General features: G+C 65.3%; 52 protein-coding genes and 1 tRNA gene. 29 read left to right on the top strand and 24 right to left on the bottom strand.

The features are described 5' to 3' along the window. The first annotated feature begins 163 nt into the window (after positions 1-163). Together ACH2CY_RS26725 and ACH2CY_RS26720 are read left to right on the top strand one after the other, a co-directional pair. Positions 164-913, top strand: coding sequence for an SDR family oxidoreductase (locus tag ACH2CY_RS26725; protein ID WP_395022995.1), 750 nt, complete (start codon positions 164-166; stop codon positions 911-913). A gap of 8 nt (positions 914-921) precedes the next feature. Next, on the top strand, positions 922-2067 hold the full coding sequence (locus ACH2CY_RS26720) for a pepsin-like aspartic protease (RefSeq protein WP_395022993.1): 1146 nt from the start codon (positions 922-924) through the stop codon (positions 2065-2067). On the opposite strand, the gene ACH2CY_RS26715 is transcribed toward ACH2CY_RS26720, so the two are convergent. Both ACH2CY_RS26715 and ACH2CY_RS26710 read right to left on the bottom strand, forming a co-directional pair. Then, positions 2068-2487 (bottom strand): cupin domain-containing protein, encoded by a 420-nt coding sequence (locus tag ACH2CY_RS26715; protein WP_395022992.1) that lies wholly within the window; start codon positions 2485-2487, stop codon positions 2068-2070. It abuts the gene before it with no gap. Between the two features lie 11 nt (positions 2488-2498). Then, positions 2499-2954: a carboxymuconolactone decarboxylase family protein gene (locus ACH2CY_RS26710; protein WP_395022991.1), complete on the bottom strand. Its 456-nt coding sequence runs from the start codon at positions 2952-2954 to the stop codon at positions 2499-2501. A gap of 189 nt (positions 2955-3143) precedes the next feature. Here ACH2CY_RS26710 and clpS point away from each other — a divergent pair, with 189 nt between their 5' ends. From clpS to ACH2CY_RS26650, 12 genes are all read left to right on the top strand, one after another. After that, positions 3144-3449: an ATP-dependent Clp protease adapter ClpS gene (clpS, locus tag ACH2CY_RS26705; protein WP_395022990.1), complete on the top strand. Its 306-nt coding sequence runs from the start codon at positions 3144-3146 to the stop codon at positions 3447-3449. Between the two features lie 97 nt (positions 3450-3546). Next, positions 3547-4215, top strand: a complete 669-nt coding sequence (locus ACH2CY_RS26700) for a GntR family transcriptional regulator (protein ID WP_395022989.1) — start codon at positions 3547-3549, stop codon at positions 4213-4215. A gap of 5 nt (positions 4216-4220) precedes the next feature. Continuing rightward, on the top strand, positions 4221-5090 hold the full coding sequence (locus ACH2CY_RS26695) for an ABC transporter permease (RefSeq protein ID WP_395022988.1): 870 nt from the start codon (positions 4221-4223) through the stop codon (positions 5088-5090). Beyond that, on the top strand, positions 5087-5920 hold the full coding sequence (locus ACH2CY_RS26690) for an ABC transporter permease (protein WP_395022987.1): 834 nt from the start codon (positions 5087-5089) through the stop codon (positions 5918-5920). The genes ACH2CY_RS26695 and ACH2CY_RS26690 overlap by 4 nt, the downstream gene beginning before the upstream one ends. A 37-nt stretch (positions 5921-5957) precedes the next feature. After that, on the top strand, positions 5958-7004 hold the full coding sequence (locus tag ACH2CY_RS26685; protein ID WP_395022985.1) for a PotD/PotF family extracellular solute-binding protein: 1047 nt from the start codon (positions 5958-5960) through the stop codon (positions 7002-7004). A gap of 70 nt (positions 7005-7074) precedes the next feature. After that, the gene (locus tag ACH2CY_RS26680; protein WP_395022984.1) at positions 7075-8124 is read left to right on the top strand and encodes an ABC transporter ATP-binding protein; all 1050 of its coding nucleotides are present in this window, start codon (positions 7075-7077) and stop codon (positions 8122-8124) included. 6 nt (positions 8125-8130) lie between these two features. Further along, on the top strand, positions 8131-8826 hold the full coding sequence (locus ACH2CY_RS26675; protein WP_395022983.1) for an RraA family protein: 696 nt from the start codon (positions 8131-8133) through the stop codon (positions 8824-8826). Next, positions 8819-9541, top strand: a complete 723-nt coding sequence (locus ACH2CY_RS26670) for an HpcH/HpaI aldolase/citrate lyase family protein (protein ID WP_395022982.1) — start codon at positions 8819-8821, stop codon at positions 9539-9541. Before ACH2CY_RS26675 ends, ACH2CY_RS26670 begins: the two co-directional genes overlap by 8 nt. A gap of 5 nt (positions 9542-9546) precedes the next feature. Then, complete coding sequence (locus tag ACH2CY_RS26665) at positions 9547-11157, top strand: 5-guanidino-2-oxopentanoate decarboxylase (RefSeq protein ID WP_395022981.1); 1611 nt, start codon at positions 9547-9549, stop codon at positions 11155-11157. 11 nt (positions 11158-11168) lie between these two features. Next, on the top strand, positions 11169-12296 hold the full coding sequence (locus ACH2CY_RS26660) for a serine hydrolase domain-containing protein (RefSeq protein ID WP_395022979.1): 1128 nt from the start codon (positions 11169-11171) through the stop codon (positions 12294-12296). A 72-nt stretch (positions 12297-12368) separates the two neighbouring features. Further along, on the top strand, positions 12369-12587 hold the full coding sequence (locus ACH2CY_RS26655; protein ID WP_395022978.1) for a hypothetical protein: 219 nt from the start codon (positions 12369-12371) through the stop codon (positions 12585-12587). Between the two features lie 55 nt (positions 12588-12642). Beyond that, complete coding sequence (locus tag ACH2CY_RS26650; RefSeq protein ID WP_395022977.1) at positions 12643-13590, top strand: aldo/keto reductase; 948 nt, start codon at positions 12643-12645, stop codon at positions 13588-13590. Positions 13591-13595: 5 nt separating this feature from the next. Here the strand turns inward: ACH2CY_RS26650 and ACH2CY_RS26645 are convergent, their stop codons facing one another. Together ACH2CY_RS26645 and ACH2CY_RS26640 are read right to left on the bottom strand one after the other, a co-directional pair. Next, positions 13596-13844 carry a GIY-YIG nuclease family protein gene (locus ACH2CY_RS26645; protein WP_395022976.1) on the bottom strand — a complete coding sequence of 83 codons (249 nt, stop codon included), beginning with the start codon at positions 13842-13844 and terminating at the stop codon, positions 13596-13598. A gap of 140 nt (positions 13845-13984) precedes the next feature. Continuing rightward, positions 13985-14074, bottom strand: a tRNA-Ser gene (locus tag ACH2CY_RS26640). A 255-nt stretch (positions 14075-14329) separates the two neighbouring features. Here ACH2CY_RS26640 and ACH2CY_RS26635 point away from each other — a divergent pair. Together ACH2CY_RS26635 and ACH2CY_RS26630 are read left to right on the top strand one after the other, a co-directional pair. Continuing rightward, entirely contained in the window at positions 14330-14632 is a 303-nt protein-coding gene (locus tag ACH2CY_RS26635) for a hypothetical protein (RefSeq protein WP_395022975.1), read from the top strand. A gap of 177 nt (positions 14633-14809) precedes the next feature. After that, on the top strand, positions 14810-16858 hold the full coding sequence (locus ACH2CY_RS26630) for an ATP-binding protein (protein ID WP_395022973.1): 2049 nt from the start codon (positions 14810-14812) through the stop codon (positions 16856-16858). Here ACH2CY_RS26630 and ACH2CY_RS26625 read toward each other — a convergent pair. Beyond that, entirely contained in the window at positions 16855-17640 is a 786-nt protein-coding gene (locus tag ACH2CY_RS26625; protein ID WP_395022972.1) for an alpha/beta hydrolase, read from the bottom strand. The genes ACH2CY_RS26630 and ACH2CY_RS26625 overlap by 4 nt on opposite strands. Before the next feature lie 269 nt (positions 17641-17909). Here ACH2CY_RS26625 and ACH2CY_RS26620 point away from each other — a divergent pair, with 269 nt between their 5' ends. Continuing rightward, the gene (locus ACH2CY_RS26620) at positions 17910-19346 is read left to right on the top strand and encodes a sensor histidine kinase (RefSeq protein WP_395022971.1); all 1437 of its coding nucleotides are present in this window, start codon (positions 17910-17912) and stop codon (positions 19344-19346) included. A 20-nt stretch (positions 19347-19366) separates the two neighbouring features. On the opposite strand, the gene ACH2CY_RS26615 is transcribed toward ACH2CY_RS26620, so the two are convergent. Together ACH2CY_RS26615 and ACH2CY_RS26610 are read right to left on the bottom strand one after the other, a co-directional pair. Continuing rightward, entirely contained in the window at positions 19367-20014 is a 648-nt protein-coding gene (locus ACH2CY_RS26615; protein ID WP_395022970.1) for a ChrR family anti-sigma-E factor, read from the bottom strand. Then, on the bottom strand, positions 20011-20586 hold the full coding sequence (locus ACH2CY_RS26610) for a sigma-70 family RNA polymerase sigma factor (protein ID WP_395022969.1): 576 nt from the start codon (positions 20584-20586) through the stop codon (positions 20011-20013). The genes ACH2CY_RS26615 and ACH2CY_RS26610 overlap by 4 nt, the downstream gene beginning before the upstream one ends. A gap of 188 nt (positions 20587-20774) precedes the next feature. On the opposite strand from ACH2CY_RS26610, the gene ACH2CY_RS26605 reads away from it, so the two are divergent. The 3 genes from ACH2CY_RS26605 to ACH2CY_RS26595 are packed head-to-tail and all read left to right on the top strand — an operon-like array spanning position 20775 to position 24258. After that, positions 20775-22199, top strand: a complete 1425-nt coding sequence (locus ACH2CY_RS26605; protein ID WP_395022996.1) for an NAD(P)/FAD-dependent oxidoreductase — start codon at positions 20775-20777, stop codon at positions 22197-22199. After that, positions 22196-23017 carry a DUF1365 domain-containing protein gene (locus ACH2CY_RS26600; RefSeq protein WP_395022966.1) on the top strand — a complete coding sequence of 274 codons (822 nt, stop codon included), beginning with the start codon at positions 22196-22198 and terminating at the stop codon, positions 23015-23017. Before ACH2CY_RS26605 ends, ACH2CY_RS26600 begins: the two co-directional genes overlap by 4 nt. An 8-nt stretch (positions 23018-23025) precedes the next feature. Then, entirely contained in the window at positions 23026-24258 is a 1233-nt protein-coding gene (locus tag ACH2CY_RS26595; protein WP_395022965.1) for a class I SAM-dependent methyltransferase, read from the top strand. Here the strand turns inward: ACH2CY_RS26595 and ACH2CY_RS26590 are convergent. From ACH2CY_RS26590 to ACH2CY_RS26570, 5 genes are all read right to left on the bottom strand, one after another. Next, positions 24253-24999, bottom strand: a complete 747-nt coding sequence (locus tag ACH2CY_RS26590; protein WP_395022964.1) for an SDR family NAD(P)-dependent oxidoreductase — start codon at positions 24997-24999, stop codon at positions 24253-24255. The genes ACH2CY_RS26595 and ACH2CY_RS26590 overlap by 6 nt on opposite strands. Positions 25000-25004: 5 nt before the next feature. Beyond that, positions 25005-25412 carry a DUF2177 family protein gene (locus tag ACH2CY_RS26585; protein WP_395022963.1) on the bottom strand — a complete coding sequence of 136 codons (408 nt, stop codon included), beginning with the start codon at positions 25410-25412 and terminating at the stop codon, positions 25005-25007. Between the two features lie 64 nt (positions 25413-25476). Further along, positions 25477-25737, bottom strand: a complete 261-nt coding sequence (locus ACH2CY_RS26580; RefSeq protein WP_395022961.1) for a hypothetical protein — start codon at positions 25735-25737, stop codon at positions 25477-25479. A gap of 58 nt (positions 25738-25795) precedes the next feature. Then, positions 25796-26560, bottom strand: coding sequence for a hypothetical protein (locus ACH2CY_RS26575; RefSeq protein ID WP_395022960.1), 765 nt, complete (start codon positions 26558-26560; stop codon positions 25796-25798). Positions 26561-26645: 85 nt separating this feature from the next. Beyond that, the gene (locus ACH2CY_RS26570; protein ID WP_395022958.1) at positions 26646-26972 is read right to left on the bottom strand and encodes a hypothetical protein; all 327 of its coding nucleotides are present in this window, start codon (positions 26970-26972) and stop codon (positions 26646-26648) included. A gap of 139 nt (positions 26973-27111) precedes the next feature. Here ACH2CY_RS26570 and ACH2CY_RS26565 point away from each other — a divergent pair, with 139 nt between their 5' ends. The 4 genes from ACH2CY_RS26565 to ACH2CY_RS26550 all read left to right on the top strand — a co-directional run bounded on the left by ACH2CY_RS26565 (position 27112) and on the right by ACH2CY_RS26550 (position 30025). After that, positions 27112-27837, top strand: a complete 726-nt coding sequence (locus tag ACH2CY_RS26565) for a hypothetical protein (RefSeq protein ID WP_395022957.1) — start codon at positions 27112-27114, stop codon at positions 27835-27837. Continuing rightward, a complete protein-coding gene (locus tag ACH2CY_RS26560) occupies positions 27837-29036 on the top strand; it encodes a serine hydrolase domain-containing protein (RefSeq protein ID WP_395022956.1) in 1200 nt (399 codons plus the stop codon). The genes ACH2CY_RS26565 and ACH2CY_RS26560 overlap by 1 nt, the downstream gene beginning before the upstream one ends. A 48-nt stretch (positions 29037-29084) precedes the next feature. After that, the gene (locus ACH2CY_RS26555; RefSeq protein ID WP_395022955.1) at positions 29085-29738 is read left to right on the top strand and encodes a DsbA family oxidoreductase; all 654 of its coding nucleotides are present in this window, start codon (positions 29085-29087) and stop codon (positions 29736-29738) included. A 140-nt stretch (positions 29739-29878) separates the two neighbouring features. Then, positions 29879-30025, top strand: a complete 147-nt coding sequence (locus tag ACH2CY_RS26550; protein WP_395022953.1) for a hypothetical protein — start codon at positions 29879-29881, stop codon at positions 30023-30025. Here ACH2CY_RS26550 and ACH2CY_RS26545 read toward each other — a convergent pair. The 4 genes from ACH2CY_RS26545 to ACH2CY_RS26530 all read right to left on the bottom strand — a co-directional run bounded on the left by ACH2CY_RS26545 (position 30022) and on the right by ACH2CY_RS26530 (position 34117). Then, positions 30022-30513, bottom strand: a complete 492-nt coding sequence (locus ACH2CY_RS26545; protein ID WP_395022952.1) for a RidA family protein — start codon at positions 30511-30513, stop codon at positions 30022-30024. The two genes, ACH2CY_RS26550 and ACH2CY_RS26545, sit on opposite strands and share 4 nt — an antisense overlap. A 17-nt stretch (positions 30514-30530) precedes the next feature. Continuing rightward, positions 30531-31568 carry a hypothetical protein gene (locus ACH2CY_RS26540; RefSeq protein ID WP_395022950.1) on the bottom strand — a complete coding sequence of 346 codons (1038 nt, stop codon included), beginning with the start codon at positions 31566-31568 and terminating at the stop codon, positions 30531-30533. 124 nt (positions 31569-31692) lie between these two features. Beyond that, on the bottom strand, positions 31693-32835 hold the full coding sequence (locus ACH2CY_RS26535) for a Gfo/Idh/MocA family protein (protein WP_395022949.1): 1143 nt from the start codon (positions 32833-32835) through the stop codon (positions 31693-31695). 226 nt (positions 32836-33061) lie between these two features. After that, the gene (locus ACH2CY_RS26530) at positions 33062-34117 is read right to left on the bottom strand and encodes a TIM barrel protein (protein ID WP_395022947.1); all 1056 of its coding nucleotides are present in this window, start codon (positions 34115-34117) and stop codon (positions 33062-33064) included. Between the two features lie 526 nt (positions 34118-34643). Here ACH2CY_RS26530 and ACH2CY_RS26525 point away from each other — a divergent pair. After that, positions 34644-36374, top strand: coding sequence for a hypothetical protein (locus ACH2CY_RS26525; protein ID WP_395022946.1), 1731 nt, complete (start codon positions 34644-34646; stop codon positions 36372-36374). A 596-nt stretch (positions 36375-36970) separates the two neighbouring features. On the opposite strand, the gene ACH2CY_RS26520 is transcribed toward ACH2CY_RS26525, so the two are convergent. The 6 genes from ACH2CY_RS26520 to lepA form a co-directional block, all read right to left on the bottom strand. After that, positions 36971-37138 (bottom strand): hypothetical protein, encoded by a 168-nt coding sequence (locus ACH2CY_RS26520; protein ID WP_395022945.1) that lies wholly within the window; start codon positions 37136-37138, stop codon positions 36971-36973. A gap of 256 nt (positions 37139-37394) precedes the next feature. Continuing rightward, the gene (locus ACH2CY_RS26515; protein WP_395022944.1) at positions 37395-37757 is read right to left on the bottom strand and encodes a cupin domain-containing protein; all 363 of its coding nucleotides are present in this window, start codon (positions 37755-37757) and stop codon (positions 37395-37397) included. A gap of 815 nt (positions 37758-38572) precedes the next feature. Beyond that, complete coding sequence (locus tag ACH2CY_RS26510) at positions 38573-38833, bottom strand: hypothetical protein (RefSeq protein ID WP_395022943.1); 261 nt, start codon at positions 38831-38833, stop codon at positions 38573-38575. Between the two features lie 5 nt (positions 38834-38838). After that, positions 38839-39699, bottom strand: coding sequence for an NYN domain-containing protein (locus tag ACH2CY_RS26505; protein ID WP_395022942.1), 861 nt, complete (start codon positions 39697-39699; stop codon positions 38839-38841). Between the two features lie 6 nt (positions 39700-39705). Beyond that, entirely contained in the window at positions 39706-39855 is a 150-nt protein-coding gene (locus ACH2CY_RS26500) for a hypothetical protein (RefSeq protein ID WP_395022940.1), read from the bottom strand. Between the two features lie 97 nt (positions 39856-39952). Further along, positions 39953-41752 carry a translation elongation factor 4 gene (gene lepA, locus ACH2CY_RS26495; RefSeq protein WP_395022939.1) on the bottom strand — a complete coding sequence of 600 codons (1800 nt, stop codon included), beginning with the start codon at positions 41750-41752 and terminating at the stop codon, positions 39953-39955. A 190-nt stretch (positions 41753-41942) separates the two neighbouring features. Between lepA and ACH2CY_RS26490 the strand changes: the two genes are divergently transcribed. From ACH2CY_RS26490 to ACH2CY_RS26480, 3 genes are all read left to right on the top strand, one after another. Further along, positions 41943-42842, top strand: a complete 900-nt coding sequence (locus tag ACH2CY_RS26490; RefSeq protein ID WP_395022938.1) for a DMT family transporter — start codon at positions 41943-41945, stop codon at positions 42840-42842. A 32-nt stretch (positions 42843-42874) separates the two neighbouring features. Next, entirely contained in the window at positions 42875-43867 is a 993-nt protein-coding gene (locus ACH2CY_RS26485) for a zinc-binding dehydrogenase (RefSeq protein ID WP_395022937.1), read from the top strand. 166 nt (positions 43868-44033) lie between these two features. Beyond that, on the top strand, positions 44034-44690 hold the full coding sequence (locus ACH2CY_RS26480; RefSeq protein WP_395022936.1) for a hypothetical protein: 657 nt from the start codon (positions 44034-44036) through the stop codon (positions 44688-44690). 70 nt (positions 44691-44760) lie between these two features. On the opposite strand, the gene ACH2CY_RS26475 is transcribed toward ACH2CY_RS26480, so the two are convergent. Continuing rightward, the gene (locus tag ACH2CY_RS26475) at positions 44761-46170 is read right to left on the bottom strand and encodes a tetratricopeptide repeat protein (RefSeq protein WP_395022935.1); all 1410 of its coding nucleotides are present in this window, start codon (positions 46168-46170) and stop codon (positions 44761-44763) included. A 232-nt stretch (positions 46171-46402) separates the two neighbouring features. On the opposite strand from ACH2CY_RS26475, the gene ACH2CY_RS26470 reads away from it, so the two are divergent. Next, positions 46403-47062 carry a hypothetical protein gene (locus ACH2CY_RS26470; RefSeq protein ID WP_395022934.1) on the top strand — a complete coding sequence of 220 codons (660 nt, stop codon included), beginning with the start codon at positions 46403-46405 and terminating at the stop codon, positions 47060-47062. A gap of 54 nt (positions 47063-47116) precedes the next feature. Here ACH2CY_RS26470 and ACH2CY_RS26465 read toward each other — a convergent pair. Then, on the bottom strand, positions 47117-48383 hold a 1267-nt coding region (locus ACH2CY_RS26465; protein WP_395022932.1), incomplete at its 5' end, for a phenylalanine--tRNA ligase subunit beta.

Below are 48383 nucleotides of genomic sequence, written 5' to 3'. Positions count from 1 at the left end.
TCGGCCAGCGGTCAATCGCGACCGCACCAAACAGGCCGGACATATGGACGCAATCGATCCGATTCAAAGCCGCCCTATCTTGCAACACGGGGGCCGTCCACATATGGATCCCAAGGCCGAGCCTTGGGATGACGACCCAGAAAAATCGAACAGAGAGACAAAGATGAGCAATGACGGAAAAGTGGTCCTCGTCACCGGCGCAGGCAGCGGCATCGGCCGCGCGGTCGCCCTCGCATTCGCCAAGGCGGGCTATCGCCTCGCCGTCACCGGCCGCCGCGTGGAGCCGCTGAACGAGGTGGTGGCGGAGGCCGGCAAGCCGGCGATCGCCATCCCGGCCGACGTCACCGACCCGAAGTCGGTGGCGGCCCTCTTCGCGAAGGTGAAGGCGACCTTCGGCCGGCTGGACGTGCTCTTCAACAATGCCGGCACCATCGCCCCGGCGATCAATCTCGAGGAGCTGACCGCGGAACAGTGGAAGGCTGTGGTCGATACCAACATCAGCGGCGTCTTCTACTGCACCCAGGAAGCCTTCAAGATCATGAAGGACCAGAACCCGCAGGGCGGCCGCATCATCAACAACGGCTCGATCTCGGCGACCGCGCCGCGGCCGAACTCCGCGCCCTACACGGCGTCGAAGCACGCCGTGCATGGTCTCACCAAATCGACGGCGCTGGACGGGCGGAAATACAACATCGCCTGCGGCCAGATCGATATCGGCAACACGCTCACCCCGATGGCGCAGGCGATGACCAAGGGCGTGCTGCAGGCCGACCTTTCGGTCAAGACCGAGCCGACCTTCGACGTGGCACATGTGACGAGCTCGGTCCTCCACATGGCGAGCCTGCCGCTCGAGGCCAACGTGCTGACCATGACCGTGATGGCGACCAAGATGCCGTTTGTGGGGCGCGGCTAGCATAGCCCATGGGTCGGGTCGCGCGGATCCCGATCACCAACGTCCATGCCGACGGCGCCTATACCGGCAGCATCCTGGTGGGGCCGCGGCAGCAGCCGATGAACGTGCTGCTGGACAGCGGCAGCGCGGTCTTCGCCCTCGATGGGCGCAAGTACCAACCCGACCTCGCGGCCGGCGACCGCACCACCCGCTTCGCGCAGTACATGAGCTATTCCGACGGCGCGCATTGGTCGGGCGGGGTCATCAAGACCACGGTCGCGGTCGGCCGGAGCGGCAAGCGGATCACGGCGGAGAACATCAACGTCGCCCTCGCCGCCGAGCAGACCCGGGGCATGTTCGGTCTCACCGACGGCATCCTCGGCCTCGCCTATGCGCCGCTCGACGAAGCCTGGGAGATGCCGAAGGACACCACGGCCAACCCCTACAGCAGCACCCGGATCCGCGCCGGCCGCTACACGCAGATCACGCCCTATCTGCGGCATCTCGACCAGCTGAAGGTTGTCTCCGACATCTTCGCCTTCTACACCTTGCGCTCCTGCATCCATCAGGGAACCAGGAACCCGGCCGAAGATCCGCTGAACCAGGGCTGGATGGTGCTGGGTGGCGGCGCGCAATGCCGCGAGTTCTACACCGGGAAATTCCAGGCCGCGAAGGTGCTGGCCGAGCAGTGGTACAACACCAATCTCAAAGCCATCATCGTCGGCGACACGCCGCCGCTCAGCGCGCATCAGCAGCCGCCGCACGGCTATCCCTCGAACTCGATCGTGGACAGCGGCACCACCTCGATCGATCTCGGCCCCTTGCTGCTGAAAGCCGTGATCTCGCGCTTCAAGCCGGACCAGCAGCGCCTGATGCAGGCGGCGCTCGGCCGCAAGAAGCCTTGCGTGCCGATGGAGGCGCTCAACTTGCGAAACTGGCCGGACCTCACCTTCATCCTGCAGGGCCTCGACCGCACAGATGTGGTCCTGAAAGTCCGCCCGCGGGATTACTGGCAGGTGCATGCGCCGAAACCCGGCCTCGCCCAGCTCGCCTTGACGCAAGGCGAGCCGGGCTTCGCGATCCTCGGCCTGCCGCTGATGAACGGCTATTTCACCATCTTCGACGGCGAGGCCGACAACGACCGCGGCGTCGTGAAATTCGCGACCCGCACCTGACTACTTCGCTGCGCCCGGTTCGGTAAGCGCGGCGCCGTCATCGGCGACGAAGATCGCGATCAGCGACGCCGGTTCGGTGGCGCTGGCATTCTCGCTCACCAGGTGGCTTGATCCCGGCGGCTCGAAGAAAAACTCGCCGGCCTTATAGACCTTGGCTTCGCCCTCGCCGGAAACCTGCGAGCGGATCGCGCCCGAAAGCACATAGGCGAAGACGCTGCCGGCATGGTGATGCGCGCCGGACTTGCCGCCGGGCGCGTAGTTCACCACCACCGCGCTCATCGCCTTGCCTGGCACGTTGGGCAGCAGTTTGGAGAAGACCTGCTGCACATTCGCATCGGCATGCGCACCGGCACTGAAGCCGGCGAACAACGCCGCCGCGCCGAGCGCCAGCGCGGCAATCGTGTGGACTTTCCGCTTCATGTTGCTTCTCCTCAAGCGGCCTTCGCCTTGACCGGGTGCAGGTAGCGGAAGCCGATCGCGATCCGGTTCCAGGTATTGATCACGCCGATCAGGGTGGTGAGGTTCGCGGTTTCGGTCTCGCTGAAATGCTTGCGGACCTCTTCATAGACGTCGTCCGGCGCATGGGTCTCGCTGATCAGGGTCAGGGCCTCGGTCCAGGCCAAGGCGGCGCGCTCGCGCTCGCTGTAGAGCGGCGATTCCCGCCAGGCATCGAGCAGGTAGAGCCGCTCCTCGGTCTCGCCATGGGCCCGGGCGTCCTTGGTGTGCATGTGGATGCAATAGGCGCAACCGTTGATCTGCGAGGCGCGGGTCTTCACCGGTTCGATCAGGGAATGCTCCAGGCCGCTGGCGGCGATGATCGGCTCGATCGCGGCGACGGCCTTCATGGTCTCGGGCGCGGCGGTATAGGCGTTCAGGCGGGCTTTCATCTCGGGTCTCCTCAGGGGTTGGTTTGGGTCCGTGTTCCGCCCTGAAAGACGGCGCCCGCCCGCCCGCTGTGACAAGCGCCGTCAGGACTGTGACGGCCGGCACAGGTGACATTGCCCTGCAACGGAACTAGGCTATGCGAACGAGATCTGGGGGAACGGCGTCACAGGAGTTCCCGGAAGGTCGTCCCAATGCCCGACATCACCGTCAAACCGGTCATCAAGCCCGAGCTCAAGGTCGAGAGGCCGCGGCTTTACAAGGTCATCCTGCTGAACGACGACTACACGCCGCGGGAATTCGTGGTGCGCGTGCTGAAAGCCGAGTTCCGCATGACCGAGGGCCAGGCCCATGCGGTCATGGTCACCGCGCATACCAAGGGCCTTTGCGTGGTCGCGGTCTTCACCAAGGACATCGCCGAGACCAAGGCGACCCGCGCCACCGACATGGCCCAGTCCAAGGGCTACCCGCTGCAATTCATCACCGAACCGGAAGAATAGGCGCCGGCATCTTTCGGTTGACCACGGGAGCCGCTTGCGCTCCCCCATATATCTATGACATACTTAAAATATATCACTGTAAGATCAATACGTTAAATTGACGAAACCGGGAACACGGCAGAGCGACACGGCTTACGAGCGGCTCCGGGAATTGGTGATCCACGGTGCGCTCAAGCCCGGGGCGCTGATCGAGGAGGCGGCCGAGATGGAGCGCCTCGGGGTCGGCCGCACGCCGCTGCGCGAGGCGTTGCAGCGTCTTGCGCATGAAGACCTGATCGAGGTCGTGCCGCGGCGCGGCTATTTCGTCACCACCATCTCCGCCGCCGAGATGTTCCAGATCTTCGAGGCGCGCCTCGCCATGGAGATCCAGGCCGCAAGGCTGGCCGCCGAGCGCGCGACGCCGGAGGCTTTGGCGGCGCAGCGCGCCTTGCTTGATGAAGCCCGCGCCGGAATCGCGGCGGACAACCGCGATCCCGCCTGGAATCTCGCGATCGACGAGCGCTTCCATGGGCTGATCGCCGCGGCTTCCGGGAATCGCTATCTCGCCGCGAACCTGACGCGCTTCTACGGCCTCTCGGTCCGCACGCTCTATCTCTCGAAGATCCCGATCACCCTGGTGAAGGACGAGATCGCGAACTTCGTCGCGGTGTTCGACGCCATTGCGTCGGGTGATCCCGATCGCGCCGAGCGCGCGATGCGCCGGCATCTCGAGTTCGATCCGATGGTGATGATCGGGATCGTGCCAAGACAGTCGGTCGAGGCCTGAGCGCGATGGCGAACCGGCCCATAGGAAACCGACGGGGCTTCATCGTCACCCTGCTGATGCTGGCGCCATCCACCGTGCTGATCGCCGTCTTCCTGTTCGTGCCGATGCTCATCGTGATCGGCTACAGCTTCGCCGGCCGCGATGCCTATGGCGGGATCGTGCCGGGCTTCACCCTCGATTCCTATCGCGAGCTGTTCCAGCCGCTCTATGTTCCGATCTTCTGGAACTCGGTGAAGCTAGCCTTCTGGAACACCATCCTCTGCGTGGCGGTCGCCTATCCGATCGCCTATTTCATCGCCTTCCGCGCCGGCCGCTGGGCGCCGGTCCTGCTGATCCTGATGCTGATTCCGTTCTGGATCGATTTCCTGATCCGGATCTCCGCCTGGGTCGTGCTGCTGGGCCGCAACGGCTTCATCAACGCCGGCCTCACCGCGACCATCCTCGATGAGCCGGCGCGGATGCTCGGCACCTATGGCGCGGTGCTGGTCGGGCTGGTCTATGCCTTCCTGCCCTCGGCGGTGTTTCCGATCTACGCCGCACTGCAGCCGATCGACCGCGCGCTGCTGGAAGCCGGCCGCGACCTCGGCGCCGGCCCGTTCCAGAACTTCCGGCGTGTCACCCTGCCGCTCTCGCTGCCCGGCGTGATGGCGGCCTGCCTCTTCGTCTTCGTGCCCTCGATGGGCGTCTTCGCCATCCCGGTGCTGCTCGGCGGCGGCAAGAGCATCATCGTCGGAAATCTCATCGTCCAGCTGTTCCTGGACTTCCGCAACATGCCCCTGGGCTCGGCGGTCTCGGTCCTGCTGCTGATCTTCTCCTCGCTCGGTATCCTCATCTACATGCGCGCGCTCCGCCGAGTGGAGGCCGCGCGCGCATGACCGACGCCATTCTCACGCCGAAACAGAGGACCCGGATCTGGGTCGAGCATAATCTGCTCGGGCGCATCTCGCCCGCGGTGACCCTGCTCGCCTATCTCTTCCTGTTCGTGCCGATCGTGGTGCTGGTGATCTATTCCTTCAACGCCTCGCGCTCGACCGTGGTTTGGAGCGGCTTCACCCTCGACTGGTATGGCGAGGTGTTCCAGGACCGCGGCCTCCGGCAGGCTTTGCAGGTCAGCCTGGTGATCGCCTTCGTCTCGGCTCTGGTCAGCACGGCGATCGGGGCCTTGACCGCGCTCGCCATCGTGCGCCGCCGCTTCCCGGGCCGCGACGCGCTGGCGACCCTGCTGCTGGCGCCGATGGTGCTGCCGGAGATCGTCCTGGCGGTGGCGCTGCTGGTCTTCATGGTGGCGATGAACGTGACACTCGGCTACTTCACCATGATCGTCAGCCATGTGCTGATCTCGGTGCCCTTTGCGACCTTGATCGTGCGCGCCGCCGCGGCCTCGCTCGACAAGCGGCTGGAAGAGGCGGCTGCCGATCTCGGCGCCGACGAATGGCAGGCCTTCTGGCGGGTGACCTTCCCGCTGCTGCTGCCGCCGATCGTCACCGCTTTCCTGCTGGCGGCGACCTTGTCCTTCGACAATTTCGTGATGTCGACCTTCACTTCGGGGGTCGGGACCACGCCGCTCCCCTTGCGGATCTACTCGATGCTGAAGCTCGGCATCACGCCGGAGATCAACGCCTTGGGCGCGCTGATGGTGCTGCTCAACGTCTTCGTCGTGGTGATCGTGATGGGGCGGCACCTGTCGCTCATCGTCAAGAAGTAACGTCTAGGGGCTTTCGTTTACGGAGAAAGGGTGGACCATGAACAAGAAGACCTTGATCGGGATCGTCGTCGTCGCCGTGGTGGCGATCGGCGGCTATCTCTTCATGCAATCCAAGGGGCCGCAAGAGCTGCATATCTACGCCTGGGCCGATGAGGTCCCGCAGGCGATCCTCGACGACTTCTCCAAGGAAACCGGGATCAAGGTGACGCTCGACACCTTCGATTCCAACGAATCGCTGATCGCCAAGCTCGAAGCCGGCGCCTCCGGCTATGACCTGATCGAGCCCTCGCAATACGCGGTGCAGATCCTGGAGAAGAAGGGCCTGGTCGAGCCGCTCGATCATTCGAAGATCCCGAACCGCGGCAACCTCAGCAAGGTCTTCCAGGAGATCTCCTTCGATCCCGGCAACAAGGTCAGCATCCCCTTCATCTGGGGCACCACTGGATTTGCCTACAATTCCGATTGCGTGAAGGAGCCGATCACCTCCTGGAAGTCGCTCTGGGATGAGCAGTACAAGGGCCGGATCTACATGCTGGACAACATGCTGGCCGCCTATATCGCCGGCCTGCAGGTGAACGGCTTCAAGGCCAACACCACCAATCCCGACGAAGTCGCCAAGGCGACCCAGACCTTGATCGACCAGAAGCCGCTGCTCGCCGGCTATAACAGCACCAATTTCGCCGACCTGGTCTCCTCGGGCGAGGCCTGTATCGTCGAGGCTTGGAGCGGCAACGTGCTGCAGGCGATCGAGCAGAATCCGAAAGTCCATTACGTGCTGCCCGACGAGGGCGGCACGATGTGGGTGGACGGCTTCTCGATCCCGAAAGGCGCCAAGAACACCGACGCCGCCTACAAATTCCTGGACTACATCCTGAAGCCGGAAGTCGCGGCCAAGGTCACGACGCTCACCAAGGTGGCGAGCGCCGTCGATAAGTCGAAGGAACTGCTGCCGCCGGAGCTCGCCAAGAACACCGCGGTCTTCCCGCCGGACGACAAGCTGGCCAAGGCCGATTTCATCCTCGATCTCGGCGATGCGATGAAGCACTACCAGGACGGCTGGACCAAGGTGAAGGCCACCCAGTAAGCGATTCCCAAGGCCTGACGGCGGGGCGCGGATCAAGCGCGCCCCGCCGCTTTTCCGGATTGATCCTGCTATGAGCGATACCGCCGTCGAGCTGCGCAACGTCTCCAAGAGCTTCGGCACCGCCGGCGCCTCGGCGGAGATCAATGCCGTCTCCGACATCAACCTCGCCATCGGCAATGGCGAGTTCTTCACCTTGCTGGGGCCTTCGGGCTGCGGCAAGACCACGACCCTGCGTATGATCGCCGGCTTCGAGCAGCCGACCGCGGGCGATCTCCTGATCCGCGGCCAGAGCATGAACGGCATCCCGGCCCATCTGCGGCCGGTCAACACCGTCTTCCAATCCTACGCGCTCTTCCCGCATTTGAACGTCGCCGACAATGTCGGCTTCGGCCTCGATGTGAAGGGTGTCGCCAAGCCGGAGCGCCAGCAACGCGTCGAAGAGGCGCTGAAGCTGGTGCAGATGGACCATATGATCGCGCGCAAGCCCTCGGCGCTCTCCGGCGGCCAGCAGCAGCGCGTGGCACTCGCCCGCGCCCTGGTCAACCGCCCCTCGGTGCTGCTGCTGGACGAGCCGTTCGGTGCGCTGGATTTGAAGCTCCGCAAGGAGATGCAGGTCGAGCTGAAGCATATGCAGCGCCGGCTCGGCATCACCTTCATCTTCGTGACCCATGACCAGGAAGAGGCGCTCACCATGAGCGACCGGATCGCGGTGATGCACAAGGGCCGGGTGCTGCAGGTCGATGACCCGATCGGCATATACGAACGCCCGACCACCCTGTTCGGCGCCGGCTTCATCGGCGAGATGAACTTCCTCAAAGCCACTGCAATCGCATTGCCGGCGAATCTCACCGCCGGCAGCGATGCGACCCTGGCCTTCCGGCCGGAGGCGCTCTCCTTCGCACCCTATGAGAACGCAAGGGCGCCGCTGCTGAAGCTCGACGGCGTGTTGCAGGAATCGATCTATATCGGCACCGACCGGCGCTACCAGGTGCGGCTCGATTCCGGCGAGACCGTCTTCATCCGCATCCAGAACAGCGGACGGCACATCCCCAACATCGCGAATGGCGACCGCTGCAGCCTCTATGTCTGCACGTCCGACATCCGCATTTTGACCGAGTGAGTGGACATGAGTTTCAAGTCATACCGAATCCAGGAGATGCCACCGCAATTGCCGGCGGCGGCCATGGCCGAGCTGCAGAAAGTGGAGGTCGCGACCATCGGCCACTACCTGCATGACCGCTTCATGGCGCCGGCGCTGCGGCCGATCCTCGACGGCCGCCGCATCGCCGGCACCGCGGTGACGCTCTCGATCCCCGGTCCGGATTCGACGCTGCTCTATCACGCGATGGACCGCTTGCGCCCGGGCGATGTGCTGGTGGTGGACCGAGCCGGCGACGACCGCCATGCCTGCTGGGGCGGCTTCATGGCGGCGGTGGCGAAGCTGCGCCAGGCAACCGGCATCATCATCGACGGCATGGTGACCGACCCCACCGAGATCCGCGCCCAAGGTGTCGCGACCTGGGCCCGCGGCGTCTCGCAGATCACCACCAAGCTCCTGAACCTCGGCGGCGCCTTCAATCTACCGGTCTCCTGCGGCGGTGTCGCGGTCAACCCGGGCGACGCGGTGCTGGCCGATGATTGCGGCATCGTGGTGCTGCCGCCCGATGAAGTCGCCGGCGCCACCAAGACCGCGCTGGCCGATCAGGCGGAAGAGGGCGATTGGCTGGCGAAGCTCAAGGCGGGCAAGAAGCTGCAGGATCTGGTCGACATCGAGAAGATGATCGCCGAGCGCAACAAGCTGGATGGTGCCAGCCATGGCTGATGATCCCGGCAAGCTCGCGGTCTGGCTGACCACGCCGAATCACATCTTCGTCGAGATCGCACGGGATCTCGGCTATTCGAAATTCCTGCTCGACATCGAGCATGGCCTGTTCGACCTCGAGCCCACCGATCGCCTCATCGCTTTCATCAAGGCCTTGGGCTGCGAGGTCTATGCCAAGGTGCTGGGGCCCGCCGTCGTGCCGATCCAACAGGCGCTCGACATGGGTGTCGACGGCGTGATCATCCCGCATATCCTGGGCGTCGAGCATGCCCGCGAGGTCTGCGCCGCGGCGAAGTATCCTCCCCTCGGCGTGCGCAGCTTCGCCGGCACCCGCACCGCGAAATACGGCGGCGTCAACCAGGCCTGGTACGAGAGCGAGAACAAGCGCACCAAGTGCTTCCCGATGATCGAGTCGAAGGAAGCCTGCGCCGATGTCGAGAAGATCCTGGCGCTGCCGATTGTCGACGGCTGCTTCCCCGGCACCAGCGATCTGTCTCTCAGCTCCGGCCGCGGCGCCTACAAGAACACCGATGAGGACAAGCGCGACCTCCGGCGCATCGCCGCCGCGGCGAAGGCGGCCGGCAAGCCCTGGATCATGCCGGCCTGGACCCGGCCCGAACGCAGCTTCGCCCAGGAACTCGGCGCCGACTGGATGGTGGTCGTCGATGAAACCGGCTCGCTCTACACCGGCCTCTCGCAGGCCCTGAAGGACTGAATGCAATGACCAAAGAGATCGCTTCCGGCGCGGCGCTCATGCAACTGCTGAACGCCTATGGCGTCGACACCGTCTTCGGCATGCCCGGCGTGCACACGCTGGAAGCCTATCGCGGCCTCGACGGCGCCGGCATCCGGCATATCGGCGTACGCCACGAGCAGGGCGCCGGCTTCATGGCCGACGGCTATGCCCGCGTTTCCGGCAAGCCCGGCGTCTGCCTGATCATCAGCGGCCCCGGCGTCACCAACGCGGCGACGCCGATCGGCCAGGCCTATTCCGATTCCCAGCCGATGCTGGTCATCTCCAGCGTCGCCGCCACCAAGGATCTCGGCATGGGCCGCGGCATGCTGCATGAGATCCGCGACCAGGCCCGGGTCACGGAGCCGATCACGGCCTTCTCGGCTGTCGCGCAGAATCCGGACCAGGTGCGCGAGATGGTGCACCGCGCCTTCGCGCTCTTCGCCACCGAGCGGCCGCGCCCCTGCCACATCTCGATCCCGCTCGACGTCTTCAAGCAGCCGGACGGAAAAGAAGCGAAGGCGCGCTTGGCACCCCCGCTGCCACTCTGCGACCCGAAGGCGGCCGAGGATGCGGCGCGCCTGCTTGCCAAAGCCAAGCGCCCGATCATCATCGCCGGCGGCGGCAGCGTCGGCGCGGCGAAGGAGCTGGTCGCCGTCGCCGAGAAGATCGGCGCCGCGGTCATCCCGACTATTGCCGGCAAGGGCGTCATTCCCGACGACCATCCGCTGGCGCTGGAGGTGACCTTGGACCGCCCGCCGACCCAGGATTTCATCGGCACCGCCGATCTGGTCCTCGCCGTCGGCACCGAGCTCGCCGAGCCCGATGTCTGGCTCGAAGGCACGCTCACGCTCGGCGGCCAGTTGATCCGCATCGATCTCGACCCCACGGTGCTGGCGCGGGACTACGACACCGCCGTTGCGATCCGCGCCGACGCGAAAGCCAGCCTCGCCGCGATCGGCGGCGCCCTCGACAAGATCGCAGCCAAAGGTCCCGGCTTCAAAGGCGGCAACGCAATCGCCGAAGTCCGCGCCGCCGAGCGAGCCAAGTTGACGCCGCTCGAGCAGAAGCATGTGAAGGTGCTCGACGCCCTGCGCCGCGCCGTGCCGCGGGACGGCATGGTCTTCACCGACATGACCCAGCTCGCCTATACCGGCTACGGCTTCTATCCCGCCTTCGATCCCAAAACCTGGTTCTTCCCGGCGGGCTACGGCACCCTGGGTTTCGCGCTGCCGGCGGCGATCGGCGGCCAGCTGGCGGCGCCGAAGCGGCCCGTCGTCGCCTTGATGGGCGATGGCGGATTCCTGTTCACCATGCAGGAGCTTGCCACCGCGGTGGAACAGAAGCTGCCGCTGGCGATCCTGCTCTGGAACAACGACAGCCTGGCGCAGATCCGCGACGGCATGAAGGCGCGCGGGATCCCGACCATCGGCGTCAACCAGCTCAACCCGGACTACATCGCCGTCGGCAAGGCCTTCGGCTGCCGCACCGAGCAGCCGAACAGCCTTGCCGATTTCGAGCGGGCCTTGCAGGATGCCTTCGCGGCCGACCGGCCGACCCTCATCGAAATGCGCGAAGACGCGCCCTACCTCGCCTGAGACCCGCAATCATGGACAGCACCGAAACCGTCACACTCGCCAACTGGCGCCGCTCGCCCTGGAACCGCTGGGCCTTCCACCATGTGTCCGAGCTGGTGCCGGTCGCGGTGATCCCGACCGATCCCGCGCGCGCCAGCCCGCTGCCGGAAAGGTTAGTGGCGCCGAACGCGCTGCCCGACGGCCTCGCCATCGAGCAGGTCTTGCGCGAGACCGAGACCGACGGCTTCCTGGTCTTGCGCGACGGCACCTTGATCTATGAATGGTATGCGAACGGCCTCACCGCCGACCAACCGCATATCATCTTCTCGATCTCGAAATCGGTCTCGGCGATCCTGGTCGGCATCCTCGCCGGGCAGGGCAAGCTCGATCCCGATGCGCCGGTCCTGCAATACATCCCGGAGGTCGCCGGCTCGGCCTATGCCGATGCCACCGTGCGGCAAGTGCTCGACATGACGGTCAGCATCGATTTCGACGAGAGCTATCTCGATCCGGAAGGCGCCTTCGCCCGCTACCGCGAGGCGATGGGTTGGAATCCGGTCGCCGATCCGGCGAAGACGCCCGGCCTGCACAAGTTCCTGACCACCCTGCCGCGCGGCCAGGCGCCGCATGGCGAGCGCTTCCATTATGTCTCGCCGAACTCGGATCTGCTCGGCTGGATCATCGAGCGCGCCGCCGGCCGGCCCTATGCCGACCTCATCTCCGAACTCATCTGGAAGCCGATGGGCGCCGCGCATGATGCCTATGTCACCATCGACAAGGCGGGTGCGGCGCGTTCGGCGGGCGGCATCTGCACCACGCTCCGCGATCTCGCCCGCTTCGGCGAGCTGCTGCGCCGGGGCGGCCAGGGCGTCGTGCCGAAGCCCTGGATCGACGACATCCTCAGCAACGGCGACCGCGCGGCCTGGCAGCGCGGCGACATGGCGACCCTGCTCCCGAACGGCCGCTATCGCAGCAAATGGTACCTGACCGGCAACGACCACGGCGCCTGGACCGGCATCGGCATCCACGGCCAGTGGCTCTACATCGATCCTGCGGACAAGCTGGTGATCGCGAAATTCTCTTCGCAGGCCCTGCCGGTCGACGACCCGATGGATCTCCGCCTGCTCCGATTCTTCGAGCAGGTCGGCCGGGCGCTCTGACCGCCCGGAACAGGTTCGGCACCGCCGGGTTGACCCCGCAGAGGCTGGAGGCTCTCTGCACGAGGTGGACGCATGACCCCGGACGAACAGTTGCTCGCCGACCGCCAGCGCCTTTGGCACGATTTCAGCCGCCTGCTGTTCTGGGGCGCGCTGCACGCCGCGGTGGCCCTGATCGTGGTGGTGATGTTCGCCGTCAACGGCCCGACCGTCGGCACCTTCATCCTCGGCCTTGCGCTGATCGGCGGCAACATCGCGATCACCACCGGCCATTTCATGTCGCGCCGCTGGTAGCCGTCCGCGCCCTGCGCTATCCTCCGGCAAACATTTCGCCAGGGGAAGACGCATCATGGGACGAATGAAGCTCGACGTTTCGAAGATCTGCTTCGGCACGTCCTCGCTCTCGAGCATGCCGGACACCTACGGCTACGAGGTCTCGCCCGAGCGCGCCCATGACACCGTGCGGGCGATCTTCGACAGCAGCGTCAACTTCCTCGACACCTCCCGGATCTACGGCTTCGGCCGCAGCGAGGAACGGATCGGCGACGTGATCCGTGAGCGCGGCGGGTTGCCGAAGGGCTTCGTGGTCTCGACCAAGCTCGACCGCGATCCCAAGACCAACAAATTCGATGCCGGCGAAGCCCGCCGTTCGCTGGAAGAGAGCCTGAAGGCGCTCAACCTTTCCCGCGTGCATCTCCTCCACCTGCACGACCCGGAGCATGCCCGCTCGCTCAGCGAGGTCACCGGCCCCGGCGGCGCCATCCCGGCGCTGATCAAGATGAAGGAGGAGGGGCTCTGCGACGCCATAGGTCTGGCGGCCGGCACGCTCGAGGTGATGATGCCGCTGCTGAAGGAATTCGAGTTCGACGCCCTCATCACCCACAACCGCTTCACCCTGGTGAACCGCAACGCCGAGCCGATGATCGCCTTCGCCGCCAGCAAGGGCATCGCCGTCCTCAACGCCGCGCCTTATGCCGGCGGCGTGCTCGCCAAGGGCTCGGATTCCTTCAAGCGCTATGTCTACCAGGAGGCCAGCGACGCAGTCTTAAGCCCGGTGAAGCGGGTGGAGGCGGTCTGCGCCAAGCACGGGGTCCCGCCGGGAGCCGCGGCTTTGCAATTCTCGATGCGCGACCCGCGCATCACCTCGACCATCTGCGGCGTCAGCAAGCCGGAACGGGTCAAGGAGACGCTGGCCTGGGCCGAATGGAAGATCCCTGCGGCGCTCTGGGAGGAACTCCAGTCGCTCCCCTTCGCCACGGACGACCCGGAAGCGACCCGCCAATACAGCGCGGGATAAGACCTTCAACGCAGCAAGCGCTTCTTGGCGAAGGCCTTGCCGGAACCGGACTTGAAATAGACCTCGAGTTGCCGGGCGTGGACCTTGCTCGGAACGGCGACGTAAGACTTCAGGACAACCGGAAGATAAGCCTTGGTGGACGTCACTTCGCCGCGCGAATGTGAACCAAAGCGGCGCCTGAGATCGTCGGTTGAACCGACGTGGTTGTCGCCGTTGCTGAGTTCGAGAAAGTAGACGTACCACACGGTGGTCACCCCCATCCCGCCTGAGACTGCGGGAGGGAAAAATAGCGGACCAAGCGGTACCCGTCTCCCTACGCCAAGGCTTCGGGAGACACCCTTCGCCCTACGGTCTCCAGGTGGCTGCGCCACCCGAAGCCCTTTAGGGCGTAGGGTGGCGGAGAGAGCGGGATTCGAACCCGCGATAGGCTTTCACCTATGCACGCTTTCCAAGCGTGTGCCTTCAACCACTCGGCCACCTCTCCGCGGCGCCAAAACCTGACGCGGGTCGACACCGCAGCATTTTGGGCGGGCGGAACCTAACCGAGCCTCCAGAACAGTGCAACCCATCCCAAACCACCCAATAGAGGGTGAGTTTGCGATTCATTTGTTAGGTTTATAAGCAGTTTTCTACAGTTTTTATCCAAATAAATCAATGACTTAGTGTCCATTTCCGCGTGACAGCCGAGGTCCGGCGGCGTAGGCTGCTCAAGCAGGCAATTCGGCTGAGGAGTCCCTCCATGACGGTACGACGGATCATTGGAATGGTGATGCTGGCCGCGGCCCTGATGTTCGGCGCCGCCGAGTTCTGGTTCAGTGTCATCAACAGCTACGACGCCGGGGCCATCACCCTGGGCCGGCTCTGGGTGACGGTCAGCGCCCGCAGCCTCAACATCGTGCAGTCGCTGATCACCGACCATCTCTGGAGCCCGATCTGGAACGTCGGCATTTCGCCGCTGCTGGTGGCGCCGGCCTGGTCCTTCTTCGGCGCGCTCGGCGTGCTGTTCTTCATCTTCGGCCGTCCCAAGGTGGTCGAGCGCTAAGCCGCCTTTCCACGCGTCCCCGACCAACCCCAACTTGAGTTACCCGGCGGTCTCCTCCGCCGGGTAACTTGATTTCAATCAATCTCCGAACAGACTATGGGGGACGATGTTCCGGCGTCCCCCGGTCTCTGCACATCCGGGCCCGCCGGCCGATCGAAAGCCGCCAGCGAGGCTCGGATGAATTTTCTCAGCGCCTTCTTCGACACCCAGCAATTCGCCCCGCATGGGCAATGCCTGCTCTGGCAGTCGGACCTGCTCATCCTCTACACGGTCTCCGACGCCGCGATCGCGCTCGCCTATTTCTCGATCCCGCTGGCGCTCGGCTATTTCGTGATGAAGCGGCGCGACATCGCCTTCCGCTGGGTCTTCGTGCTGTTCTGCATCTTCATCGTCGCCTGCGGCACCACGCATCTCTTCGATGTCTGGACCCTGTGGAACCCGGATTACGGCCTGGCCGGCCTGGCCAAGGCGGTGACCGCGATCGCCTCGGTCGGGACCGCGGTGATGCTCTGGGACCTGATGCCGAAGGCCCTGGCGCTGCCGGGCCCGCAGCAGATGCAGAGCCTCAACCTGCTGCTGCAAAAGGAACTCGGTGAGCATCGTTCCGCGACCGCGACCTTGAAGGACATGACCGAGGCGCTGGAGCGCCGGGTCCAGGAACGCACCGCCGATCTCGAGCGCGAGATCGCCCAGCGCCGCTCGACCGAGGCCGAGCTCTTGAAGAGCCGCGAGCAGTTCCGCCACCTCTTCCTCAGCAACCCGCTGGCGATGTGGATCTACGACCGCGACAGCCTGGGATTCCTCGAGGTGAACGACGCCGCGATCACCAACTACGGCTATACCCGCGACGAGTTCCTGAAGATGCGCCTGCCCGACATCCGCCCGCCGGAGGAGGTTGCCAGGCTGATGGCGGTGCTGGAGAAGGGCGTCGGCGCCTATGAGCAGAGCAGCAACTGGCGGCACCGCCGCAAGAACGGCGAGGTGATCACAGTCGATATCTTCACCCATGAGATCGCGATCGAGGGGCACAACGCGCGCCTGGCGGTGGTGCTGGACGTGACCCAGCGCAACATCGCCGAGGAGCAGCTGCGCCAGGCGCAGAAGATGGAAGCGGTCGGCCAGCTGACCGGCGGCATCGCCCATGACTTCAACAATCTCCTGGCCATCATCCAGGGCAACATCGAGCTGGTGCAGGAGAAGGTGAAGGGCGACCCTGTTCTCGCCGAGATGATCGACTTCGCCCTGCGCGCCTCCGAGCGCGGCGCCAGCCTGACCAAACGCCTGTTGGCCTATTCGCGCCAGCAGCCCTTGGCGCCGAAGCCGGTCGATATCGCCGTGCTGATCGCCGGCATGTCCGATCTCTTGCGCCGCGCGCTGGGCGAGACCATCGAGGTCAAGACCCATATGGCGCCCGGCCTCTGGCCGACCCGGATCGACCCCAACGAGCTCGAGCATGCGATGCTCAACCTCGCGGTCAACGCGCGGGACGCGATGCCTGGCGGCGGCAAGCTCTCGATCGAGGCCGAGAACGCGCAACTCGACGCCGCCTATGCCGACCAAAACATCGAGGTCCGGCCCGGCGCCTATGTGATGATCGCGATCACCGACACCGGCGCCGGCATGAGCAAGGAAGTGATCGAGCATGTGTTCGAGCCGTTCTTCACCACCAAGCCGATCGGCCAGGGCAGCGGGCTCGGGCTATCCATGGTCTACGGCTTCGTCAAGCAGTCCGGCGGCCATATCAAGGTCTACAGCGAGCCCGGCCACGGCACCACGGTCCGACTCTACCTGCCGCGCTTCGCCGAGCAGCCGGAGGCCGAGCCGGCGCCGCATGAGGCGCCGCTCGAGGCCGAGCACAAGGGCGAGGTGATCCTGGTCGTCGAGGACGATCCCGACGTCCGCAAGCTGGTCCTCGGCATGGTGGAAAGCCTCGGCTATCAGACCATCGCGGCGATCGACGGGCCGAGCGCGCTCGAGGCGCTCGATCGGATCGGCAAGATTGACCTGCTGTTCACCGACGTGGTCCTGCCGCGCGGGATGAACGGCGCGGCTTTGGCCCGCGCGGCGCAGCAGCGCCAGGCGGGCTTGAGGGTGCTCTACATGTCCGGCTATACCCGCAACGCCATCCTGCACAACGGCGCGCTGGACGAAGGTGTGCAGCTCATCACCAAGCCGTTCCGCAAGACCGACCTCGCCGTCAAGCTGCGCGAGGTGCTGAACGGCTAACGCGCGGGGCGGCCGGGGCAGCGGCCGAGGAAGTCGATCACGTCGCGGCGCATCTTGTTGTCCGCGGTCCAGAAGCTCGAGAATTGCAGCACGACATCGATATGGTCCAGGCCGGGATAGTCCTGCCGGCGGACCGGATGACCGGCCGCCGCGAGACGGCGTTCCAGGCGGACGCTGTTCGACGGATCGACCGTGTCGTCGGCACCGCCGGTTACCAGCAGGACCGGGGGTCCGGGATTCCCGGCATAGGTGATGGGCAAGGCCTCGGCCGGGTCGCGGGCCGCGGCGAACACGCCGCGCAGGAGATCGGTGTCGAACGCGAAGTCAAAAGGGCCGGCCAGGCCGACGATGCCGCAGAGATTGCCCGCATCGAACCCCGCCGCGGACCCATAGCGCCGGTCCAGGCCCAGCATCATCGCGTTATAGGCGCCGGCGGAATGGCCCATCAGGAAGATCCGCTGCGGATCGCCGCCATAGCCGGCGATCCGATCCTGGGTCCAGCGCAAGGCCGCCGCACCGTCTTCCAGGAAGGCGGGATAGCGCACCGCCGGGTAGAGCCGATAATCGGCAATGACGACGACAAAGCCTTCCGCTGCGAGCAACTGTCCGACGAAGCGGTAATCTGCCCGCTCGCCGCTGTTCCAGTACCCGCCGTAGAAGAAGACCACAACCGGCGCCGGGTTCGCGCGCGGCTGATCGGGTCGATACACGTCGAGCGCCTGCCGCGCGGCTTCCCCGTAAGGCAGCCCCGCGCTCAGCCGATAGCCGTCGTCGCTGGTCATCGCATTGAGCGCGTCCACCGGCCTGCAAGCGCAGAGGGTGATTGCCAGGAGCAGGAAAGCGATTGTCGGAATCCGGTTCATACGCTGCTTACGCTGGAATGGATCGTTCAGATCACTGGCCGCAGATCCGCGATCGTATCGGCGGATTTTTTCGCCCGTTATCGACACGATGGTGTGGCCGCGAATACCGAAATCAATGGCTTGTTAAGACGGCTGCGTCACGCTGTGGGCAATCGCGGCGCCGGCCGCAGGCAGGGTTTGGACAAGTCATGGATTTCGCGGAAAGTCGCACGCAGGTCAGCGCGGCGGAAATCGATGCGGTGCTCATCTCCGGGCTCTACCGGCGCACCAAGCCGCTGCTGATCGCCAACCTCGGTGCGCTCTCGTTGCTGAGCCTCTCGCTGCTGAACAGCGCCGGGACGCTGCACATCCTTCTCTGGGCCTGCACCCTCGCCGGCTGGACCATGCTGCGCTTCGTGCTGGCGAAGACCTACCTCCGCCGGCCGCGCGACAACAGCGAGGCGCGGCTCTGGACCTATGCCTTCGCGCTCGGCTCCGGGGTTGCGGGCCTGCTCTGGGGTTCGTCGCTGTTCCTGATCGAGAGCCTGGAGCCGGAGAACGCGCGCCTGGTTACCGCCTTCCTGATGGCGGCGCTCAGCGCCGCGGCAATCGCGGGCTACACCAACAGCATGCTCGCCTTCGCCGCTTTCGTGCTGCCGTCGCTGCTGCCGTTCGGCATCCGGCTCACCTGGCTCGACGGCAGCTTTCATGCGCTCATCGCCGCCTTCGTGGTGTTCTGGGCCTGGCTGCTGTGGTCGATGGCCCGGCACCTCAACGACGGCTTCAAGGACAGCATCGGCCTGGTGCTGCACAATCAGAACCTGGCGAAGCGGCTCAGCCGCGCCAAGGACGTGGCGGAAGCCGCCAGTCTCGCGAAGACGCGGTTCCTCGCCAACATGAGCCACGAGCTCAGGACGCCGCTCAACGCGATCGTCGGCTATTCCGAAATGATGACGAACCGTATCCTGGGGCCGGTCGGCAACCCGACCTACGAATCATATTCCCGCAATATCCTCGACAGTGGACAGCATCTGCTGGGCATGATCGAAAAGGTGCTGGATGTCTCCAGCATCGAAGCCGGCAAGTTCAATCTGAGCGAGGACCTGATCGACGTCGAGGAGCTGGTCGACAGCGCCGTGCGCCACGTGCGGACGGGCGCGGCGGAGGACCAGATCAAGATCCATGTCGAGGTCGAGCGCGACCTGCCCTACCTGCGCGGCGATGCGATCAAGATGCGGCAGGTCCTGCTCAATCTGCTGTCGAACGCGGTCAAGTTCACGCCGCCCAAGGGCCACGTGATGATCGTCGCGGACCGTCTCACCGACGGCGGCATCGCGCTGGCGATCGCCGATACCGGCATCGGCATCGCCCAGGAAGATCTTGCACGCGTGCTGACGCCGTTCCGCCAGCTCGAGGACCAGGACCACTTGAAGCGCAGCAGCGCGCAGAACGGGCAGGGCGGCCATACCAACGCCGGGCTGGGCCTCCCGTTGGCCAAGCTGCTGACCGAGCTTCACGGCGGCGGCTTCCTGCTGGAGAGCCGTCCAAACATCGGCACCACCGTCACGGTGACCTTGCCGCCGGAGCGCGTCGCGCCGCGGCCCAAGTTGCCCGGCGGCGATCGCTGGCGCAAAGCCGCCGAATAGCCGCCGATCAAGCGGGCAAGTCAGATTCGGATGAAGGGCTGCATCAGGCGGCCCAGCAGGTTGCGGAACCGCAGCGGCGCATCGGTGACCGCGAGACAGATGCAGGTTTCCCCCGGGTCGGCGACCGGCCGGTGGGTCGTTTCCTCGTCGGCGCATTCGACGTCGCCCGGCCGGAACTGCGTGCCGCCCGACCGATAGCTGCCCGCCAGCACCAGGGTCATCTCGTTGCCGCCGTGGCTGTGCGCGAACACGCCGCGGCCGGGCGCGATCCGCAGCAGGCGCGCGACCGCGCCATGCGGGTCCTGGGCCAGCACGCAATGCTGGATGCCGGGACCGAGCGAACGCCAGGCCACGGAATCGAAGTCGCTGAGGTAAGCCCGCAGCGGCGCGGCCAGCGCCGAATCCGGCGGTGGCAGATCGGCCTGCGGCTGCCGGGCCGCCCGGGCGAGGATCCGCTCGACATCGCCGTCGAGGGCCGCGGCGCTTGCGGTCTCCGGCGCCAGATCGTCCAGCAGCGCGCCGCCGATCGCCTCCGCCTGCGCCACGGTGGCGCGGCATTCCGCGCATTCGGCCAGGTGGGCCGCGACCAGCAGCGCGAAAGGCTCGGTGGCCGCACCCGAGGCGTATTGCAGCAGGAACTCCTCCGCCGGGTGATGTTGCGGGCTCATTCGGTTTCTCCAAGGGCTTTGCGGAACCGGCCGAAGGCAAGCCGCAGCCGCGACTTCACCGTGCCCAGCGGCACGCCGAGTGCCGCGGCGATCGCACCATGCGGCCGGTCCTCGAAGAAGGACATCCGGATCACCTCGGCCTGGTCTGGGGGCAGCGCTGCCAAGGCGGCGCGGATCGCCACCGCGTTGCGCCGCGTGATGATCGCCTGTTCCGGGGAATCCGGCGCCTCGGCCTGCAGGCTCGGATCCTCGGCATCGAGCTCCGGCCGGCGCTCGCGGCGGATGAGGTCGATGCGGCGGTTGCGGGCGACCGTGAAGATCCAGGTGCTGGCATTGGCCTTGGCGGGATCGAACAGCCGCGCCTTGTTCCAGACCGCGGCCATCGCTTCCTGGGCCAGGTCTTCCGAAGCCGCGGCATCGGCGCCAAGCTTGCGCATGTAGAGCCGCAGCCGCGGGCCGTAATGGGCGTAGAGCTCGGCGAAGGCCAGGCGGTCCGCGGCGGCGACCCGCAGCAGCAATGCCGTCATCCGGCCGGCCTCGCCGGCTTTCTCTCGTTCCGCTTCGCTATTCATCGCGACCCGCCGGGGCGGCCGCGCGGCGACCTGCAGGAAGCGCGGACCGGGACTCTGTGCCAAGGCGACTTGCATGCCGGTAAATACGCGTCCCGGCCCGGCTTGGATCACCGCCCCGCCCGGTGATCCAAGCCCGGCAAGACACCGTAATGGAAAGACGGATTTTCCGGGCGGAGGCGGTCGGCACTGTGACCCTGAATGACATTACGACGGGCGCCGGCCCATTTGGTCCCGGTCATGCGCCGCGGTCAACCGGTGGACCAGATTCTCCGCGCGCTGCGCAAGCAGGCGGCCAGCGGATCGCCGTAATCGGCAGCGGCATCAGCGGACTTTCGGCGGCCTGGCTGCTGGCGCGCCGGCACCGGGTGACGCTCTACGAAAGCGATTCCCGGCCGGGCGGGCACAGCAACACCGTCACCCTGCCGAAGGCCCTCGGCAGCACACCGGTCGATACCGGCTTCATCGTGTTCAACGAGCAGACCTATCCCAACCTGACGGCGCTGTTCCGCCATCTCCAGGTGCCGACGATCGCGACCGAGATGTCGCTCGCGGTCTCGATGAACGGCGGCGCCTTCGAATATTCCGGCAGCACGTTGGACGGCTTGCTGGCGCGGCGGAGCAACCTGCTGCGCCCGCGCTTCTGGAGCATGCTGCGCGACATCGCGCGCTTCTACCGCGAGGCGCCGCTGCACGCACGGCGTCCGGAATGGGCGATGCGCAGCCTCGGTGAGTTCCTGGCCCATGGCGGCTACGGGAGGGCCTTCGTCGCCGACCATCTGCTGCCGATGTGCGCGGCGATCTGGTCGGCGCCGCCGCGCGACATGCTGGATTATCCCTTCGAATCCTTCGCCCGTTTCTGCGCCAATCACGGGCTGCTGAAATTCCGCGACCGCCCGGTCTGGCGCACGGTCGCCGGCGGATCCACGACCTATGTGCGGGCCTTGCTGGCCGATGCGCCGATCGATCTGCGCCTGAACAGCGACATCGTCGCGGTCGAAGCCGGTCCCGCCCCGGTCCTCATCCACTCCGACGGCGCGCGCCACGGTTACGACGCGGTGGTGCTGGCCTGCCATGCCGACCAGGCGCTGCGTCTGCTGGCGCGGCGCAGCGCGATCCAGAACTGGCTGCTCGGCGCCTTCCGCTACCAGTCGAATCGCGCCATCCTGCACGGCGATCCGGCGCTCATGCCGGTCTCGCGGCGCGCCTGGTCGAGCTGGAACGTGATCGAGACTCCCGACCCGAGCCGGCCGGTGACGGTGAGCTATTGGATGAACCGCTTGCAGCGGCTGGAACTCGACCGCGATGTCTTCGTGACGCTCAACCCCACCACCCGGCCGCGGCCGGAGAGCGTGTTTGCGGAGTTCGAGTACACGCATCCGATGTTCGACGGCCGCGCGGTGGCGGCGCAGTCTCAGCTCTGGCGGCTGCAGGGCGAAGGCGGGCTCTGGTTCTGCGGCGCCTATTTCGGGGCGGGCTTCCATGAGGACGGGCTGCAGTCCGGGCTGGCGGTTGCCGAGGCTCTGGGCGGCGTGCGGCGGCCCTGGCGGGTCCCGGACGAATCCGGCCGGATCGCAATCCTCCCGGCGGCGGCCCACGAATCGGTCGCCGCGTGAGCGCGCCGCCGGACATGCATTCGGGCGTCTACGAAGGCACGGTCTATCACAAGCGTCTGCGGCCGAAGGTTCATGCCTTCCGCTACCGGGTGTTCAGCCTGCTGCTCGATCTCGATGAATTGCCTTCGCTCGACCGGCGGCTGCGCCTGTTCAGCCACAACCGCTGGAACCTCTTCAGCTTTCTGGACCGCGATCACGGCATCGATCGCCCGGCCTCGCTGCGCGAATGGGTGGAGGAGCGTCTCGCCGGCGTCGGGATCGCCATCCCTGGCGGCCGGATCAGCTTGCTCTGCTACCCGCGAATCCTGGGTTACGTCTTCAACCCGCTCTCGGTCTATTTCTGCCACCGGGCCGACGGCGCCCTCGCGGCGGTGATCTACGAGGTCAGCAACACCTTCGGGGAGCGGCACGCCTATGTCCTCCCCAATATTGGGCCCAATATTGGGCCCAATATTGGGGAGGGGGATGGCGACGGTGCGGTGCGGCAGAGCTGCCGCAAGGCCTTCTACGTATCCCCCTTCAACGACGTGAGCGGTGGCTATCGCTTCCAGGTCCTGCCGCCCGCGGAAAGGGTCGCGATCCATATCGATCAACAGGATAGCGGCGGCAGGCTGTTCCGGGCCGGCTTCACCGGGCGGCGGGGCGGGCTTTCGGACCGGGCGCTCCTGGGTCTCGGTTTGCGCTATCCGCTGATGACCCTGAAGGTGATCGCGGCCATCCACTGGGAAGCTTTCCGTTTGCTGATCAAAGGCGTTCCGCTCCGGCTCGACACGCGCAATACTGGGGGGATCAAGTTCCATTCCAAACTGGAAACCTGAGGCCCAGAATGACCGACGACCGGGCGCCGGCGCCATCCGTTCCCGAGACCACCAGCCCCGATTTCGGCGGCCTGTGGTCGGCCTTCCTCCACCGCTGCTGCGCGCAGCTCGAGATCGGCGAAGTGTCGATCCGCTTTCCGAACGGGGCGACGCGGCATTACCGCGGCGAGACCGCGGGGCCCAAGGTCGCGCTGGACATCCGGACCTGGGCGGCCTTGCGGCGGATGGCCTTCGGCGGCGAGCTCGGCTTTGCCGAAGCCTATCTCTCCGGCGAAATCGGCGTGGACGACGTCGACGGGCTGCTCCGGCTCGCCTCCCTCAACCAGCATGTGCTGGACAAGAAGCTCGCCGGCTTCGGGGTCATGCGCGTGGTCAACCGCCTGGCGCATCTGCTGCGGCCCAACACCCGCAAGGGCAGCCGGCGCAACATCGCCGCGCATTACGATCTCGGCAACGACTTCTACCGGCTCTGGCTGGACGAAACCATGACCTATTCCTCGGCGCGCTTTGCCGAGGACGGCGACGATCTCGCCGCGGCCCAGAGCCGGAAATACCGCCGCATCGCCGAGCTCGCCGGAATCGAGCGCGGCAGCCGGGTGCTCGAGGTCGGCTGCGGCTGGGGCGGTTTCGCGGAAATGGCGGCCGGCGAGCTTGAAGCCCGCCCGGTCAGCCTCACCATCTCGGATGCGCAGTATCGCTTCGCCCGCGAGCGGATCGCCCGCGCCGGCCTCGCCGACAAGGCGGATATCCGCCTGCAGGACTATCGCGACTGCACCGGCGAATACGACGCGGTGGTCTCGATCGAGATGTTCGAGGCGGTGGGCGAGCGCAACTGGCCGGTCTATTTCCAGGTCCTGCGCGACCGCATGGCGACCGGCGCCAAGGCGGCGCTGCAGATCATCACCATCGATGAGAGTCGCTACGCGTCCTACCGCAAGTCGGCGGACTTCATCCAGCGCTACATCTTCCCCGGCGGCATGCTGCCGACGCGGCAGATCCTCGAGACCCTGGCGCAGCGCGCCGGCCTCTCGGTGCTCTCGAACGACGGCTTCGGCAGCGATTATGCGCGGACCCTGCGGCTCTGGGGCGAGCGGTTCCGCGAGAACTGGCCCGCCATCCAGTCGCTCGGCTTCGACGACCGCTTCCGCCGCATGTGGGACTACTATCTGCGCTACTGCGAGGTCGGCTTCAGCCTCGGCAAGATCGATGTCGTGCACCTGCAGCTGCAGCGGCGCTCATGACCGGATCCGCGCCGTCAGCCTGAAATAGAGGCGGTAGGGCAGCAGCCGCGCCAGCTTCAGCAGCAGCGCGAAGCGCCGGGGAAAGGCGATCTCGAAACGCCCGCTTTCCAGGCCGCGGCGGATGCGCCGGCAGGCCTCCTCCGCCGAGATCAGGAACGGCATCGCGAAATCGTTCTGCGCGGTCAGCGGCGTCTCCACGAATCCGGGGCAGACCACCGCGATGCGGATGCCATATCGCCTTGCGTCAGGATAGAGCGCCTCAGCCATGTTGATCAGCGCCGCCTTGGAAGCGCCGTAGGCCGCGGCACCCGGCAGCCCGACAAAGCCGGCGACCGAGGCGACGATGACGATGGTGCCGCTGCCGCGGGCGCGCATGCTCTCCAGCAGCGGCGCGATCGTGTTGCCGACGCCGATCAGGTTGGTCTCGATCATGTCGCGAAAGGCCCGCGCGTCGAATCCCTCGACCCAGATCGGCGTGTAGGTGCCGGCGTTGAGCACGGCGATATGAATGGGGCCGAGGCTGCTCTCGATCGCCGCGACGACCTGCGCGGCGGCGCCGCCGTCGGTGACATCCAGCGGATGACAGTGGATGGCGCCGGGGGTTGCGGCCGCGGTTTCAGCCAGGGCCTCGCCGCGCCGGCCGCTGATCGCCACCACATGCCCGTCGCCCGCGAAGGATCGCGCCAGCGCGCGGCCGATGCCCGACCCGCCGCCGGTGATCCAGACAGTCTGCGGCAGCATGGGTATCAGCCTTTGCCCAGCAGGCGCAGAATCCAGAAGCCGGCGAAGGCGGCGGCCCCGGTCGCGACCGAGCCCCAGCCGATGTCGACCGCGGTCACCAGCGGCGACCAGCCGCGCAGCGTGGCCAGGTTGGTCAGGTTATAGGTCGAATAAGCCAGGAAGCCGAACAGCAGCCCGTATCCGAGGGCGACCAGGCCGGAGGCGGCCTGCAGCGCCGGCCCGACCGTGAAGACCGCGATCCCGACCGGATAGAGCAGGTAGAAGGCGACGGCCGGCGCCAGCAGGAACTTCTCCAGCACCAGGTTGCCGAGCTGCGCGCGGTAGAGCGTCGTCCCCATGACGCCGAGCCAGACCGCGTCCAGCGCCAGGAAACTCAGTCCGGAAACGAGGTAGGTGAGGAGAAAGGGCTTCATGATGATCCAGGTCGGGGCTGCCACGGACCTTGATACGGCCCGTCCGCCCTTTCGGATCACCGCTTCACTCGACCTTGCGGGCGTAGTTGTTGCGGACCTGCTGGCTGATATAGGTGGCGAGGCCGGCGCCGGCGCGGGCCAGCGCGATCATCTGCGCCACATGCACCTTGCCGGGCTTCACCTGGTCGTAGAGATAGGTCCCGCCCTCGGCAAAGCGCACCGTGATCGAGCGGTCGCCGATCTCGAAGGCGGCGATGCCCGCGCTGCCGTTCAGACTCGGCTTCCCAGTGTGATTTCCGATAAATTGCATAACGACCTCAGGCACGCCCATCTCTTCTCGAAACGGGGGCAGGTCGCTTCGGTTCCCGGATGATACGGCGCCGCTATTCGGCGAAGGCGGCCTTGGCGGAGGCGGTGTGGGCGGCTTTCAGCGGCTTCACCACCGCGGGGTCGGTGATGACATAGGCGGCGACGCTGCGGCTGTGCCGGGTGCCGCTGCCGAGGATCTTCCACCGCAGCGGCTTGGTGCCGGTGTAGAGGTCGATCTGGTTCTCGTCCATCGCGCCGATATCGGCGACCAGGAAATAGCCGTCGTGCTTCTGGCCGTTCGGCAGCTTCAAGCCGCGCGCCGCCGGGATGTAAACGACGGTGCCGAGCTTCAGCCGTCCCGACTGGACCGCGATGCTGCGATAGGGGACCAGGCCGTAGGCCTTGGCGCCGAGCCCGTCCGAGCTGGTCAATCTCACAAATCTGTTGCTGCCGAGATCGAAGGCGGCGCAGCGCGGGCAGGAGAATTCCGGCAGCGCGCAATCGACCAGGCTGTCGCCGCCCTTCCCGGCGACGCTGTAGAGCACGCCGGAAACCTCGACCGTGCCCTGCAGCGCGGCGGTGCAGAAATCGCCGCGCGAGAGCCCGACGCCCAGCGGCTCGTCGTCCATGTTCAGCAGCTCGACGTCCATGCCGGGCTTGGCATGGACCACGTGATACTGGCTGACATGCAGGTTGAGCTTCTTCAAGTCGGCGGTCTCGGCCTTGGGCAGCGTGAAATCGTCGGCCTGCGCCAGTGGCGCGCCGAGCATCGCGAACAGGAAGAGGATAAAGCCGAGCCGGCGCCAGATTCCGCGCCGCTCCGCCAGCCGATCCAGCACCGCAGGGTCCCCAAGGAGAAGTGAGGCCGTAGGCTGGCGCAGCCTTGGCGGGCTGTCAAATCACGGAATCGCCGGAAAGGGTGATTCAGGCCGCTTGGGTCTTGCGCGCGCCTTTAGCGGCGGCGGTGGCCTGCTGCAATTGCTGTTTCAGCTCCTCGGCCATCTGCTTCAGCACCGCCTCGCGCTCGTCGGGCTTCATCGCCTTCAGTTTCGCGCGGTCCAGGCCATGGGCGGCGAGCCAGGCATCGGCCATGCGCTCGGCCAGCGACTTCTTCATATAGGCCAGGAATTCATCGACCGCCGCGTTGCCGGCCGGCTTCTGCGGGTCCGGGCCGGCCTGGGCCATTCCCAAAGTCGGGCCCAAGGTCGGAGTGGTCACCATCTCGAAGCTCAATCCGCCGATCCCTGACATTGTCCTGCCTCTTGGGGTTTGGAGCGGGCAAAATCTGCCCTTCACGCCGTCGCGCCGAAGATGTCGCAAAGCCCGTGCCAGGGGATTTCCGGGGCGCTAAAGTGTTAATCACGGTCGGGGACGTTCGGGGACTGGGGTAATGGATTCGACGGTCTGGGGTCAGCTGGTGCGGCGCTATTTCCAGGCGGCGGCCCTGCTGCTCGACCCCGCCAACCTGAAGGCCGGCTCGTTCCAGCGCGACCAGGCGGCGATCCGCGCGGCGGCGGCCCCGGACCGCCCGGCCGAGGAACGCGCCACTATCTTGGCGGAATGGCTCGCCTATCACCGCACCGGCCCGGCCTCCGCCGACCATCTGGCGCGGCAGGTTCTGCCGGTCCTCGACCGGCTCGACGCCGCCGAGCTTTCCTCGGCCTTCGACACGCTTCGCGCCGCGGTCGCCCGCGACGACAAGAGCCGCAGCTTCATGGTGCTGACCTCGCGCCTGCTCTGGGCCCGCTTCCCGGAAGCCGCACCCGTCTATGACAGCGCCACCGTCAACGGCATCGCTTTCCTGGTGAAGCTGTTGAAAGCGGTCCAGCTCGAGACGCCTTACGAACGCATCGTCGAGGAGCGGCTTTACGACGACCATGACGGCTATGTGCGCTGGGACTTCGGAGACAAGAAGCTGGTCGATCACTGGTACTACAAGGATTTCATCCAGTCGCATGCCGCCCTCTACACCCGTTGCCGGCCGGAGATCATCGAGCGCATCGCCGAGGCCGGCCGCGCGGTCTCGACCGCGAGTCCGTTCCAGGTCTTCGACAAGATGCTCTGGCTGATCGGCGACCACCGCCACGATTACAGCCTGAAGGGATCGAACCTCTGATGCCGTCCGATCAGAATTCCGCACCGCGTCCCGCGATCATGGAAGGATCGCCGCCGGCCCTGGTCGTGCCGAAGCTCGACTGGGACCGGCCGCCCTGGAACCGCTGGGCCTTCCAGCATATCCGCGAGCTCATGCCGACCCGCGAAGTCTGGCGCGGCGGCGGTCATGCGAAGAAGCTGCCGCGCGACGAGCGCGACCTCGACGCGCTCGAAGTCGCAAGCTGCGCCGGCGGCAAGACCACGCTCGCCGCACTGCTCGACGAGACCTTCACCGACGGCCTGCTGGTGCTGAAAGGCGGCAGCATCCGCGCCGAGCGCTACTACAACGGCATGACCGCGCGTTCGCTGCATCTCTCGCAATCGGTGGCGAAGTCGGTGACCTCCGCCGTCTGCGGCATCCTGGTCGGCCGCGGGTTGATCGATCCCGCGCGGCTCGTCACCGACTACCTGCCGGAGCTCGCCGACACTGCCTATCAGGGCGCCACCCTGCAGCAGGTCCTCGACATGAGGAGCGGCGTCAAGTTCAGCGAGGACTACACCGACCGCTATTGCGAGGTCGGGCAGATGGACGTCGCCTGCGGCTGGAAGCCGATCCCGCCCGGCAGCGATCCCGATTTCAAATGGCCGGCGCATATCTGGGAACTGATCCTCAGCTTGAAGACCCTCGAGCGCCCGCATGGCGCGGAATTCAACTACCGCTCGATCGAGACCGACGTGATCGCCTTCTGCATGGAGCGCGTCACCGGCAAGCGCCTGCCCGAGCTCGTGTCCGAGGAGATCTGGCAGAAGCTCGGCGTCGAGGAGAGTGCCAGCTTCACCGTCGATTCCGCTGGCTATGCGCTGGCCTGCGGCGGCTTCAACGCCACGCTCCGCGACTACGGCCGCTTCGGCCAGATGATCCTGGAGAACGGGGGCGGCATCGTGCCGGCGGCCTGGGTCGAGGCCGCGCGCAACGGCGGACGCCACGGCCCGCAATACTGGGAGATCCTGGACCAGGGCTCCTACAAGAACCAGTTCTGGCTCGAGGACCCGCGGTCGCGGACCTTGATGTGCGTCGGCGTCTTCGGCCAGCTGATCTGGATCTCCTGGGAGCACGACATGGTGGTGGTCAAGCTCTCGACCTGGCCCACTTTCACCGACACGGTCAAGGAAGGCGCAACCCTGGCCGCCCTGCACCGCATAGCCGCGGCGCTGGCGTAACCGCGCGCGCCCGGCCATATAAGCGGCAGCAAACCGAGGAGCACCCCCATGGCGGCCAAGAAGATCCAGATCGATTTCGTCTCCGACGTGGTATGCCCCTGGTGCGCCGTCGGCCTCGCCAGTCTCGAGACCGCGTTGCAGCGCCTGGAGGGCGAGGTCGAAGCGGAGATCCAGTTCCAGCCCTTCGAGCTCAACCCCGACATGGCGCCGGAGGGCGAGGACCGCGACGAGCATCTCGCCAAGAAATACGGCCGCTCGAAACAGGAATTCGCCGCGTCGCGCGAGCACATCCGCCAGCGCGCGGCCGCGGTCGGCTTCACCATGAATCCGCAGGAGCGGATCTACAACACCTTCGACGCGCATCGCCTGCTGCATTGGGCCGGCGTCGCCCAGCCGGCCAGCCAGCCGGCGCTGAAACACGCGCTGCTGCGCGCCTATTTCACCGACGCCCGCAACATCGCCGATCCCGAGGTGCTGGTCGCCGCCGCCCAGCAGGCCGGCCTCGACCCGGCGGAAGCCCGCGCGATCCTCGCCTCCGACCGCTACGCCGCCGACGTGCGGCAGGAGGAGCAGGCCTGGCTCTCCGCCGGCATCAACTCGGTCCCGGCGATCATCGTCAACCGCAAATACCTGATCTCCGGCGGCCAGCCCCCCGAAGTCTTCGAAGCCAACCTGCGCGAGATGGCGAAGCAGCCGGATTAACCAAGAGAAAGCGATATCCTGCACCGGACTGTGCGGATTCGGGCGGCGCGGCCCCGCCGACCGCCCGACCGTTACGAAGTTTTCACAATCATCGCCTAAGCTGATGTGACGTCGGGACCGATTGGAATCGGGGAGGTCACATGCGGGGCTTCAGGCTGGCACTGCCGCGTTTCATGATCGCGGCCTGGGTGATGACCGCCGTGGTCGCCGCCATCGCCTACACTCTCTGCCTCGGCACCGCGCAAGCGGTCATGCCCCACGGCCCCGATCACAGCCAGCGCAGCTAGGCAATCTCCGCGAACAGCACCACCAGGGTCGCGCAATCCAGCGCCATCTCCGGGTTGGCCTGCACCATCCGCGTGTGGAGTCCGCGCGGCCCGAACACCTCGTTGACGATATGCGAGGCACCGTTCAGCACCTTCGGGTGATCGGTGAATCCCGGCGCGCAGCCGAAGGTGCCTTCCAGCCGCAGGATCCGGTTGACGCGGTCCAGGTTTCCATCCAGCGCCTTCCGCACCTGCGCGATCGCGTTCAGCGCCGAGAGGCGAAACGCCTGGTAACCCTGCTCGAGCGTGAGCTCGGCGCCGATCTTGCCCTTGAACTTCAGCTCGCCGTTGATCCAAGGCAGCTGCCCCGAGGTCATCAGCAGGTTCCCGGTGATGATGTAAGGCAGATAGTCGCCGGCCACGCCCGGCGCCGGCGGCAGCTCGATGCCCAGGTCCTTCAGGCGCTGCTCCGGCTTGCGGTTGTCCGAAGTGTCGGGTGCTGGCGGCATCGCGCTCTCTCCTCGCCTCATTCGACCAGGGACAGTTTGTGCTCGAAGCCGTCGACGACGCCGACCAGCTCGGTCATTGATCCTTGCCGCAGCAGCAGGACCATGCTGAGGCCTTGGCGCGCGCCGGGGATGAACACCCGGATATAGCCGGCGATCGGCGTTCCGTCGGCCGATCCGGTGCCCCATGCCGTCACGCTGTCATGGCCGCGCCACGGTTCCAGGACCGGCTCGCCGGTGAACGCGATTCCCGCGTTCTTGAAGGCGCCGCGCACGGCGGAGAACATGACCTCGCGAGAGGCGAGCTTCAAGCCGGCGAAGCCTACATAACCGATATCGACGAAGGTCGTCTCGTCCAGCGCGCCGGAATAGAAGGTCGTGGGCAGCTGAACGCCCTGTTCCAGTTCCTTCACCGAGTTCTGGCGCGCCAGATGCCACGGCAGCAGCAGCTTCACCCCCGGCTCGGGCAGTGCGATCTCCATCTCGGTCGGCTGCCACTCCGGCATCAGCAGCAGGTTGACGCGGTCGAGCGAGCCGTCGATGCCGGCAAGCACCGTGGCGACCAGGTCCTCGGTGATGTAGGCGATGCGGCCGCCGCCGAAATCCACCGGCTCGCGGTTGGCGGCGCCGCGGATGATCCGCTCGGCATTGGCGACGCTGCGCTCGAAATCGGCCGTCGACGCGCCTGGACCCATGGCATGCAGGGCGTCGAAATTCTTCTGCTTCGCGCGCTTGTAGTCGTCGGTCTCGGTGTAGCTTCCGGTCCGGAGCGCGATCTCCGCCGAGGCCCAGCTCTCCCGCGTGAAGACCTGCCCGTTGACCATGAAGGCCTGCATCTGCTCGACCAGCCAGGCCTTCTCTGCGCCGGTGAGGGGGATGGCCGACCAGAACTCCTCGTAGAGCGCGGCGTCGATATAGCCGCCCTGCGCATTCATGATGGTCTGGATGATCTCCTTTTGGCGCGGCGTGATCCGGTAGGGATCCTGCGCCGCGGCCGGCGAGACCAGGTTGCCGAACCACAGCAACAGCGCCAGGCAGACTCCGCCAACGAACTTCACCGCAACCCCGCTCCCCTCAGGCTCGGCCGATCGCAACCGGGCCGCGCCCCGATCATGCGAAGCGGCGGGGCAGCAAGTCAACCGGAACGCGCCGGGACTGGAGATCGGGGGCGGGCAGGGCGCCTCACCCCTTCACATTCTCCCACTGCTTCGACGCCGCGCTCTTCAGCACCGCATCGGTCACATACTCGGTCGCCAGCGCATCGCGGAAGGTCGGCGCCGCCGCCTTGCCGCTGGTCAGGCCTTCGATGAAATCCGCCGCCTGGTGGATGAAAGTATGTTCATAGCCGATCTGCAGCCCCGGCACCCACCAATGGCCCATATACGGGTGATCGCCGTCGGTGATGTGGATCGAGCGCCAGCCGCGCAGCTGCCCCTCGTCCTTGTGGTCGAACCATTGCAGCCGGTGGAGATCGTGCAGGTCCCAGAAGATCGAGGCCTTCTCGCCGTTGATCTCCAGGGTGTAGAGCGCCTTGTGCCCGCGGGCATAGCGGGTCGCCTCGAACATGCCGAGCGAGCCGTTCTTGAAGCGCGACAGGAACATGCTGGCGTCGTCGATCTTCACCTCGGCGACCTGGCCGGAGACCGCGTGCTTCCTCTGCTTCACGAAGGTCTCGGTGGCGCCGGTCACGGTCTCGATCCCGCCGTTCAGCCACATCGCCGTGTCGATGCAATGCGCCAGCAGGTCGCCGGTGACGCCGCTCCCTGCCACGCTCGCATCCAGCCGCCAGGTCCCGGTGCCGCCCTGCGGTACGTCGGCGGAGATGGTCCAGTCCTGCAGGAACTTGGCGCGGTAGTGGAAGATCTTCCCTAAGCGGCCCTCGTCGATCAGCTTCTTGGCCAGGGTCACCGCCGGCACCCGGCGATAATTGTACCAGACCATGTTCGGCACCTTGGCCGCCTCGACCGCGGCGACCATGCGCTCGGCCTCGGCGGCGGTGCGGCCCAGCGGCTTCTCGCACATCACCATCTTGCCGGCCTTGGCCGCGGCGATGGCGATCTCCTCATGGGTGTCGTTGGGCGAGGCGATGTCGATGAGGTCGATGTCCTTGCGCTCGATCAGCTTGCGCCAGTCGCTCTCCGCGCTCTCGAAGCCCCAGTTGGCGGCAAACTTCGCCGCCCCCTCGGCCGAGCGCGTGCAGACGGCTTTCAGCACCGGCTGGTAATCCAGCGCAAAGAATTCCGGCGCCTGCCGGAACGCATTGGAATGCGTCCGCCCCATGAACCCGCCGCCGATGATCCCGATATTCAGCTTCTTCTTGGCCACGTCAGACTCCCAAGGTCAATTTTTTAGGTCGTCATGGTCCGCGTAGGCGGACCATCCACGAGTTTGCCTGCCGTCGCAGGATGCTCAAATTTTCAACGCCGTCATGCCAAGGCTTGGCCTTGGCATCCACGAGTTTGCCCACGTCACTCTGCGCCGCGGAGAGAAACTCGTGGATGGTACGCCTTCGCGTACCATGACGACTAAGAACGCTGCGCGCTCTCAGTCGTCACTCCCGCCACCCATGCGCATCGCGCACCTTCAGCATGGCGCCGAGCACGTCGTTCCAGGTCTGCTGCTGCTGCATCACCGCGTTGGGGAACATGCAGCCGTCCCACGACAGATGCCGGATCTTCTTGGTCAGCGCGCCCTTGTCGTCGCGCAGCCAATAGCCGGCATGCTTGGCGATATCGAGCTTGCCGTTGGGATCGGTCGCCTGGACGTGCCGCCCGGTCTTCTCATGATCGCCGGAGCCGAACACCGTGCCGTCGTTCTGCGCCACGTGGAAATCATAGGTCCAGGGCCGCAGCGCATCGGCCACCTTCTTATAGGCGGCATCGAGCTGCGACTTGTCCTTCCAGTCGTAATCCTTCGGCAACAGCCGGTCCTCTTCCGAGTTGTAGCCCAAAGTGAACAGCATCGAATGCGCCATGTCGGCCTGGTAGCCGACCACGCCCGGCATGCCGACCTCTTCCAGCAGGTTCACGTTCTTCTTCCAGGACTGCATCCCGCCCCAGCAGATCTCGCCCTCGGCGAACAGATACTCGCCATGGTCCTGCGCCACCTTGCCGGCCTCGCGGAAGGTCTCGGCGATCTTGTGGGTGTTGCCGGCCGGATCCTTCTCCCAGTCGGTGACGCTGGACGAGGAATCGATCCGCACGCCACCTGTGGGACGAATCCCCATGTCGCGCATCCACTTGCCGATCACGCAAGCCTTGCGCACCGCCTCGACGAACTTCTTGCGGTCCTCGGCCGAGCCCATCGCCGACCCGCCGCCTGCCCCGCCCCAGATCGGCGCCACGAAGGAGCCGATCTTCAGCCCATAGCCGGCGATCTTGTCCACGACGCGCTTCACGTCGTCCTTGGAGCTGTCGATCGAGACATGCGGATCGGCGAGCCAGAGATCGACCCCGTCGAACTTCACCCCATCGACATCGGCCTTGGCGGTGAGCTCCAGCAAGGTATCGAGCCCGATAAACGGCTCCGCCCCCGGCGCCCCCTTGCCGACCACCCCCGGCCACATCGCGTTGTGGAGCTTCGGATAGTTGTTGGTGTGCTCAGCCATGACAGCATCTCCTCCCAAAATGTTCAGCAGCGGGGCAATCGCAGACGGCCGCCTCTCTCCGCTCGTCATCCCCGGCGAAGGCCGGGGACCCCTGAGTTCCGCACAGGCGGAATCCCAGAGGCGCCAAAACGCGATCGCCCAAACATCACCGAAGGAGGAAGCGAAGGCCCTTGCCCGCGCGAGGCCCGATAACCGCCTCGCAACAAAACCCAGGAACCCGTTCGCGGTGTCATTTCATCGCCACGAGGCCGCCCGCCAAGCCCCAACTCCCTCCCGCCCGCCCGCCATTTCTCCCGGCCGACTGGGCATGGCAGAGAGTGTTCGGGAAGCGGTGCGCGGGTGTCAAGCACGGCGCGGACGGAGACGGAGAGGACGAGCGGTTTGTACCGGCCGGCGAGTGATTTGTTATAATGTCCCATCGATCGAAAGGTATATGTGCACCCAACTCAAGCGGGCCAATCTTCTCTTCGGCTCGCAATTGGCATAGGTTGGCTACAACTATTTGGATATAGGGGGAGTCTTCCAAGTGGCTGCCGCAGAACTCAAAGCTGCTAACCAGGATTCAAAAGATAGCAAAGCTCTAATCAAAGGGCATGCCGCAAATGAAATCTTTTTTGCGGTCGTCGGGCCAGTGGGCGCAGGTTCATCTCACGTAGCACGCCAACTTGAACGGCGATTGAAGGACACTGTTTATAACGGGTCAAAGTTTAGTTGCGAGATTCTCAAAGCGGGTGACGTAATCGGCGATTGGGTGAAGGCAAACAAGATAGAACTGCCACACGATCCACTCGACAAGAAGATTGCAATGCAAACGTACGGAGACACAATGCGAAAGGCAGATCACGCTGCTATTGCATTGCGCTTAGTCGAAAAGATTGCTGAGACGCGGGCGAAATCGCAAAACAAGGCTTACGTCAGGGGTCAAGTCGTGGCGCCTGATGGGAATCCTCGTGCCTACATACTCGATTCTCTAAAGCATCCGGCTGAGGCAAGGATACTGCAGAAGCTTTATGGCGACGCATTTATTCTGATTGGCGTTGTATGCAGTGAGCCTGTTCGGAAGAAGCGACTTCTGAACGCATTCTTTACCGGCATCGACCAAGGCAAAGCAGCCAACAAGCAGAAGGTCGATGAATTTATGGCTCGAGATTCTGATGATAGAGACAATAAGTTCGGGCAGCACGTTACAGACGTTTTCCAGGAGGCAGACTTTTTTGTCGACAACACAGCGAAGGTGACCGCCCCGAATGGTGAGATGAAGGACGCAATTGATCTGCGCCTGCTGAGCGAGTTGGACAGGCTTGTATCGATTATTACTCATCGGTCCGTACTTAGACCAACAATCGATGAGACGGCGATGCACGTTGCGCATACGGCCAAGCTCCAGAGTAGTTGTCTATCACGTCAAGTGGGGGCATCACTTGTCGATAGCCTAGGCAGCATCGTTGCTACAGGGACGAACGAGGTGCCAAGAGCTGGAGGAGGGGTCTATGGCGATGGAGCTGGTGGTCCAAATGTCGAGAACCGATGCGCCTTATGCGAAAATGCACATTGCAGCAATAACGAGTTCCAAAACAAGATCATTGAAGACGCATTAGTCGCTCTGTATGGCTCCGATTTATCGGAAGAGGATCGATCAACGAAGTTGGAACGCTTAAGAAAGACGAGGCTCGGTGGTCTCTTGGAATTCAGTCGATCAGTTCACGCCGAAATGGATGCGCTTTTATCTGCTGCTCGATCGGGAACATCACCTGTCGCTTCTCGACTTTTTGTGACCACTTTTCCTTGTCACTACTGTGCTAGGCATATCGTTTCGGCGGGGGTTTATGAGGTTCAATACATTGAAGCCTATCCAAAGAGTGAAGCCCTCTCATTGCACGGTGACGCGATAGCAACAGTTCCTGAAGTCTGGATTCCACCGAGTGAAGTTCCGCTCGCAGTTAAGGTCGTTGAGGAGCACAAGGCGCGAGCGCGACTTGAGGCTGGTGTCGAGAATAATCGCGAGGAAGTCGCGATGCCCGTGCCGGTGATTCGCGTTGGCGAAATGGATGGCAAAGTCGGAAAGGTCTTGTTCCGGCCATTTGTTGGGATCGCCCCCAAGTTATATGGACGAGTGTTCCTTAAGGATCGGGAATACAAGAATAAAGTGACAGGAAAACTGGAGATGGGTGAGGCAGAATGGGGTAGCCCATGGTCGCTTCATCAGCTAAGCTACGCAGCGCTTGAAGCGTCATTGACATCAGATTCTGCCCTCTGACCGGCGCCAGGACAATGTTGTCGTGACAAATATTTTAAACTTCAAACTTAGAAGCCCAAATGAGCTCGCTGATGATTCAGCGAATAAAAAATTCGCGCGCCGACAATTCGAGTTCGATTTTAATCGCGAGCGACTTCTAATAGTTGTTGTTGCGGAAGGATTGCACGGGGCAACTTTCCTGAGATCTCTTACCGAGGCTCGTCCGAGCGAAATCATTGATCTTCGCGACGCACCTCACTTTCACTTTACCGCTATTGCTCCTGAGCTTCTGCTAAGAAGCATGCATGGTCTCAAGATTCGATACAGGCATATTGGAGTTTCGAACTTTCCAACGTCTGTGACTTCAATTGATAGCCTTGACCTTCCCAGCACTCTCGCTCCTGTAATCGCCAATCACTCTTTTAACGAGGGGCCGCTCTGCATCCTTGTTTCGAATGTTGACGCGTATCGAAGGGTTGAGCCGGGTCTTTTAACTGCGCTTCATCGTATAGACGATGGTCCTTGGACTATTTCGGTCGTTGGTTAGCTGAGCACAATCGGGACACAGATTTCCGAGTACACGATACTGAACTTGACTTGTTTGGATCTGTGCGCCGCTACGCCTCCCCCTCATCATCCGTCGTAACATCCAACACATCCTGCGCGATCCAGAATCTCCGCCCCTTGAACCGGTCTTCCTTCACGATCCCTTCCTCCGCCAGCCGCTGTAGGTTGTTCTTGGCGGCGTTGTAGGAAACGCCGAGCTGTCGCGCGATCGTCGGCACGAAGCTGATCGGGTGTTCGAAGAAAGTGTCGATCAGCCGGCTGAGAGGGGCGGCATCGACGAGGGCGCCCCCAAGCCTGCGGTTTCACGAAACGGCCTTTTCGTGCAATCGCCGGGTGCGCGTTTGCACGAAACAGGCAAAAGATGCAATCGCGCGGCGTGTCTTGCAGTTAACGTCAATGCGAAAATAGTGCGTTATCCCAATGTTATAGGGGCTATTCAGTCTCCATTGTCGCGGATTGCGGCCAGGCCACGGGCTACGCCTGCGCCGCCGCACGCGGGGCGATGGGATAGGTCGCGTAGAACACCACCACGCGCTCCGGCACCTCATAGCGCAGGGCCGTATGCGCCGGGAACCAGGCGACATCGCCGGGCCCGCAGTCATGAACCGCGCCGCCCGAATGGATCCGCATCGCGCCTTCCAGCACGACAATCATTTCATCGAAGGGCAGATCCCACGCGACGGTCAGCCGCTCATAGACGACCACGCCGCCGCCCATGCTCTGGCTCAAGTCACCGTCGACCAGTCGTGCAATGCGGGCGCCGCCGCTGGTCGCCGATGGCGCGAGATAGGTTTCGAACCGGCGCGTGCCGGCAGGGAAGACCGTGACGCCGGACATCGAGATCCCCTCCAAAACGGGCGGTTCAACCGGTGCTCTTGGTTGCGGTCGGCCCGCCTGGTTCAGGCTGCCTCTAACGAGTATGCGCGCACCAGACCGCAGCGCCAAGGACCCGCGTCAACGATAATCGCGGACCTTGGCCCGCCCGTATGAAGATCGAGGCGGTGATGCACACGCGTTTCTCGATCGACCTCGCGCAGAAGCTCCGGACCCGGCCGCTCAGCAACGCCGAGCCTGACCGGCCGCTGCATTCACCCGCCTCGGTCTGACGTCAGGGATGACGCGCGCAGCGAATTCGGCGCGCACCCGATCGGCTCGCTTTCTCGCACCGATGTTTGTGAGAGCGCGCAAAATGCACTATAATCGCTTTCGCAACGGCGGATCGAAACACGGTCGCTTGCGCCGGTGAATGCCGCGCGGTTTTTGCCTCCAGATTGGTGCGGAACCTTTACAGGGCCTTTACGCCAGCCGGATAGGACCGGCCGCGCCCGCCGGAGATAGTGCTGCAATCGCATGAAGTTGGCGGGCCTTTCGCCGCCGGGGGCCGTAAAGGTTCCGCGGCACCCGCTTCAGGCGGCTCGTCCGGCGGCCGTCGCGGTTGATGCGATGGTGCTGTTTGACATCGTGAGTATCGCTTCCGCTCTCGCGCAGCGCGCGTGAGTTCCGCGAGCCCCCACGGGACCCCCACAGAATCGCCTACCCCCACCGGGCCCGCACAGATCGCGCAACCCCGACCGGACCCTGACAGAATCGTCCTATACCCAATACCCCCTCGGCCTATGGGACCCCGCAACCTGGTCCCGGCTGCGAGGCCGCTAACCGAGCCGCTCCGCGTAGTCGCGGACATGGCGGTTGATATAGGTGGTGAGGCCGGAGCCTTTGCGCAGGATCCACTTCATCCGCTCGAGCTGCTCCGGCCCGGGCTTCTCTCGGTCGTAGACATAGGTGTCGCGCGCGCTGTTCTTGAAGCGGACGATGATGAAATCATCGCGCACCGCAAACGCGGTGACGCCGGTCGCGCCGTTGCCGTAGGGTTGCAGCGCGATCGTCTCGCCCTGGTAGCGGACGGAATCCAAGCCGGCTAGCTGCGCCGCCGGCGCGGCGCGGCCTTGCGCGCCGTGGTCCGCGCGACGCCATCGGCATCGCCGCCCGACACTTCCGGTGCCGGTGCCGGCGTGCTTGCCGGGGCGGCGGCCTTCGCCTTGGGGCGGATCAGCATGTCGCCGCCGGCATGGCGCTTGATCTCGAAGGCCTTGGTCTTGGTCACGAGATCGCCGAGCTTGGCTGCGCCGTAAGTGCGCGGGTCGAAATCCGGCGCGAGGTTGGCCAGCCGGTTGCCGACGCCGCGCAGGTTGACCCAGCCGTCGTCGTCCGAGAGCTGCGCGATCACCCGGCTGAGCAGCGGCACCGCGGCGGCGGCGGGCTCCAGCGACTTCGCCGCTTCCGGCGCGCTGCGATCCGCCGCGGGTGCGGCCGGCGCCAAGTTCCCCGGCGCCTCCGGCGCCAAATTCTCGGTGTAGATGAAGCGGCGGCAGGCCTGGCGGAAGCTCTCCGGCGTCTTCTTGGCGCCGAAGCCGTAGACATCGACGCCCTGCTCGCGGATCCGCGCGGCCAGCCGCGTGAAATCGCTGTCCGAGGAGACCAGGCAGAAGGCGTCGAACCGGCCGCTGTACAAGAGGTCCATGGCGTCGATCACCAGCGCGATGTCGGACGCATTCTTCCCGGTGGTGTAGGCGAAGTTCTGCTGCGGCACGATCGCGAACTTGTTCAAGAGGTCGGCCCAGGATTTGAGCCGGCTGCTGGAGAAGTCGCCGTAGATCCGGCGCACGCTGGCCTCGCCCATCTTGGCGACTTCCTCGAACAGCCCGGCCGCGATCCGCGGCGAGGTGTTGTCGGCGTCGATCAGCACCGCGAGGCGCGCGGAACGGGGTTCGGCGGCCATGCGGTCTCAGCCTTCGTCGGATGAAGGTTCCGAGGACTCGGCAGATTTCTGCTCGGCCTTCTTCGCTTCCTTGGCGGCGGCCTTCTCGGCCTTCTTCTCCGCCTTGGCCTTGTCCCGCTGCATGCGGTCGAAACGATAGTTCGGCGTCTTTCCCATCGGCGGCCCTTTCGTGGTTAAGGCCTACAACCACCACGCTTGCGCCGCCGCTGCAAGCGATATCGCCCGGTGGTGGTCCGGGAGGCGGAAAACGCCGCTATTCGTGCATCTTGAGGGCGGCGATGAAGGCGCTTTGCGGGATTTCGACATTCCCGTATTGGCGCATCTTCTTCTTGCCCTCTTTCTGCTTGTCGAGGAGCTTGCGCTTGCGGCTGATGTCGCCGCCGTAGCATTTCGCGGTCACGTCCTTGCGCAAGGCGCTCACCGTCTCGCGGGCGATCACCTTGCCGCCGATCGCCGCCTGGATCGCGATCTTGAACAACTGCCGGGGGATCAGGTCCTTCAGCTTCTCGCACAAGGTGCGGCCGCGCGCTTCGGCCTGGCTCTTGTGGACGATGCAGGAGAGCGCATCCACGGGATCGCCGTTGACCATGATGTTGAGCTTCACCAGGTCGCCTTCCTCGTAGCCGTCGAGGTGATAGTCGAAGCTGGCATAGCCGCGGGAGACCGACTTCAAGCGGTCGTAGAAGTCGAACACCACTTCATTCAGCGGCAGGCGATAGGTGAGCATGGCGCGGGAGCCGGCATAGGTGAGGTCGATCTGCACGCCGCGCCGACCCTCGCAGAGCTTCAGGATCGAGCCCAGGTATTCGTCCGGCACCAGGATGGTCGCCTTGATCCAGGGCTCTTCCATATGGTCGATATGCACCACGTCCGGGAAGTCGGCCGGGTTGTGCAGCTCGATCATCGTGCCGTCGGTCTTGTGGATCTTGTAGACGACGCTCGGCGCCGTGGTGATGAGGTCGAGGTTGAACTCGCGCTCCAGCCGCTCCTGGATGATCTCCAGATGCAGCAGGCCGAGGAAGCCGCAGCGGAAGCCGAAGCCGAGCGCCGCGCTGGTCTCCATCTCGAAATGGAAGCTGGCGTCATTGAGATGCAGCTTGCCCATCGCCTCGCGGAGCGTTTCGAAATCGTTGGCATCGACGGGAAACAGGCCGCAGAACACCACCGGCACGCTGGGCTTGAAGCCGGTCACCGCCTGCGCCGTGGGCCGCTTCTCTTCGGTGATGGTGTCGCCGACCGCGACGTCGGCCACGGCCTTGATGCTGGCGGTGAAGAAGCCGACCTCGCCGGGGGTGAGCTCGGGCAGGGTCTCGTTCTTCGGCGTGAACACGCCGACCCGCTCGATCTCGTAGACCGAACCGTTCGACATCATGGTGATCTTCTGCTTCGCCTTCATCACGCCGTCGATGACGCGGACCAGGATGACGACGCCGAGATAGACGTCGTACCAGCTGTCGATCAGCAGCGCCTTCAGCGGCGCGCTGGCATCGCCCTTGGGGGCGGGCAGGCGGTGGACGATCGCTTCCAGCACGCCCTCGATGTTGATGCCGGTCTTGGCCGAGATCTCGACCGCCTCCGAGGCATCGATGCCGATCACGTCCTCGATCTGCGTTTTCACGCGATCCGGCTCGGCGGCGGGCAGGTCGATCTTGTTGAGAACCGGCACGATCTCGTGGTGGTTCTCGATCGCCTGGTAGACATTGGCGAGGGTCTGCGCCTCGACGCCCTGCGAGGCATCGACCACCAGCAGCGAGCCTTCGCAGGCGGCGAGGCAGCGCGAGACTTCATAGGCGAAGTCCACATGGCCCGGCGTGTCCATCAGATTGAGCTGATAGGTCTCGCCGTTCTTGGCCTTGTAGCTGAGGCGCACGGTCTGCGCCTTGATGGTGATCCCGCGCTCGCGCTCGATCTCCATGTTGTCGAGCACCTGCTCCTTCATCTCGCGGTTGGTCAGCCCGCCGCAGGCCTGGATCAGCCGGTCTGCGAGCGTGGACTTGCCGTGGTCGATATGGGCGATGATGGAGAAGTTGCGGATATGCGCGAGGTCGGTCATGTCGGCTTTGTCGGGTTCCTGAGTGCGGCGCAAGATAGGGGCTGGAACGGTTCCGCGCAACCGGCGAAAATCCTTGCGGTTCAATGCGTTGTGAGGCTCCTGTCACGCTTCGGCGGCAGCCGAACCGTTTCCTGGTGACCGCATCCCCCGATTGACGTTAGCAAGGCGGGAACAGGGGAATCGCGCCGCCATGACCGCCAGACCGAATCTCGCCTTCGAACTTGCGCTGCTCCTCGCCCTGGCGACGCTCTGGGGTGCCTCCTACAGCTTCATCCGCATCGGCGTCGAAACCATCCCGCCGATCACCTTCATCGCCGCGCGCACCCTGATCGCCGGCTTGCTGCTGCTCGGTGTGATGCGGCTGCGCGGCCTCAAGCTGCCGCGCGACGGCGCCAGCTGGCGGAAGTTCCTGTTCCAGGCTTGCCTCAACAGCGTGGTGCCCTTCACCATGATCGCCTGGGCCGAGAAGACTGTCGATGCCGGGCTCGCCACCATCCTCAATTCGACCTCGCCGATCTTCGTGTTTCTCCTGACCGCGTTGATCACCCGGCACGAGCCGCTGACTTTGCGGAAACTGTTCGGCGTCGTCGCCGGCATCACCGGCATCGGGCTGATTATCGGCGTGCAAGCACTGGGTGGGCTCGGCCATGAACTGGTGGCGCAGCTCGCGATCGTCGCCGCCACCATCAGCTATGCGGGTGCGGCGATCTTCGGCAAGCGGTTCAAAGGCCTCGATCCGCTGTTGCCCGCCGCGGGGTCCATGCTCTGCGGTGCGGCGATCCTGATCCCGGCCAGCCTGGTCTTCGAGCAGCCCTGGACGCTTTCGCCTTCCAGGGATTCGATCCTGGCCTTGCTCGGCCTCTCGGTGTTTTCGACCGCGCTCGCCTTCACCATCTATTTCCGGCTGCTCCATACCCTGGGCTCGATCGGCACCACGTCGCAGGCCTATCTGCGGGTGCCGATCGGCGTCGCCATCGGCGTGGTCTTCCTGGGCGAAAGCCTCGCACCCAGCGCCCTCGGCGGCTTGCTCTGCGTCATCGCCGGCGTCGCCGCCATGACCATTCCCGCGCGGCAGAGAAAGGTGGCATGATCGATTCCTCCCTCGCGAGGAAAAGGTCGGTCATGCGCGCAGTCCGCTTCCACGGCATCGGCAAGCTCACCGTTGAGGACATCGCGCCGCCTGCAGCGCCCGGCGAAGGTGCGGTGCATCTCAGGGTGCTGGCGGCCGGCATCTGCGGCTCCGATCTCCACAATTTCAAGACCGGCCAGTGGATCGCGCAGCTTCCGGTCACGCCGGGCCATGAGTTCACGGCGGAAGTGATTTCGGTCGGCGCCGGCGTCTCGGACTTTGCGCCTGGCGACCGCGTCATAGCGGATTCCCGCGCCTCCTGTGGCGCCTGTGTCCAATGCCAGGCCGGCCGCCCCAACCTCTGCCTCAAGCTCGGCTATGTCGGCGAGGTCTGCGACGGCGGCTTTGCGGAAGAGGTCGTGCTGCCGGCGCGCGGGCTCCTGAAGGTCGACGCCGCGGTGCCGCCGCAGGTGGCGGCGCTGAGCGAGCCCTTGGCCGTCGCCCTGCACGCGATCAAGCGCGCCGCGCCGGAGCCCGGCAAGCCGGTGCTGGTGGCGGGCGCCGGGCCGGTGGGCGGACTGGCCTGCCTGCTGCTGAAGCATCTCGGCTTCGGCCCGGTGCTGTTCGCCGAGCGCAACCAGGCGCGGCGCGCGCTGGTCGAGGCCGTGACCGGCGCTGTCCCCGTCGAGCTCGATGCGGTCTGGATCGGCCAACCCTTCGACTGCGCGATCGAAGCGACCGGGGTCCCGGCGGTCCTCGGCAAGCTGATCGCGCTCGCCGGACCGGCGGCGCGGATCGCCTTGGTCGGCATCCCGAGCGCCGCCGCCTCGATCAACGCCATCGCCGTGGTCGAGCGCGAGCTGGAATTGAAGGGTTGCTCCGCCTTCCGCGACGAGCTGCCTGAGGCGGTGGCGCTGCTCCAGGCACTCGAAGCCCCGCTCTCGCTTCTGGTCGAGGATCCGATCGACCTTCAATCCGTGCCGGAGGCCTATCAGCGCCTGATTTCCGGTGGCAGCGACCGGCTGAAGACCATCATTCGCCCGTAGCGGATTTCACATTGCCCACCAGATATTTGCGGCCGAGCAACGGCCCGTCCCGCTGGACCCCGAATCGTAGTTAACCAAAGGAATAACCGAGACGTCGACTCGTATTCGTGGCGACGCGGCAGACCACGGTCCGTCGCGAACACGCATTGGGGAAGACGGAGCGGTTATGAAACTGACAATTCTTCTGAGCGCATGGGTCGGCGCGGTGATGCTCGCACTGGCCGCACCGGCCGGGGCCACCACGGTGACCGGGACCAACACGATCAATGGGCTCGGCTCGATTGCCGCGGCGGATCCCGATCTGAGCTTCGGCGCCGGTGCCACGGGCGTCAATGTCGCCAGCTTCGGCAACGGCAAGACCTACTACGACTACGCCTTCTCCTTCACGCTGACCGATGCCAGCGACGTGACCGTCACCACCACGGCGACCGCCAACGGCCCCTATGCCTTCAATGCTTACGCGGCCTTGTTCAACAACTCGCCGATCTCCGGCCAGGTGCCGGCGGGCAGCGCGCTGACCGACGCCAATCCGGCGCCGCTCAGCCTGACCAACACAGCAGGCCTGCTGGCGCTCGGCAGCACCAACGGCGGTGCGTTGAACACGCTCAGCCTCGCCGCAGGCACCTACTATCTGCGCCTGTTCGGCCTGCTTCCGGGCAACATCAACAGTGGCCATGCGCTGAACGCGATCAGCGGCACCATCGCGGCGACCGCCGTTGCCGCCACGCCGATCCCGGCAGCCCTGCCGCTCCTTGCGACGGCACTGGGGCTGTTCGGCTTCATGGGTTGGCGTCGGAAATCCATGGCCGCCGCCGCGGCCTGAGACGGCTGGTCCTGCCAGAACGGCGTCCCGATGGGCGGGACGCCGTTTCTGCTTCTGCTGCATCCGGATCCTAGCGCAGGTCCAGCACGGTATCGGCGAGCTTCTGGAAACGCGCATCTTCGCGCAGCGACCGGAAGGAGCGATCGATCCGGATACCCAGCAGATCGGGCTCGCCGCCGGCGAACGACTGCTCCAGTGAGGCGAGCGCGGCGTCGCGGTCGCCGAGCAGGGCCGCGGTCCGCGCGACGTTGAAGGCGGTCTCGCGTCCGGCCGCCAGCTCGCTCTTCTGCACCGCCAGCATCGCGGCGAACAGGCCCTTTGCACCGCCGGCGCGATAGCCTGCGGCGCCGGCTTCGATCTCGGCCTTGAGCGCGGCATTGCCTTCGACCTCGGCGGCCTTCAATGATTCGCGCAGATAGTCGTCGTAACGCTGCTGGTCGAGATAGATGGTCGCAAGATAGTAATGCGGCGCCAGAAAGCCCGGCGCGCTCTGCGTCAGGTCGTTCAGCACCGCGATCGCCTCATCCGTGCGGCCGGCATAGAACAGGATCAGGCCGCGATTGGCGCGCACCGCATGCGACTGGGGATCGAGCTCCTGCGCCCGGGTGATGGCGCGCAGCGGCTCGTCGAACTTGCCGGTATGCATCATCACCAGCGCATACCAATGGAAGGTCCGGCCCGACTTTGGATCGAGCGCCAGGGCCTGCTGGAACAGCGTCTCCGACCGGCGGAGATCCTTGAAGCCGTAGAACAGCGCGAAGGCCAGCGCGCTGTAGCCGTCGGCGAGCCCGGGATCGAGCGCGATCGCCTTCTCCGCCGCGGCCCTGGCCTGCGGATAGGCCTCGCCGGGTTTCATGACGCCGTATTGCGCCAGCAGGTTATAGGCATTGCCGAGCCCGGCATGGGCCGCGGCATAGGCCGGATCGAGGGCAATCGCGCGGCTGAACTCGTCGCGCGACTGCTTCAGGCCCTCGGCGGTGCGCGTGTTCCAGTGATAGATGCCGGAAAGATAGAGCTGCGCCGCCTCGGCCGAAGGCTGATGCCTCGCCGCCGTCGCTTCGCGCCCGTTGTCGCCGATCGGGCCGAGCGCGCCGAAACCCACCGCCAGCGCCAAGGCCACGACCATCGCGAGCGCCGCCGCGGCCGCAGCCGGACGGCGATACCAGGCCCGCGGCGGTTGCGGCATTTTCGGTTCGGCCGGCGCCCCCGACGGCTGCAGCTCCTCAAGCGGAGATTCATGGGCCGGCGCCGTGCCGCGGCCGCCTTTCAGCCAGGCCTCCAGCTCGCCGGTGAAGGCGAATACCGCGGTATTCGCGCCGCCGGGCAGGCGGTGCACCGGCAGGCCGCGCTGCTCCCAGCGCTTCACCGTGCGCTCGTTCTTCTGGAAGAACGCGCCGATCTCCTTCCAACCGTTCAGCCGCCGGCCGGACCCCTCACGATCACCCTCGGCATCGCTTGCCGTGAGATGCTCCGCCCTCATGTCCCGACCTGTCCCGATCCACCGCTTGCCAAGACTAACATCTGCCTGCGGGGCTCTGTCGAGCGAACACGGTTAATCCCGCTCGCAACGCAGCCGATGTCACGAATTGCCCCGGCGCGACCATCAGTTGCCGTCTTCGCGATCCAGCCTCGCGCCTCTAGCCTCCTCAAAGATTCGCTCAAAGCAACAGATGCACACGGCGGTGTGCGGACCGACAGGGAGATCAGGAATCATGAAAGTCAACATGCTGGCGGCCCTTGCGAGCCTGCTCTTGCTGGCAGCTGTGACGCTCGCCATCCCGGCACAGGCCGCGACCATCGATTTCACCGGCGCCGGCACCGTAAACTATGAAGACGTCTCCCAGGGCTACGGCGACTCGGCGGAAGCCGATATCGGCCATCGCACCCTCGGCGGCGGCAACAACTGGGGGCAGTTTGCGGCGCAGACCGCCGACCATGCCGAATACTGGGCCGATACCAACTACAGCGGCGACAACGCGATCTTCGCGGTCAGCAACGGGAACAAGCTGGAGGTCTCGCTGCTGGCCGGAGCCGGCCTCGGCTTCACCTCCATCAGCTTCGATCTCGGTGGCTTCCCGAACATCGACAAAACAACTGCCTTCAGGCTCTACGATGCGGGCTGGAATCTGCTGCTGAGCGACGATACCTTCGCCATCTCCGGAACCACGGGCGGGCTGGTCACGCTCGCCGTGAACACCACGGCGCTCTATTTCCAGATGGGCGACGACTGGAACACCGGAGTCCGCTCATTGAGCTTCCAGACCGCCGCCGTGGCCACGACGCCGATCCCGGCGGCGCTGCCGCTCTTCGCCAGCGCCCTCGGCGCCCTTGGATTCGCCGCCCGACGCCGTCGCAAGACCGCGGCCCTTTAAGAGCCCTCGACTTGGGAAACGGCCGGCAACCCGTGTTGCCGGCCGTCTTTCTTTTTACTTCCGGAGTTCGCCGCCGGTGGCCTTGTTGACCGCGGCGACCACCTTGGCCGAGACGGCTTCGATCTCGGCGTCGGTCAGGGTCTTCTCCCTGGGCTGCAGGGTGACCGAGAGGGCGACCGACTTCTTGCCCTCGCCCAAGGACCCGCCTTCGAACACGTCGAAGATCGAGACCGCGGTGATCAGTGCCTTGTCGGCCTGTTTCGCCGCTTTGATCAGCTTCTCGGCCGAGACATCGCTTCCCACCACGAAGGCGAAATCGCGCGCCAGCGGCTGGAAGGAAGAAGCGTCGAGCAGCGGCCGCGCCGTGCCCCCCGCCTTCCCATGGGAACGCGGCATCGGCACGCGGTCGAGGAAGATCTCGAAGCCGACCGCCGGGCCTTTGAGATCCAGCGCCTTCATCACCTTCGGGTGGATCTCGCCGAACACCGCAAGCACATTGGGCCCGAGACGCAGCGAGGCCGAGCGCCCCGGATGGAAATATCCCGGCGCATCGGACGTCGCCTGCAGGTTCTCGACCGGCGCGCCAAGCGACTCCAGCAGAGCCACCGCATCGCCCTTGGCGTCGAAGGCATCGACATCGCGCGGCTTGCCGCTCCAATGCCGCTCCGTATACGCGCCGACCCGGATGCCGGTCGCGACGGTGAGTTGGCCCTTCGGCGTGTCGTTGGCGTAAGACGGGCCGACTTCGTAGACCGCGAAGTCGGCGATGCCGCGCGCCGCGTTGCGGCCGGCGGCCTGCAGCAGGTTGCCGAGGATCGAAGGCCGCATCACGTCGAGATCGGCGCTGATCGGGTTGGCGAGCGGGATCAGCGCATTGTCGCCGGCGAAGAGCGCCGCGACCGTGCCCGGCATGAAACTGAAGGTGACCGCTTCCTCGAGGCCGCGCGTCGCCAGGATCCGCTTCGCCAGCTGTACCCGCTTCTGCGCCGGCGTCACCGCCGTCTTCGGCAAGGCGCTGTCGCGCGGCATGGAGACCGCCGCGATGTTGTCGAAGCCGTTGACCCTCAACACCTCTTCGACGAGATCCGCTTCGCCTTCGACATCGGCGCGCCAGGTCGGCGTCGTCACCTGCCAGGCGGTGCTGGCCGAAATGACCGAGAAGCCAAGTGCCTGCAGGAACTGCCGCTGCTTCTCGGTGCCGATCACGCAGCCGCCCAAAGTTTCAACGCGGGCCGGGCGGTAGTTGATCGTCCGCGTGCCCTTGGGCATCGCGCCGGCGGCGGTGACTTCGCTCGCCTCGCCGCCACAGAGCTCGAGGATG

Origin of the sequence: Dongia sp. (assembly GCF_041905885.1) — a bacterium.
Lineage (GTDB): Bacteria > Pseudomonadota > Alphaproteobacteria > Dongiales > Dongiaceae > Dongia.
The sequence above is the reverse complement of the archived record's forward strand: the minus strand, read 5'-3'. Positions and strand labels throughout refer to the sequence as shown.

Coding starts and splice junctions, on each gene's coding strand:
- ACH2CY_RS26500 (WP_395022940.1), bottom strand. CDS start 39,855: ATGGGAAAGACGCCGAACTATCGTTTCGACCGCATGCAGCGGGACAAG.
- ACH2CY_RS26620 (WP_395022971.1), top strand. CDS start 17,910: ATGGATTTCGCGGAAAGTCGCACGCAGGTCAGCGCGGCGGAAATCGAT.
- ACH2CY_RS26675 (WP_395022983.1), top strand. CDS start 8,131: ATGAGTTTCAAGTCATACCGAATCCAGGAGATGCCACCGCAATTGCCG.
- ACH2CY_RS26565 (WP_395022957.1), top strand. CDS start 27,112: ATGGATTCGACGGTCTGGGGTCAGCTGGTGCGGCGCTATTTCCAGGCG.
- ACH2CY_RS26610 (WP_395022969.1), bottom strand. CDS start 20,586: ATGAATAGCGAAGCGGAACGAGAGAAAGCCGGCGAGGCCGGCCGGATG.
- ACH2CY_RS26595 (WP_395022965.1), top strand. CDS start 23,026: ATGACCGACGACCGGGCGCCGGCGCCATCCGTTCCCGAGACCACCAGC.
- ACH2CY_RS26725 (WP_395022995.1), top strand. CDS start 164: ATGAGCAATGACGGAAAAGTGGTCCTCGTCACCGGCGCAGGCAGCGGC.
- ACH2CY_RS26635 (WP_395022975.1), top strand. CDS start 14,330: ATGACGGTACGACGGATCATTGGAATGGTGATGCTGGCCGCGGCCCTG.
- ACH2CY_RS26680 (WP_395022984.1), top strand. CDS start 7,075: ATGAGCGATACCGCCGTCGAGCTGCGCAACGTCTCCAAGAGCTTCGGC.
- ACH2CY_RS26660 (WP_395022979.1), top strand. CDS start 11,169: ATGGACAGCACCGAAACCGTCACACTCGCCAACTGGCGCCGCTCGCCC.
- ACH2CY_RS26630 (WP_395022973.1), top strand. CDS start 14,810: ATGAATTTTCTCAGCGCCTTCTTCGACACCCAGCAATTCGCCCCGCAT.
- ACH2CY_RS26715 (WP_395022992.1), bottom strand. CDS start 2,487: ATGAAGCGGAAAGTCCACACGATTGCCGCGCTGGCGCTCGGCGCGGCG.
- ACH2CY_RS26670 (WP_395022982.1), top strand. CDS start 8,819: ATGGCTGATGATCCCGGCAAGCTCGCGGTCTGGCTGACCACGCCGAAT.
- ACH2CY_RS26695 (WP_395022988.1), top strand. CDS start 4,221: ATGGCGAACCGGCCCATAGGAAACCGACGGGGCTTCATCGTCACCCTG.
- ACH2CY_RS26485 (WP_395022937.1), top strand. CDS start 42,875: ATGCGCGCAGTCCGCTTCCACGGCATCGGCAAGCTCACCGTTGAGGAC.
- ACH2CY_RS26720 (WP_395022993.1), top strand. CDS start 922: ATGGGTCGGGTCGCGCGGATCCCGATCACCAACGTCCATGCCGACGGC.
- ACH2CY_RS26560 (WP_395022956.1), top strand. CDS start 27,837: ATGCCGTCCGATCAGAATTCCGCACCGCGTCCCGCGATCATGGAAGGA.
- ACH2CY_RS26515 (WP_395022944.1), bottom strand. CDS start 37,757: ATGTCCGGCGTCACGGTCTTCCCTGCCGGCACGCGCCGGTTCGAAACC.
- ACH2CY_RS26570 (WP_395022958.1), bottom strand. CDS start 26,972: ATGTCAGGGATCGGCGGATTGAGCTTCGAGATGGTGACCACTCCGACC.
- ACH2CY_RS26650 (WP_395022977.1), top strand. CDS start 12,643: ATGGGACGAATGAAGCTCGACGTTTCGAAGATCTGCTTCGGCACGTCC.
- ACH2CY_RS26690 (WP_395022987.1), top strand. CDS start 5,087: ATGACCGACGCCATTCTCACGCCGAAACAGAGGACCCGGATCTGGGTC.
- ACH2CY_RS26710 (WP_395022991.1), bottom strand. CDS start 2,954: ATGAAAGCCCGCCTGAACGCCTATACCGCCGCGCCCGAGACCATGAAG.
- ACH2CY_RS26555 (WP_395022955.1), top strand. CDS start 29,085: ATGGCGGCCAAGAAGATCCAGATCGATTTCGTCTCCGACGTGGTATGC.
- ACH2CY_RS26625 (WP_395022972.1), bottom strand. CDS start 17,640: ATGACCAGCGACGACGGCTATCGGCTGAGCGCGGGGCTGCCTTACGGG.
- ACH2CY_RS26480 (WP_395022936.1), top strand. CDS start 44,034: ATGAAACTGACAATTCTTCTGAGCGCATGGGTCGGCGCGGTGATGCTC.
- ACH2CY_RS26585 (WP_395022963.1), bottom strand. CDS start 25,412: ATGAAGCCCTTTCTCCTCACCTACCTCGTTTCCGGACTGAGTTTCCTG.
- lepA (WP_395022939.1), bottom strand. CDS start 41,752: ATGACCGACCTCGCGCATATCCGCAACTTCTCCATCATCGCCCATATC.
- ACH2CY_RS26590 (WP_395022964.1), bottom strand. CDS start 24,999: ATGCTGCCGCAGACTGTCTGGATCACCGGCGGCGGGTCGGGCATCGGC.
- ACH2CY_RS26550 (WP_395022953.1), top strand. CDS start 29,879: ATGCGGGGCTTCAGGCTGGCACTGCCGCGTTTCATGATCGCGGCCTGG.
- clpS (WP_395022990.1), top strand. CDS start 3,144: ATGCCCGACATCACCGTCAAACCGGTCATCAAGCCCGAGCTCAAGGTC.
- ACH2CY_RS26530 (WP_395022947.1), bottom strand. CDS start 34,117: ATGGCTGAGCACACCAACAACTATCCGAAGCTCCACAACGCGATGTGG.
- ACH2CY_RS26470 (WP_395022934.1), top strand. CDS start 46,403: ATGAAAGTCAACATGCTGGCGGCCCTTGCGAGCCTGCTCTTGCTGGCA.
- ACH2CY_RS26545 (WP_395022952.1), bottom strand. CDS start 30,513: ATGCCGCCAGCACCCGACACTTCGGACAACCGCAAGCCGGAGCAGCGC.
- ACH2CY_RS26490 (WP_395022938.1), top strand. CDS start 41,943: ATGACCGCCAGACCGAATCTCGCCTTCGAACTTGCGCTGCTCCTCGCC.
- ACH2CY_RS26655 (WP_395022978.1), top strand. CDS start 12,369: ATGACCCCGGACGAACAGTTGCTCGCCGACCGCCAGCGCCTTTGGCAC.
- ACH2CY_RS26615 (WP_395022970.1), bottom strand. CDS start 20,014: ATGAGCCCGCAACATCACCCGGCGGAGGAGTTCCTGCTGCAATACGCC.
- ACH2CY_RS26505 (WP_395022942.1), bottom strand. CDS start 39,699: ATGGCCGCCGAACCCCGTTCCGCGCGCCTCGCGGTGCTGATCGACGCC.
- ACH2CY_RS26665 (WP_395022981.1), top strand. CDS start 9,547: ATGACCAAAGAGATCGCTTCCGGCGCGGCGCTCATGCAACTGCTGAAC.
- ACH2CY_RS26685 (WP_395022985.1), top strand. CDS start 5,958: ATGAACAAGAAGACCTTGATCGGGATCGTCGTCGTCGCCGTGGTGGCG.
- ACH2CY_RS26475 (WP_395022935.1), bottom strand. CDS start 46,170: ATGAGGGCGGAGCATCTCACGGCAAGCGATGCCGAGGGTGATCGTGAG.